Origin of the sequence: Algoriphagus locisalis, assembly GCF_900116615.1 — a bacterium.
Taxonomy (GTDB): domain Bacteria; phylum Bacteroidota; class Bacteroidia; order Cytophagales; family Cyclobacteriaceae; genus Algoriphagus; species Algoriphagus locisalis.
The window spans coordinates 57,084-114,754 of sequence record NZ_FPBF01000009.1; the positions used below are offsets into that span (position 1 = coordinate 57,084).

52 protein-coding genes (1 of these 52 only partly in view) are annotated in these 57,671 nt (G+C 40.4%); 29 read left to right on the forward strand and 23 right to left on the reverse strand.

The window, feature by feature from the left end:
• The first annotated feature begins 179 nt into the window (after positions 1-179).
• From BM386_RS20845 to BM386_RS20890, 10 genes are all read left to right on the forward strand, one after another.
• Positions 180-758 carry a uracil-DNA glycosylase family protein gene (locus tag BM386_RS20845; RefSeq protein ID WP_091697749.1) on the forward strand — a complete coding sequence of 193 codons (579 nt, stop codon included), beginning with the start codon at positions 180-182 and terminating at the stop codon, positions 756-758.
• 104 nt (positions 759-862) lie between these two features.
• Complete coding sequence (locus tag BM386_RS20850; protein WP_091697750.1) at positions 863-2,017, forward strand: hypothetical protein; 1,155 nt, start codon at positions 863-865, stop codon at positions 2,015-2,017.
• 77 nt (positions 2,018-2,094) lie between these two features.
• On the forward strand, positions 2,095-3,252 hold the full coding sequence (locus tag BM386_RS20855) for a hypothetical protein (protein WP_091697752.1): 1,158 nt from the start codon (positions 2,095-2,097) through the stop codon (positions 3,250-3,252).
• 157 nt (positions 3,253-3,409) lie between these two features.
• Complete coding sequence (locus tag BM386_RS20860) at positions 3,410-5,047, forward strand: FAD-dependent oxidoreductase (protein ID WP_091697753.1); 1,638 nt, start codon at positions 3,410-3,412, stop codon at positions 5,045-5,047.
• A 379-nt stretch (positions 5,048-5,426) separates the two neighbouring features.
• Positions 5,427-8,693 (forward strand): SusC/RagA family TonB-linked outer membrane protein, encoded by a 3,267-nt coding sequence (locus BM386_RS20865; protein WP_091697755.1) that lies wholly within the window; start codon positions 5,427-5,429, stop codon positions 8,691-8,693.
• Positions 8,694-8,720: 27 nt separating this feature from the next.
• Entirely contained in the window at positions 8,721-10,478 is a 1,758-nt protein-coding gene (locus BM386_RS20870; protein ID WP_170857144.1) for a RagB/SusD family nutrient uptake outer membrane protein, read from the forward strand.
• A gap of 85 nt (positions 10,479-10,563) precedes the next feature.
• Positions 10,564-12,099 (forward strand): sulfatase-like hydrolase/transferase, encoded by a 1,536-nt coding sequence (locus BM386_RS20875; protein WP_091697759.1) that lies wholly within the window; start codon positions 10,564-10,566, stop codon positions 12,097-12,099.
• Between the two features lie 138 nt (positions 12,100-12,237).
• Positions 12,238-12,579 (forward strand): PadR family transcriptional regulator, encoded by a 342-nt coding sequence (locus BM386_RS20880; protein WP_091697761.1) that lies wholly within the window; start codon positions 12,238-12,240, stop codon positions 12,577-12,579.
• Positions 12,569-13,717: a permease prefix domain 2-containing transporter gene (locus BM386_RS20885; protein ID WP_091697764.1), complete on the forward strand. Its 1,149-nt coding sequence runs from the start codon at positions 12,569-12,571 to the stop codon at positions 13,715-13,717. The genes BM386_RS20880 and BM386_RS20885 overlap by 11 nt, the downstream gene beginning before the upstream one ends.
• Before the next feature lie 12 nt (positions 13,718-13,729).
• A complete protein-coding gene (locus BM386_RS20890; RefSeq protein WP_342029153.1) occupies positions 13,730-15,175 on the forward strand; it encodes an ABC transporter permease in 1,446 nt (481 codons plus the stop codon).
• A 236-nt stretch (positions 15,176-15,411) separates the two neighbouring features.
• On the opposite strand, the gene BM386_RS20895 is transcribed toward BM386_RS20890, so the two are convergent.
• The gene (locus BM386_RS20895; RefSeq protein WP_091697768.1) at positions 15,412-17,217 is read right to left on the reverse strand and encodes a hypothetical protein; all 1,806 of its coding nucleotides are present in this window, start codon (positions 17,215-17,217) and stop codon (positions 15,412-15,414) included.
• A 234-nt stretch (positions 17,218-17,451) separates the two neighbouring features.
• On the opposite strand from BM386_RS20895, the gene BM386_RS20900 reads away from it, so the two are divergent.
• The 4 genes from BM386_RS20900 (at position 17,452) to BM386_RS20915 (ending at position 20,449) form a co-directional block, all read left to right on the forward strand.
• Positions 17,452-17,703 (forward strand): hypothetical protein, encoded by a 252-nt coding sequence (locus BM386_RS20900; protein ID WP_091697769.1) that lies wholly within the window; start codon positions 17,452-17,454, stop codon positions 17,701-17,703.
• A 76-nt stretch (positions 17,704-17,779) separates the two neighbouring features.
• Positions 17,780-18,328 (forward strand): RNA polymerase sigma factor, encoded by a 549-nt coding sequence (locus BM386_RS20905; protein ID WP_091697771.1) that lies wholly within the window; start codon positions 17,780-17,782, stop codon positions 18,326-18,328.
• Complete coding sequence (locus BM386_RS20910; RefSeq protein ID WP_091697772.1) at positions 18,315-19,730, forward strand: hypothetical protein; 1,416 nt, start codon at positions 18,315-18,317, stop codon at positions 19,728-19,730. Before BM386_RS20905 ends, BM386_RS20910 begins: the two co-directional genes overlap by 14 nt.
• Positions 19,731-20,068: 338 nt before the next feature.
• Positions 20,069-20,449, forward strand: a complete 381-nt coding sequence (locus BM386_RS20915) for a VOC family protein (protein WP_091697774.1) — start codon at positions 20,069-20,071, stop codon at positions 20,447-20,449.
• Between the two features lie 198 nt (positions 20,450-20,647).
• Here the strand turns inward: BM386_RS20915 and BM386_RS20920 are convergent, their stop codons facing one another.
• Together BM386_RS20920 and BM386_RS20925 are read right to left on the reverse strand one after the other, a co-directional pair.
• Entirely contained in the window at positions 20,648-21,346 is a 699-nt protein-coding gene (locus tag BM386_RS20920) for a DUF4397 domain-containing protein (RefSeq protein ID WP_170857145.1), read from the reverse strand.
• Between the two features lie 194 nt (positions 21,347-21,540).
• The gene (locus BM386_RS20925) at positions 21,541-22,035 is read right to left on the reverse strand and encodes a DinB family protein (RefSeq protein WP_091697777.1); all 495 of its coding nucleotides are present in this window, start codon (positions 22,033-22,035) and stop codon (positions 21,541-21,543) included.
• 139 nt (positions 22,036-22,174) lie between these two features.
• Between BM386_RS20925 and BM386_RS20930 the strand changes: the two genes are divergently transcribed.
• Both BM386_RS20930 and BM386_RS20935 read left to right on the forward strand, forming a co-directional pair.
• Positions 22,175-23,125 (forward strand): helix-turn-helix transcriptional regulator, encoded by a 951-nt coding sequence (locus tag BM386_RS20930; RefSeq protein WP_091697778.1) that lies wholly within the window; start codon positions 22,175-22,177, stop codon positions 23,123-23,125.
• Between the two features lie 334 nt (positions 23,126-23,459).
• On the forward strand, positions 23,460-24,263 hold the full coding sequence (locus BM386_RS20935; protein WP_091697780.1) for a hypothetical protein: 804 nt from the start codon (positions 23,460-23,462) through the stop codon (positions 24,261-24,263).
• Positions 24,264-24,421: 158 nt separating this feature from the next.
• Here the strand turns inward: BM386_RS20935 and BM386_RS20940 are convergent, their stop codons facing one another.
• The 8 genes from BM386_RS20940 to BM386_RS20975 form a co-directional block, all read right to left on the reverse strand.
• Positions 24,422-25,426, reverse strand: a complete 1,005-nt coding sequence (locus BM386_RS20940; RefSeq protein ID WP_091697781.1) for a DHH family phosphoesterase — start codon at positions 25,424-25,426, stop codon at positions 24,422-24,424.
• 120 nt (positions 25,427-25,546) lie between these two features.
• Positions 25,547-26,506 (reverse strand): NAD(P)-dependent alcohol dehydrogenase, encoded by a 960-nt coding sequence (locus BM386_RS20945; protein WP_091697961.1) that lies wholly within the window; start codon positions 26,504-26,506, stop codon positions 25,547-25,549.
• Between the two features lie 19 nt (positions 26,507-26,525).
• Positions 26,526-27,137, reverse strand: coding sequence for a DUF6438 domain-containing protein (locus BM386_RS20950; protein WP_091697783.1), 612 nt, complete (start codon positions 27,135-27,137; stop codon positions 26,526-26,528).
• Positions 27,138-27,190: 53 nt separating this feature from the next.
• Complete coding sequence (locus BM386_RS20955; protein WP_091697785.1) at positions 27,191-28,756, reverse strand: ArnT family glycosyltransferase; 1,566 nt, start codon at positions 28,754-28,756, stop codon at positions 27,191-27,193.
• 12 nt (positions 28,757-28,768) lie between these two features.
• The gene (locus BM386_RS20960) at positions 28,769-29,209 is read right to left on the reverse strand and encodes a putative toxin-antitoxin system toxin component, PIN family (RefSeq protein ID WP_091697787.1); all 441 of its coding nucleotides are present in this window, start codon (positions 29,207-29,209) and stop codon (positions 28,769-28,771) included.
• Positions 29,206-29,409: a hypothetical protein gene (locus BM386_RS20965; protein WP_091697788.1), complete on the reverse strand. Its 204-nt coding sequence runs from the start codon at positions 29,407-29,409 to the stop codon at positions 29,206-29,208. The genes BM386_RS20960 and BM386_RS20965 overlap by 4 nt, the downstream gene beginning before the upstream one ends.
• Before the next feature lie 134 nt (positions 29,410-29,543).
• Positions 29,544-30,887, reverse strand: a complete 1,344-nt coding sequence (locus BM386_RS20970; RefSeq protein WP_091697790.1) for a sensor histidine kinase — start codon at positions 30,885-30,887, stop codon at positions 29,544-29,546.
• Positions 30,877-32,259, reverse strand: a complete 1,383-nt coding sequence (locus BM386_RS20975; RefSeq protein WP_091697791.1) for a sigma-54-dependent transcriptional regulator — start codon at positions 32,257-32,259, stop codon at positions 30,877-30,879. The genes BM386_RS20970 and BM386_RS20975 overlap by 11 nt, the downstream gene beginning before the upstream one ends.
• 182 nt (positions 32,260-32,441) lie before the next feature.
• On the opposite strand from BM386_RS20975, the gene BM386_RS20980 reads away from it, so the two are divergent.
• Positions 32,442-32,867 (forward strand): FKBP-type peptidyl-prolyl cis-trans isomerase, encoded by a 426-nt coding sequence (locus BM386_RS20980; RefSeq protein WP_091697793.1) that lies wholly within the window; start codon positions 32,442-32,444, stop codon positions 32,865-32,867.
• 154 nt (positions 32,868-33,021) lie between these two features.
• On the opposite strand, the gene BM386_RS20985 is transcribed toward BM386_RS20980, so the two are convergent.
• The 4 genes from BM386_RS20985 to rsfS all read right to left on the reverse strand — a co-directional run bounded on the left by BM386_RS20985 (position 33,022) and on the right by rsfS (position 37,171).
• A complete protein-coding gene (locus BM386_RS20985) occupies positions 33,022-33,852 on the reverse strand; it encodes a hypothetical protein (protein WP_091697794.1) in 831 nt (276 codons plus the stop codon).
• Complete coding sequence (locus BM386_RS20990; RefSeq protein ID WP_091697796.1) at positions 33,849-34,625, reverse strand: UDP-2,3-diacylglucosamine diphosphatase; 777 nt, start codon at positions 34,623-34,625, stop codon at positions 33,849-33,851. The genes BM386_RS20985 and BM386_RS20990 overlap by 4 nt, the downstream gene beginning before the upstream one ends.
• Positions 34,626-34,686: 61 nt before the next feature.
• Entirely contained in the window at positions 34,687-36,759 is a 2,073-nt protein-coding gene (gene ftsH / locus BM386_RS20995; RefSeq protein WP_091697798.1) for an ATP-dependent zinc metalloprotease FtsH, read from the reverse strand.
• A 64-nt stretch (positions 36,760-36,823) separates the two neighbouring features.
• A complete protein-coding gene (gene rsfS / locus BM386_RS21000) occupies positions 36,824-37,171 on the reverse strand; it encodes a ribosome silencing factor (RefSeq protein ID WP_091697800.1) in 348 nt (115 codons plus the stop codon).
• Between the two features lie 61 nt (positions 37,172-37,232).
• Between rsfS and BM386_RS21005 the strand changes: the two genes are divergently transcribed.
• Entirely contained in the window at positions 37,233-37,991 is a 759-nt protein-coding gene (locus BM386_RS21005; RefSeq protein WP_091697801.1) for a biotin--[acetyl-CoA-carboxylase] ligase, read from the forward strand.
• A gap of 83 nt (positions 37,992-38,074) precedes the next feature.
• Entirely contained in the window at positions 38,075-39,394 is a 1,320-nt protein-coding gene (ahcY, locus tag BM386_RS21010) for an adenosylhomocysteinase (RefSeq protein WP_091697803.1), read from the forward strand.
• A gap of 53 nt (positions 39,395-39,447) precedes the next feature.
• On the opposite strand, the gene BM386_RS21015 is transcribed toward ahcY, so the two are convergent.
• Positions 39,448-40,263, reverse strand: a complete 816-nt coding sequence (locus BM386_RS21015) for a hypothetical protein (protein ID WP_091697805.1) — start codon at positions 40,261-40,263, stop codon at positions 39,448-39,450.
• 98 nt (positions 40,264-40,361) lie between these two features.
• Here BM386_RS21015 and BM386_RS21020 point away from each other — a divergent pair, with 98 nt between their 5' ends.
• The gene (locus BM386_RS21020) at positions 40,362-41,234 is read left to right on the forward strand and encodes an SDR family oxidoreductase (RefSeq protein ID WP_091697806.1); all 873 of its coding nucleotides are present in this window, start codon (positions 40,362-40,364) and stop codon (positions 41,232-41,234) included.
• Positions 41,235-41,296: 62 nt separating this feature from the next.
• Here the strand turns inward: BM386_RS21020 and BM386_RS21025 are convergent, their stop codons facing one another.
• Entirely contained in the window at positions 41,297-42,364 is a 1,068-nt protein-coding gene (locus BM386_RS21025) for a PAS domain-containing protein (RefSeq protein WP_091697808.1), read from the reverse strand.
• 285 nt (positions 42,365-42,649) lie between these two features.
• On the opposite strand from BM386_RS21025, the gene BM386_RS21030 reads away from it, so the two are divergent.
• A complete protein-coding gene (locus BM386_RS21030) occupies positions 42,650-43,381 on the forward strand; it encodes a DUF2092 domain-containing protein (protein WP_091697809.1) in 732 nt (243 codons plus the stop codon).
• An 18-nt stretch (positions 43,382-43,399) separates the two neighbouring features.
• A complete protein-coding gene (locus BM386_RS21035; protein ID WP_091697811.1) occupies positions 43,400-44,407 on the forward strand; it encodes a DUF6515 family protein in 1,008 nt (335 codons plus the stop codon).
• Positions 44,408-44,480: 73 nt separating this feature from the next.
• Here BM386_RS21035 and BM386_RS21040 read toward each other — a convergent pair whose 3' ends face one another.
• Positions 44,481-44,978, reverse strand: coding sequence for a DUF4494 domain-containing protein (locus BM386_RS21040; RefSeq protein ID WP_091697814.1), 498 nt, complete (start codon positions 44,976-44,978; stop codon positions 44,481-44,483).
• Between the two features lie 219 nt (positions 44,979-45,197).
• On the opposite strand from BM386_RS21040, the gene BM386_RS21045 reads away from it, so the two are divergent.
• Complete coding sequence (locus BM386_RS21045; protein ID WP_091697963.1) at positions 45,198-47,504, forward strand: patatin-like phospholipase family protein; 2,307 nt, start codon at positions 45,198-45,200, stop codon at positions 47,502-47,504.
• Here the strand turns inward: BM386_RS21045 and BM386_RS21050 are convergent.
• Positions 47,498-47,977, reverse strand: coding sequence for an Mpo1 family 2-hydroxy fatty acid dioxygenase (locus BM386_RS21050; RefSeq protein WP_091697815.1), 480 nt, complete (start codon positions 47,975-47,977; stop codon positions 47,498-47,500). The genes BM386_RS21045 and BM386_RS21050 overlap by 7 nt on opposite strands.
• Before the next feature lie 75 nt (positions 47,978-48,052).
• On the opposite strand from BM386_RS21050, the gene BM386_RS21055 reads away from it, so the two are divergent.
• From BM386_RS21055 to BM386_RS21065, 3 genes are read left to right on the forward strand one after another with little or no spacing between them, the layout of a single operon-like run.
• Positions 48,053-49,180, forward strand: coding sequence for an NAD(P)/FAD-dependent oxidoreductase (locus tag BM386_RS21055; protein WP_091697817.1), 1,128 nt, complete (start codon positions 48,053-48,055; stop codon positions 49,178-49,180).
• Between the two features lie 50 nt (positions 49,181-49,230).
• On the forward strand, positions 49,231-50,694 hold the full coding sequence (gene nhaC / locus BM386_RS21060; RefSeq protein ID WP_091697818.1) for a Na+/H+ antiporter NhaC: 1,464 nt from the start codon (positions 49,231-49,233) through the stop codon (positions 50,692-50,694).
• Positions 50,691-51,290: a 3'-5' exonuclease gene (locus tag BM386_RS21065; RefSeq protein WP_091697820.1), complete on the forward strand. Its 600-nt coding sequence runs from the start codon at positions 50,691-50,693 to the stop codon at positions 51,288-51,290. The genes nhaC and BM386_RS21065 overlap by 4 nt, the downstream gene beginning before the upstream one ends.
• On the opposite strand, the gene BM386_RS21070 is transcribed toward BM386_RS21065, so the two are convergent.
• Complete coding sequence (locus BM386_RS21070; RefSeq protein WP_091697821.1) at positions 51,283-51,909, reverse strand: IMPACT family protein; 627 nt, start codon at positions 51,907-51,909, stop codon at positions 51,283-51,285. The two genes, BM386_RS21065 and BM386_RS21070, sit on opposite strands and share 8 nt — an antisense overlap.
• Before the next feature lie 103 nt (positions 51,910-52,012).
• Between BM386_RS21070 and BM386_RS21075 the strand changes: the two genes are divergently transcribed.
• Genes BM386_RS21075 through BM386_RS21085 form a run of 3 tightly spaced genes read left to right on the forward strand, consistent with a single transcriptional unit; the run spans position 52,013 to position 54,291 of the window.
• A complete protein-coding gene (locus tag BM386_RS21075) occupies positions 52,013-52,438 on the forward strand; it encodes a sugar 3,4-ketoisomerase (RefSeq protein WP_091697823.1) in 426 nt (141 codons plus the stop codon).
• Positions 52,410-53,339 (forward strand): hypothetical protein, encoded by a 930-nt coding sequence (locus BM386_RS21080; protein WP_244545589.1) that lies wholly within the window; start codon positions 52,410-52,412, stop codon positions 53,337-53,339. The genes BM386_RS21075 and BM386_RS21080 overlap by 29 nt, the downstream gene beginning before the upstream one ends.
• A 1-nt stretch (position 53,340) precedes the next feature.
• Positions 53,341-54,291, forward strand: coding sequence for a glycosyltransferase (locus BM386_RS21085; protein WP_091697824.1), 951 nt, complete (start codon positions 53,341-53,343; stop codon positions 54,289-54,291).
• On the opposite strand, the gene BM386_RS21090 is transcribed toward BM386_RS21085, so the two are convergent.
• The 3 genes in view from BM386_RS21090 to porU are tightly spaced (at most 2 nt apart) and all read right to left on the reverse strand, a layout consistent with a single transcriptional unit that may run on beyond the window.
• Positions 54,292-55,563 carry a M16 family metallopeptidase gene (locus BM386_RS21090; RefSeq protein WP_091697826.1) on the reverse strand — a complete coding sequence of 424 codons (1,272 nt, stop codon included), beginning with the start codon at positions 55,561-55,563 and terminating at the stop codon, positions 54,292-54,294. It abuts the gene before it with no gap.
• A 2-nt stretch (positions 55,564-55,565) separates the two neighbouring features.
• Complete coding sequence (gene porV, locus BM386_RS21095; RefSeq protein WP_091697828.1) at positions 55,566-56,783, reverse strand: type IX secretion system outer membrane channel protein PorV; 1,218 nt, start codon at positions 56,781-56,783, stop codon at positions 55,566-55,568.
• On the reverse strand, positions 56,780-57,671 hold the final stretch of the coding sequence (gene porU, locus BM386_RS21100; RefSeq protein WP_091697830.1) for a type IX secretion system sortase PorU. 2,363 nt of this gene lie beyond the right edge of the window; the window shows 892 of its 3,255 coding nt (coding positions 2,364-3,255); the start codon falls outside the window, past its right edge — the gene reads right to left on this strand; it ends in the stop codon at positions 56,780-56,782. The genes porV and porU overlap by 4 nt, the downstream gene beginning before the upstream one ends.

Sequence of the window (57,671 nt, forward strand, 5' to 3'; positions counted from 1 at the left end):
GCATTAAAGCGGCGTGATGGATTTAACTATTATTAACAATGGTTTGTTTATAATTAATCGTTTGTTGTCCAGGTGAATAGCCTTTAATTTAGCACAAAATCATGACTAAATTGATTATGAGGATTTTTTCCTTCTTTTTTTGTTCAAAATGTGTAGTATAAAGACAGAAATGTCGGTCAATGGATAGTTTTAGTTCTTTAGTAGTTGAGGCTCAGTCGTGTACGCTTTGTGAAAAATTCTTGCCGCTCGGACCTCGTCCTGTTTTCTCCATTCATCCAAAAAGTAAGATTTTGGTCATCGGCCAAGCGCCAGGTACCAAGGTGCATGCTACAGGAATTCCCTGGAATGATCCAAGTGGAGAGGAGTTGAGAAGATGGATGGGGGTGAAACCTGAGCTTTTTTATAATCCTGAAATTTTCGGAATTATGCCGATGGGCTTTTGCTATCCTGGCAGAGGTAGTGGTGGAGATATGCCACCGAGACCAGAGTGTGCCCTTACTTGGCATGAGCGGATGAGGGCAGAGATGCCTGATGTTCAACTGACTTTATTAATCGGGCAATATGCACAGAAGTATTATTTGGGAGCGAGAAAAAAAGCGACACTTACGGAAACTGTGAGTGCTTTTGAAGAATATCTACCAGAATATCTACCGCTGGTGCATCCGTCTCCGAGAAACCGTATGTGGCAGCGTCGAAATCCTTGGTTTGAAGCGTGTGTGGTTCCTGGGCTTAGGGAGTGGGTTCATAAATTACTGTGAAATTGAGATTTGGTTAAAAAAGCTTAAGGGTTTGTATCTTTATCAAAGAATTAGTTTTTTAGATATGGTTCTAATAGTCATATCTTAAATCTTAAATTTTTCACATGAAATTCATTACACCCCAATTAGCAATAGGTACTGTAGCAATTAGTTTTTTTGCTTGTAGTCAGAATTCAGAAAGTAATCAAAAACAGAAAAGCTTTTCTCTGGAAATCACCGACTCGGTTCAGGTAGATTACCTAGGCGAAATGATGTTGCTGGATTACGATCCTAAAAAAGACAAATACCTATTAGCTAATGATGCATACTATGAATATCTGGAAGTGGACAGTGAGGGTGAAATCCTAATCCATAATAAGTTCAATGAAGATGGTGTTGATGCGGTAGGGCAAGCATTAGGTCTTGGGTATTTTAATGGAGATGTGACGGTTTTTAATCCCCCTAAAGGCTACTTCAGGTTTCAGGATTCTTCCAAAGTAGGTGAAATCAGTATTCCTTATCCCTTTCAGGTCTTTATGATGTATCCAAAATTGGGGGTATTTGAATCTGGAGATAAAATCTACTATCCAAAGCCTTGGCCAGAGACCCTAGCTGTAAATATGGACGAAGGGGAGTTCTATCAGGAATTGTATAGACTGCCTATCATAGAATCTCAAGATAAAACCACTGGAGACACCTTAGGAGCACTTAGCTTACCTGAGTCTTCGGATTTACTTGGTGATCAGGTTCATGGATTTCCGATTCCGGTATATACCAAGGATCAAGACAAATTACTGCTAAGCATGTGGTTTGAGCCCAGATTCTATGTCTATAAAAAAGTAGGAGATCAATTTGAGTTTGAAAAAACCGTTGAAGTAGATGTTCCGGATTGGGTGCCTTACACTCCAGTTTCTTTGGATAAAGCCGAGCAGTTTTTTGAAATAAACGGGAAAAAACGTACGGGAATTCTGACCAATATTTTGGTGGCTGGGGACTATTATATTGCTGTATATAATAGGGGACTTTCCGAGGAAGAAATGAATGAACTCGGCCCGCCAACAAGAGACGGATTGGCGATACGGAAAAAGAACCCAAACTATGCAGCGATTTTCGATAAAAACTTCAATCAATTGGCTACGAATGTTCCTTTTCCAACAGCTAGCAATTACCCCAATGTGGTAAATAGAGATGGGGAATTGGTGGTATCCAAAGTAGCGGGTATGTCCGAAACGGAGGACGATGGGATTATACTTTATAAATTAAATCTGAAAGTTGAATAGTCAACTTTTGTAGTGATCTCAAAATGATTACATTGATTTTTAGTTTATACATATTACCAGCATTTCTTTATTTACAAATGAAGTTTTTTAAAAATCCAATGCCAGTTGGCGTTTTAGCTTTCGCCTTATTTTCCTGTGGCGGGAATTCCGAAAAAGTAAATGAACCCTTCAATTTCGCATTTGAAATCACCGATTCGGTTCAGGTGGATTTTCTTGGCGAAATGATGCTAATGGGATATGATGGCAAGGAGAATAACTATCTGCTCGCTACCGATGAGTTTGATGAATACTTGGAAGTGAATGAGTCAGGAGAAATTGTTACTCATAAGAAATTGACTCCAGATGGCATAGATGCGGTAGCTTCTGTTCTTGGATTTGGGTATTTGGAAGGAGACGTGACTGTGCTGTCCGAAACAGGCAAGTACATGCAGTTTCGTGATGCTGAGAAAGTGGGGGAGATAACTGTTCCATACGATTTTCAGCCGTACACTTTTTATCCTAAGTTGGGAGTTTTCAATTATGATGGTAAAACCTACTATCCCAAGCCGTTGCCAAGCTCATCAAATTTATCACCAGGTGGAGGTGAGTTTTATCAGGCACTTTATAGATCGCCGATCATAGAGGGACAAAATCTTGCTACAGAAGACACCATTAATACCGTGAAGCTGCCGGAGACTTCTGCCTTACTCGATGGTCAGATGCACGGAATGTTATTTCCTATCTATACCCAAACAGGAGATTTGCTGCTGTTGAGTGATTGGATAGAGCCGAAAATCTATGTCTATAAAAATGGGGGAAATGGATTCGATTACGAGAAAACCGTGGAAATAGCTATTCCCGACTGGGTATCATACTTGCCAAGTTCATCGGAAGATCCGGGTCAGTTTTACCAGCAGAACAGCAATCAAAAGAGCGGGAATTTGGTGGAAATCCTAGTTTCAGATGATTACTACATCGCTGTTTATACCAAGGGAATACCTGAAGGGAAAGCCCCAGAGCAAACATCCGATGGAAATGCATTTAGGTTGGCCGTTCAAAAGATAAATCCCTATTTCGCAGCGATTTTCGATAAGGAGTTTAATCAGTTAGCTTCCAATATTCCATTTCCTGCTTCAAGCAATCGCCCCATGGTGGTGAATAAGGATGGGGAATTTGTGGTTTCTAAAATTGCTGGATTGTCTGAGACGGAGGATGATGGTTTGGTTATGTATAAGTTGCGGTTGAACGACAACTAACTTTCACAGAGGGATTTTTTTTGGATCTATTGATAGTCAATCGAAAGTTGATGAGCCAGAAAGACGAGAAGTTAGCATGGATGGAGAAAATAGATTATTTTGAAAGCTGAACTGCCTTTTGGTCAGATTTAATTTTCCCAAAGATAATTTATTCACTATGAAATTGTTATCCAGCCTATTTATCCTCTTTTTAATCTTCGGCTGTAAGCCGGAGAATACTTCTGATTACCAAGCTGATCTCATTATTTATGGAGGCACTTCTGCTGCTATTACAGCTGCTGTTCAGGCCAAGAAGATGGGTAAGTCAGTGATTGTAGTTTCACCTGATACTCATTTAGGAGGGCTTTCATCAGGAGGATTGGGTTTTACAGATACAGGGAATAAATCCGTGATTGGGGGCTTAGCTCGTGAATTTTACCATCGGGTGTATTTGCATTATCAGACCGATTCTGCGTGGAAGTGGCAGAAAAAAGAAGAATATGGCAACAAAGGACAAGGTACTCCGGCCATGGACGGGGAGAATCGTACAATGTGGATTTTTGAACCACATGTAGCGGAGCAGGTTTTTGAGGATTTTGTTTCTGAAAATGACTTGGAAATCCACAGGGATGAATGGCTCGACAGGGAGTCTGGAGTCACAAAGGAGAATGGTCAAATCACCCAAATCAAGACGCTTTCAGGGAAAACCTACAGAGGTAAAATTTTTATAGACGCTACTTATGAAGGAGACTTGATGGCAGCAGCGGGTGTGAGTTACCATGTAGGAAGAGAGTCAAACAAAACTTATGGAGAAACCTGGAATGGCGTGCAAGTAGGTGTGTATCAGCACGGTCATTACTTCAAAAAAGATATCAGCGCATACCTTATTCCGGGGGATTCTACCAGTGGTTTGTTGCCTGAGATCTCTGCTGATCCTCCTGGTGAAAATGGTGAAGGTGATAAGAAACTGCAAGCTTATACCTACCGACTGGCTATGAGTCGCCATTCTGAGAATCGGGTTCCCTTTCCTAAACCCGCCGGCTATGACCCTGCTCGCTATGAATTGTTAGCCAGAGTTTATGCATCCGGTTGGGATGAGACCTTCGATAAGTATGACCCGATTCCGAATCTTAAAACAGACACCAATAATCACGGGCCATTTTCTACAGACTATATAGGCGCAAATTATGCCTATCCCGAGGCCAGCTATGAAGAGCGAAAAGACATCCTGAAAGAGCATACAGCCTATCAACAGGGCTTATTATACTATTTGTCCCATGACGAAAAAGTACCCGATTCGGTTAGAGCAAAGATGGCTCAATGGGGCTTGGCAAAGGATGAGTTTACCGATAATAACAATTGGCCCCATCAGATTTACGTACGGGAAGCGCGAAGAATGATAGGTGCTTATGTGATGACCGAGCACGATGTGCTTGGAGCCAAACCAGTTCCGAATCCAGTGGGTATGGGATCCTATTCGCTAGATTCTCATAATGTGCAGCGATTTGTGACCGAGGATGGCTATGTGCAAAACGAAGGTGATATAGGTGTTCATCCAAAGAACCCCTATTCAATATCATTAGGAACACTTTTGCCAAAAAAGGAAGAATGCACCAATCTCCTTGTGCCCGTTTGTGTGTCGAGTTCCCATACGGCTTTTGGTTCTATTCGTATGGAACCTGTATTTATGATTCTAGGTCAATCTGCTGCGGCTGCTGCTTCCTTGGCGATAGATCAAGGAATTGCCGTTCAGGAAGTGAAGTATGAAGAACTGAGAAAGATATTGCTGGAGGAGGGTCAAGTACTGGAGCAGTAGCGATTCGAGTAATCAAAAGATATTCTTTCCTGAAGTCGTAAATCTTCCTTTTTTAGGCTCCTTTTACATTTTTAGTAGCGATAACTCCAATTGGTGCTGAAAGTTTATAATAAGCAATTATGCTAAATTTTTTGACTTTCCTATAATTAGGTTATAATCGATCAGGACAGCCTTTTGTACTTACAAATTGACAAAAATCAAAATTAGATATGCATGTTCTGATAGAGCTTAGTTAAAAATTTTTTTGAAGTACGTGGGAGTTTTAAATAAATTTTATTTTACATTAGGGCTCAAGTACTAAATAGGTCAGCTGTACTAAATTAAGAGTTGGTATCGCTAACACCTACCTAGCTTATTCTAAACCTTTAATTATATTATTATGAGAAAAAAACTACTTTGTATTCAAAGGGTTTTGTTGACGGGTCTGCTCTATTGCCTGCTTTTCCCATGCATAGCGCAAGGGCTGATTGCAGCAGAGACTAGCCAAAATACTACCCATTCATCAAGCAAGGACTTTAAGGAGAGTCTGGAAAGAAACTTCTTATCAGATCATGAGAAGGAAATCGAAGTCACTGGTGTAGTAAAGGATGAAACTGAGTTTCCTCTTCCAGGCGTGACGGTGATTGAGAAAGGAACTACGAATGGTACCGTGACGGATCTAGACGGTAAGTATTCTCTTACTGTTCAGGAAGGTGCTTCCTTAGTTTACTCATTTGTAGGCTACCAGACTCAAACAATTGAAGTTGGAGGCAGAAACTACATTGATATTTTTTTACAGGACGATATTGGAGATCTAGATGAGGTGGTAGTTGTGGCTTATGGTACCCAAAAGAAAAGTAATCTGACGGGTTCCGTAACTGACTTAAAAGCTGATCGATTAGTTCAAACTCCTGTGACCAATGTGAAAGGTCTTTTGATCGGACAGGTTCCTGGTTTGATTTCCAACCAAAATCCAGGTTTGCCTGGAGAGGATAATGCAAATCTAAGCATCCGAGGTTTTGGAAATCCTCTGGTAATCGTGGATGGAATCGAATCTTACCTGGATAGGATAGATCCAAATGATATTGAAACTATTACGGTATTGAAAGACGCATCTGCAGCTATCTATGGTGCTCGTGCAGGTAATGGCGTTATCTTGGTGACTACCAAAAGAGGTAAAGCTGGATCAATGTCTGTGAACTATCATGGCTATGTGGCAACTCAGAAAAGACTCACCTTTGCAAATCAGGTAGATGCTGCCGGTTTTATGCGATTGGGTAGAGATGCCGTATTCAATGCGCAGTACGATCCTCTAAATCCAGATGCACCGATCAGCTACGGTACATTGTTTACAGAAGAAAACCTGAACCTGTACGAATCAGGTGAGCTTCCAAGCTACAATTGGGTAGATGCTGTGTTGAAAGATACAGGATCTCCGATGATGAATCACAACCTGAGCTTCAGAGGCGGAAGCGAGAAGATAAGGTATTATTCATCTATAGGCTATACCGGCCAAAGCGGAATTTTCAAAGGAGACTACGAGTATAAAAAGCTCACTTTGACTAACAACATGGATATTGACCTGTCCAAAAATCTGGTATTGACTATCAACGGACAATACATCAAAGAAGAAAAGGATTACTCTATCGTTGAGCCTTCGCAGATTTGGAATGACCTTCAAACGTCACAGCCAATTTTCAACCCAAATCTTCCTGATCCTGATAAAGCGCCATATTCTGGTTTTAATGAAAGATCACCTGTTGCCAGAATCCAACAGAAATTTGCTGGATACAGTAAGACAGATATGCATACGCTGACAGGTGCGGCGGAACTTAAATACACCGTTCCTTTTGTAGAAGGACTAAGCGTAGGTGGTAAGGTAAACGTAAGAGCAAGGAATTTGCAAAATGCATCTTTGTCCACGCCTTACGATGTGTGGACTTATGATCCTAACGCTGTTACAGAGGATTTTGACGGATATACACTTGAAGGATCGATTTTGGGAAATAGTTTCTCAAGATCCTACTATTATGGTGGAGCAAATGACCCGAATAGCAGACTGCTTTCCAGAGCGTATGCTATGTATGAGAAGGCATTTGACAAGCACGAAATAGGATTTTTGGTATTTGGAGAGAAAGAAAACAATATTTTCAGAGATCTTACGGTGACCAGAACGGATCTTTTATCAACAGAAGTGCCTCAGATAGGAGGAACAAATGAACTGACCAGAAGTGTAGGGACAGGTAGAGACATAGAATATACTAGAATAAGTTTTGCGGGTAGATTTAACTACGCGTATGATGAAAAGTATTTGTTGGAAGCGACACTACGTGCGGATGCCAGTTCAAAATTTGGGTCAAATGCCTGGGGATATTTTCCTTCTGTGTCAGTAGGTTGGAATATTGCCAGAGAGGACTTCTTGGCTAACTCAGCAGTGTTAGATCAGTTAAAGCTTCGTTTGTCATACAGTCAGACAGGTGTGGATAGCAATGTAGGGAATACTTCGTTTAACTTCCTTTCTGGATTTGAAGAAGCTTCCGGGGCTGTTTATTACCTTGATGGAGTGCCTACGGCTATGATTAGCAATACAGGTCTGGTGAATCCTGATATTACTTGGGAAGAAACGACGCTTTATAATGCCGGGGTGGATTTGACCATGTTGAATGGTAAATTATATTCCAACTTCGACATTTTCTATAGATATAGAGATGGATTGCTGAGAACTCCTCTGGAATCTCTTCCTTCTACTTTTGGAGCAGCTTTGCCTCAAGTGAATTTGGATTCCAGAAGTAACAGAGGTTTTGAACTTTTAATTGGAAACCAGGGTGCTTTTGGTGAATTCAAATACGATATCAGTGCAGGTGTAGCTTATGCCAGGGAGCGTTATGAAAACTACCAGGAAGATATCAACATGGATGACCCTATTCAGGTACAATTTGACCAGCTAAGTGGCAGATGGGTGAATGTAGCCTTTGGTTACAAGGCAGACGGACTCTTCAATACCCAAGCGGAAGTGGATCAGTACTTGGAGCAATACACTATAGAAGATATTAATGGCAGTCCAAAGCCGGGAGATATTCGCTATGTGGATATCACAGGAGATGGAGTTATCAATAGAGCAGATAGACATCAGATTGGTTTCGGTGCGGATCCGGATATTACCTATTCCCTTTCCCCACGACTTTCTTACAGAGGTTTCAGTCTGGCGATGCTATGGCAAGGTGGCACTAGATTCAATGTGAACATTTCCGGGTTGTATCGAGCAGCATTTGGTAATGAGCAGATTCCATTGGAGCTACATGAGCAATACACTTGGAAGCAAGACCCTAGCAACCCAGGAGTAGGAGCTAATCCTAATGCCCAATTGCCTGCATTTGAGCGAAATGGAGTTAGACCTTGGAACAATGTTAATTCAGATTTCTGGATGTACAATGGGACGTACATCCGTCTGAAAACGGCCACTTTATCCTATTCCTTGCCTAGCGTATTTTTGGATAAAATCGGCTTGAGCAATGCCAATGTTTACATGTCTGGTGATAATATTTTGTCATTTAACAACATGGGAATATTCAAGGATGCGGTAGATCCTGAGGAAGCTACCAGTGCTAATGCCTTCAAATTGCCTCTATTGAGAACAATGTCATTTGGTGTTCAACTCGGATTTTAAATGTCAAAACGAAAAAACATGAATATCATGAATTCAAGAATAATATTACTGATGCTACTGCTTACAGTATTTGCATCATGCGAAAGCGAATTGACCAAAACACCCGACTTTATTTCAGAAGAGGTTGTTTTCGAAGATAGGAGTCTAACTGAGGCATACCTTGCAAATGTATATCAAGATATGCTGTTCATTGATCTAGGTGGGCAGGCTCAGAATGACATGGGGATGATCCCAGCCGCTGGTGCGGAGCATATTAATTTTGCTAACTGGCAAACGCCAAACACTACCTATACAAGATCCTACACTGCTGCTTCAGGCGCAGGTCCTTTGGATTACTGGGGATACAATGCTATCAGAGACATTAATTACCTTCTCGAAAACATTGTATTGAGCGAGTCTTTGGATGAGGAGTATATTTTGCAAAAAATGACTGAGGCAAGATTCCTCAGAGCTTACACCTACTTCCAAATGGTGATTAGATTCGGTGGAGTGCCATTGATCACGAAAGTTCAAAATGTGGATGATCCCGAGGAGGAGCTATATCCAGCCCGAGCCACAGAACAAGAGATTTATGAGTTTATCATTTCTGAGCTAGACGACATCATTCTCACCATGCCTGATCAGAAGTCAGGAGCTGCAGGTAGGGCTGATAAGTATGCTGCTTTATCCCTTCTTTCCAGAGCATCCTTGTATGCAGCAAGTATTGGAAATTTTAGTACAGTTCAGGCGGATGGCTTGGTAGGTATTGCTCCAGGTTCTACCCAAGGATACTACGAAAAGGCTTATGCTTCCTCCAAGGAAATCATGGACTCAGGTATGTTTTCTCTTTATAATAAGCATGATGACAAAACAGTCAACTTCAGCCAGCTTTTCTTGGATGAGGGAAATGATGAGGTGATTTTCGCAGAAGTTTTTGAACCGATTATCAAAGGTCATTCGCTGGATAATCTTGCCACTCCTGCTGGATTTTTATCCACCTGGAATTCAAATTTCCCTGTGCTTTATGACATTGTGGAGATTTTTGATTTTGTAGATGGAAGAAAGGGGACAGAAATTTCCAGAGATGAGTTGATTGAATCTAATTCCTGGGATATCGATGATTTCTTTGGTAATAGGGACCCGAGATTCAAGGCTTCTGTATTCTATCCAGAGTCAGTTTGGCAAGGCGGCTTAGTGTATTTTCACTCCAGCACTACTTATACCAATGATGCCGGAGAGCGAGTAAAGGTGACGAGCGGAACATTGGACAGAAACGGGGAGGCATGGCCTGCCGCTGCTAATGCAAGAAATGTAAGAAACACGGCGTTGCTACTTCGCAAAAAGCTAGATGAAACCAACTTGGAGCCGATTTCAGGGAGGTCAGGTCAGGATTTCTACGTATTCAGATATGCAGAAACTTTGTTGAACTTTGCTGAAGCTGCGTTTTATCTTGGTAAAACCGGAGAAGCATTGGATGCTTTAAACCAACTTAGAGATAGAGCTGGGATGCCGGCTTTAACTGAAGCTACAGAAGATAATATCAGACAGGAAAGGCAAGTGGAATTAGCCTTCGAAAGTCATAGATTCTGGGATTTGATCAGATGGAGAATTGCTCCGCAGTACCTAGATAAGGTAAGGACGAAAGGGTTGGTGTTTGACTACGATCTGGATGCAGATAAGTATGTGATTACGTTGAAAAATGCAGAAGGAACTGAGAGAGCTTTCGGGCCTGAACGATTCTATCTGCCAATCTCATTGGATAGAATAGCTGATAATCCTAACCTAGCCCAAAATCCAGGTTATTAATTAGATTTCTTATAAAACGTAAGGCCAGACTCGTTCTGGCCTTATCCGTTTATATTCAACACAATTAGATTTTACAGTTTTTAAAATGAAAATAAGACAATCCTTTCTTTCAGCTTTAGCTGTTTGTCTCCTGTTTTCCTGTTCGGAAAAGCCACGCACTGAAGCACCAGAAGAAAAACCTAATGTCCTAATCATCTATACCGATGATGTTGGGTATGGGGATCTTTCCATTTACGGAGGAAAAATCCTTACTCCAAATATTGATAAACTGGCAACGGACGGTTTGTTGTTCACCAATGCCTATGCGACAGCTGCTACCTGTACTCCATCGCGCTATTCCTTGTTAACTGGTGAATATGCTTGGAGAGCAAAAGGTCGAGGAGTTGCAGCTGGTGATGCTTCAGCTCTGATTCGTCCTGGCGTAGAGACACTTCCTTCCGTCATGCAGCGCGCTGGATATAGAACAGCCGTTATCGGTAAATGGCACTTGGGGCTAGGTGGTGATGAGGGGCCAGATTGGAACGGAGAGTTGAATCCGGGGCCTTTGGAAATAGGGTTTGATTATTCCTTTATCATCCCAGCTACCGGAGACCGTGTGCCAACGGTTTTTGTAGAGGATCATCATATTGTTGGACTTGATCTGGCTGATCCTATTGAAGTGAATTATCGTGAAAAAATACGTGATGGTCCTACGGGAAAGGATAATCCTGAGCTTTTGAAAATGATGTGGTCGCACGGTCACAATCACAGTATTGTCAATGGAGTGAGTAGAATTGGTTATCAGAGGGGCGGAGAAGCGGCCATGTGGAGAGATGAAGACTTTGCACAGACTTTCGTGGATAAAGCTTCTGCTTTCATCGATGAAGAATCCGACAAACCGTTCTTCATGTATTTCTCTACGCATGATATACACGTGCCAAGAATTGCCCATGAGCGTTTCCAAGGAGCAACTGATTTTGGTCCTCGTGGTGATGTGATTGTACAGTTGGATTGGCAAGTAGGGGAGCTGATGAAGTTGCTCAAAGAAAAGGGTTTTGAGGAAAATACGATTGTGATTTTCTCCAGTGATAATGGACCTGTTTTGGACGATGGGTATGTAGATCAAGCTAGAGAGTTGATAGCTGACCATAAGCAAACTGGTGAATTGAGTGGAGGGAAATATAGTGCGTTAGAAGCGGGTACGCGTGTTCCTTTTATCGTCAAGTGGCCTGCAAGTGTAAAGGCTGGCTCAACTTCTGAAGTGATGTTTAGCCAAGTAGATTTACTTGGATCTTTTGCTGGAAAAATGGGAGTTGAGTTCAACGCGAAGCAGGCAATTGACACGGAAAATCATTGGGGTGTTTTGATAGGCGAATCGAGTGAGGGCAGATATAGCTTGGTTCAAGAGGCATTGTTCAGTAATCTTGCCTACTTAAGAAGCGATGGGATGAAACTGATTCCAGCTAACGAAGGTCCTGAAATGGTGCCTTGGGGACCTATCATCTCGACTGGCTTCGCAAAGGAAGATCAACTTTTCGATATCAAATCTGATCCAAAAGAAACCCAAGATTTATCAGGAGACAAACCAGATGTTTTGTCTGAGATGAAAAAGGAGCTGGAAGCTATCGTGAAAAAGAACTGATTTTAAGCTCAGAATGAGCATTGGAAACAGAAGACTGTCTCAGCGATGAGGCAGTCTTTTTTTATTTCAGATTATTTATTCTACAAATATGAAAGTAATACATTACATTTACTTTTGTAAATATAATAATAGATACTTATGAAAGGCTATCATTTAGGTGAATTGGAAGAGTTGATTCTACTGACTGTGGGAATTTTGGATCAAGAAGCGTATGGCGTAGCAGTGCTTGAGGAGATAAAGAATCAAACGGGTAGGAAGGTGAATATCTCTGCAATCCATACCGTGTTAAGCAGACTGGAGGATAAAGGCTTTCTAAAATCCCATATGGGAGGAGCGACTGAAGAAAGAGGAGGGAGAAGGAAGCGTCTATTCACGCTTTCTGCAACTGGCAGATCCGCAATCGAAGAAGTGAAGAGCTTGAGAAATAAACTATACGATCAACTTCCACCGCTTGCTTTAGACTTTTCTCATGGACAGTAAGCTCAAACATCATCCACCAAAATGGCCAGATCGCTTTCTGGAGTTTTACTGTAATCCCAACCGATTGGAGCAGATACAGGGTGATGCTTATGAACTTTTTTACATGGACTTGGAGGAAAAAGGACTTCGGTTCGCCCAGTTCAGATTTGCAATCCATGTGCTCAGCTTTTTCCGCTGGAGAAATATCAAGCGTACAAAATCAACCTACCATACATTTTCCCAAGGAGCTATGTTAAAGAACTATTTTAAAATCGGATGGAGAAACCTTATCAAGCAAAAAGGGATCACTTTTATTTCTGTGTTTGGTTTAGCATGTGCTGTAGGATGCTGCATGGTAGCTTATCTGTTTATCGCTCAAATCTGGTTTAGAGGCTTAAATCAGCCAAATAAGGATGAAATCTATCAGCTGACTTATACTGCAGAAGGTGAAAATGGTTTGGTGACTTATGGATCGGTTGCAGAACCTATTTCAGAGTTGATACCAGAGAAATTGAATCAGGTTCAGAATCAGACTCGGGTGCTTCGGGATTTTCCAATTTTGATATATAATAATGAAAGCTATCAGCAGCGATCCATCTACATAGATCCGGCTTTTATGGAGATGTTCACCTATAGAATGGACTATGGTTTTGCTGGAGCGCTAAAAGACCAAGACCAAGTAATCTTGACTCACGAGCTTTCAGAGAAGCTTTTTGGAGACACACATCCCATAGGTCAGGAGTTGGAATTGGTAGTCAATGGCGAGGAAAAACTCTATAAAGTCGGCGGCGTTTTGGCTGAGCTCAATGATATGGATATGTTCAATTTTGACCTTTTGGTGAATATTGAGTCGCACCCGTATAGTACTGAGGATATGTCGCTGGAGGACGAGTGGAATTCTGAACTCTGGACTTTCATACAGCTTAATAAAGGGCAAGATATTTCTCAGTTCAATTCTGGATTACAGGAATTGACTGATATTCAAAATCAAATTAATCCTGATAAACCCTACCTAAATATGGGGCTGGTAGCCTATTCTGATTTGATTTATAAGGTTGATGAGATTGAAAATGGAGTGAGAGATTTTTTGGGTTTGGGACCCCAAATCCTCCTAGGCTCAATCGGTTTGTTTATTCTGATTTTGGCAGTCTTTAACTAAATAAACATCTCAGTGCTGATGGCAAGCCGGAGATTAAAGGAGATAGGCGTGCGAAAAGTCATCGGCAGCAGGAGAAGTCAGCTGGTGTGGCAGTTTCTAAGTGAAAACTTGATGGTTTGTTTCTTTGCTTTATTTCTGGGTTGCCTCTTAGCGGCATTTATATTCCTGCCAGGATTCAATGAAATAGCTTCCAAAAACCTCAAGATAGACCTGTTGCGGGATTCTAACATTTGGATGTTCTTAGGCGGAATGTTGATTTTCGTTACGCTTGTTTCAGGTTTATATCCGGCGATTTATGTTTCTTCCTTTAAGCCGATTAATATTCTTAAAGGCAATCAGAAAATCGGCAGCAAAAGCATTCTGACCAGTGTATTGCTGACTTTCCAGTTTACGCTTGCAATCATCAGTATTGTGGCTGGAATTGCATTTGTGCAGACCAATTACATTAATTCGAACCGTGATTGGGGCTATAACAGTGCAGATAAGATCATCGTGAATGTCCCAGATAAAGCCGATTATTTGCCACTCAAAAACAAGTTTTCCGCACTGGCATCGGTCGATGAGATCAGTGGCAGCCAGGATTTTGTGGGAGATTGGATCCGGGAAGAAGTCTTGGAATTCAATAATGAAAAGTATGAAATAAGCCTGCTCAATGCTGAAGCTACTTATCCGGATTTACTGGATTTGAAATTGAAGCAGGGACGGATGTTTGACCCGGATTTAATTTCTGATACGCAGGAGTCGGTACTTGTCAATCAGACTTTTCTGGATCAGCTTGGATTGACATTTCCATTGGAGGAAAAGATCATATTGGATAGTTTGGACTACAACGTAGTAGGAGTAGTGGAGGATTTTCATACGATTTTCTTTCAGGAAGCAATTGACCCCATGGTCATCCGAGCTTCCCCAGATACCACTTTTAATTACTTAACCCTAAAGATGAGCGCTGGGAATGCAGAATCTTCTATGAATGAGGTGAAAAAGATCTGGCACGAAACAGTCCCAAGAGGCCTTTTTCAAGGGAAATTGCAAACTGAGGTATTTGACCGTGAGTTTTCAGACGTACAGGGAGTGAGGAATATTATCTTGTTTTCTGCTATTCTGGCGGTAATTCTCGCGGCTTTGGGACTATTTGGATTGGTTTCCCTGAATATGAACTCTCATATCAAAGATTACTGCGTCAGGAAGGTCTTTGGGGCTAATTGGGGAGATATTTCAGCGAAATTATTCAAGCGCTATTTGATCATATGGGGGATTGCAGGAGTATTGGGAGGAACATTTTCTATCCTGATTATCTCCAGCTTTTTGGATACCTTTTTTGCTTTCCACTCCGGTGTGGGTGTTTTACCTATAGGCACAGGTTTGCTGCTTTTGCTCTTAGTCGTCGCTGGAACTGTTGGTTCGCAGATTTGGAAAATAGTGAAGGCCAACCCAGCTGCTATTTTGAAGGCAGAGTGATGGATGCACATGTAAGTGGTGATTCGTAAGGTTTGTAGAAGGTAATAAGTATGGTTCGTAAGAGGTAAAAAGTAAAATGTATGAAGTGAAATCAAGATGCGACAGACTAACTATCAGTTAATTGATTTTGTGTAATCTAGCTATTTGCAAACCAAGCTGTGGGTCACCCATGCCGCTGTTCGTGTAATTACAGCCATATAGACTTTAATTTCTAAACTTTATAACTATTTTTCATCTCAAACAATCTCCGCATTAAGTGGTAAGCTGAATGATTCTATTTCTTTTTTCAAACTCATAAACTGTCCTTTCATTTTCTGCAAAATATCTTCGGAATCGACCTGAACCGAGCTGATTATTTCTTGATAGTAGCCAATTCCTTCGATCAGATTGTTTCGGAATTTATCCAGATATGCTTCTTTCTTGACTATCTTTTCAGTGAATTTTGTTTCGAATTCTTTCTTCAAATAAGTCACATAAAGCTGTAATTCTTTCACGAAGAAATGAGGCCTTTCCGTGTCCAATTTCAAAGAGAACTTACCATAAATATGGTCTGTCATTTCCTTAAGTGAAAAGGTCCCTTTGAAGTAAGCCAAGTTTGGCCCGGGACATATCGTTACAGCTCTGAGATTTCGACGTGGCGTTTCTCCAGCTGCCAAAATCGCCGGCGCGCTGAGACCTTCGCAAAGGCAGTCTTTTGCCTGCACTTTTTCCAATTCATCAACCTCTATTTCTCCCATTTCAAATTGCTTGGTTTTGAGAATTTGGTACTGTCTGGAAGCAGTGCAAATAGGTTTCTCTGTGAACTCAGTATTGTTGGAAAGGAACTTCTTGTAGCAAGGACTCCCGCTGCGGTTTTTCTCAATTCTCTCCAGTCGCTGCTCTTCACCAGAGGAAGTTCGAAGGTTATTGAAAGGCACTCCAAGGGGTGAAGCATCGCTGAGGTAGTAGTCGGATTTTCTTGATTTGAGAAGTCTATCAAGCGTGTCGTTATCGACTGAAGTAGCTTCAGGAACCAAAAGAAATGGGCTTCCCCAGCCAGTTCCGTCGAGCTCGTAATACTCCCGAAGGAGGCTGTCTTCACTTGCTGTTCCTATTCCTCCTTGATAAGTTATCTTGAAAGTAGGACTTTTTGAAAGTGTGTTTAAATCTTTGCTTTCCAGCGATTTTTGGCATGTTTCATAAAGTATTTGAAAAAGCTCATTTCTCTTGGTTTTGAACTCTTCTAAAATCGGTCCGATCAAAAATCCATCTGTGGCAAAAGCATGTCCGCCGCAGTTCAATCCGGATTCGATTCTGAATTCCGAAACCCAAAGTCCTTTCTTCGCCAAGAATTTTCCTTGGATCAAAGCTGATCTGAAATCACTCACTTTTAGGATAATTCCTTTCGGAATTTCTCCAAATTGATTTGGGAAAAACTCAGAGAATTGCTCGACGTAACTGAATAGTGCTGGGTTCATTCCAGCTGAAAAAACCACGGATCCTTTTGCCTTACTTTTTGCAAAGCCTCTAAGTGCAGACAATGCATCCGAGTATTCCCGGGGTAATTCATTTCCCGATTTATCAGAGTTTATCTTGTCCACTTTGGTCATGATATTCACATCCACAGCTCCAATGTTCATCATGGATTTTAATTCCTCTTTGAGTTGAAATTTCTCCGATTCAGAACTGCTTTCTAATTTTTCCAACTGGCTAATGATAGGCGAATTTTCAGGCAGGAGCTCCAGATACTTTCGGAATTCTGAATTTGATTTCCAATCCTCATTGACCAATATCTTGAATTGTTCTTCTATGATTGACTGGGTTAAATCCAGGTAAGCTGTGATTCGCTTTGCACGGTAATCATCTTCTGAATCTAAGATGGGAATGAACTCCCGAACATACTTAGTTGAGTAGATTTTTCGCATGTCTTCGAGCAGGTGATCATCCATGATGGAGATTACACTGGAGATGCCGTACTTGGCAACTTTGATCGGAGTATCTACCGTATATCCAAGTCCCATAACTGGGATGTGGAAACTATGTGCTGTGGTGGAATTTGGCATTGTAATAGGGAGAGATTTTCGTACATTTTGAAAAAGTAAAACTAGAGCTAAGCCTCGCCCCATTGCCTGCTAGAGCTCAGGAGATCGGCTGACTTTCATCAGTTTTTTGTAAAACACAAGGCATAAAGATGTAAACCAAGAATATTTGGGGTCTTCGTTTATTTTTTCTTCGAAATTATTTTTCTCACCACTGTAGCATTTCATTTACTATTTCCGTCAGGGTAATAAAGCAAGATGAAAACCCTTCTACGAACCTATTTGATTTTGATATTTGCGAGCAGCGCACTCAATGCTGGCTCCGAGAATGACTCAGTCAAAATGAGAACTGGATTTGTGGCTGAAGCGAGTAATTTTGCAATGAATTCCAGTTATCCTCAGAATTTAGAGGAGATAGCAGACTGTATGAACTCAGCAAGAAAGAATGAGTTTAATTCAGAAATTGGAACTATAGAAGAGAAGAATTCATCGCTAATAACCGTTGAATAGGTGCTAGGTGAATAGTTTGGAAAGATAATTCCGACTCCAATTTGGATGTCGTAAACCATAGATTAATAGGTTTGAATTGAAGTGGACTGATCAGGAGCTGATCGAAGGTTGCAAACGACGATCGGCAAAGTACGAAGAGGTATTCTATAAAAAATACTATGGCTATGTCATGGGAATCAGTCTGTCCTATTCCAAAGACAAGGCACTAGCGGACGAGATCACGAATGATTCATTTATGAAGTTTTTCGGATCAATCAATAAGTTTGATGACTTTCAATCGGTCAAAGCTTGGCTTAGGCGAATCACTGTAAATACTGCTATTGACTATTTCCGCAAACAGAAAAAGTTTCAGAATCAAACGGATGTCTCGGAAGAAACCAGTGTATTTCACGAGGTAAATGCGCTTCAAGATCTCGCATTTCAGGACATAATCAACCTACTCAATCTATTACAAGAGGATCATAAAATGGTTTTCAATCTCTATGAGATTGAGGGATATAGTCATAAAGAAGTTGGCGAAAAGCTAGGCTTGACGGAGAGCTCTTCGAGAGTTTATCTCGCCAGAGCTAAGTCTGAGCTCCGCAAATTAGTATCAATACATTTGAAAGAATATGAAGGAAGATAAGCTGGATCAAGAAATTGCTGCTTCCCTTAAAAAGAAGTTAGCTGAAGCCTCTGTACCCTACGAGTTAGGTGCTTGGGAAGGTTTTCAGAAAAAGCGTGCGTTACGCAAGCGAAAAGCTATTGTCTATTGGGCAAGTGGAATTGCTGCGTCTCTACTATTAATCGCAGTCGGGATCAATTCTGTTGATTTGAATGGTATTGAAGGATCTAATTCTCCAGAAGTTCAACTTGCAGAGAAAGTGGAGAAAACGCCAGAAACTCTAGTGGAGGAGGTTAATCCAAGCGATTCAACTGATGAGAATTCAGTTGCAGGAACTCCTATTGAATTAGATTCAAGTACTTTTGATTCTAATGAGAAGGGAAGTGTTCAACCAGCACAAGCTCCAAAACCAGCACTTCCAAAAACTGAGGTCACGCCAAATGAGACTATTCCATCCGAAACCAAAAACTTAGCTACTGTTCCTGAGCCAGTGGAAAAGCCAGTGAAAAATGAACAGCCTAAAGTTTCATCTGAATTACCTGTTTTCTCCAATGAAAAGGCTGTAGCGCAAGTTCCTGAAAAAACTAGTTCTCAGGAACAGGAGCAATCTGTAGTTACCAAACCAGAGGAAGAGAAAAAGCAGGAAACCTTGAGTCCTTTGACTCAAAGTCTAGCTCCAGAGACAATAGTAGCAGTGAAAACCGAAGAACCTGTGAAACCGGCGGAAAAGGAAATTTTAATAGCTGAAAGTGATTTTCCGGTGATTGAAAAAGAGAAAGCATCAGTAGGACTAGGTATGGGATTGTCTCCAGGCTTTGGGGCTGTGCAAAATGATAATCAAATCACAACTGCTTCTAGTATAGGCCTAGGGATGCTGGTAGATGTTAAACTTCCAGGCAAGCTCGTTTTGGGCTCTGGACTTGGTTTCAACTATCTCAACCAAAATGGAAAGCAAGAGAGCACAGTGATGGCTTTTGGCAATACATATCCACAGACCGATAAGCTGGAAGTTCAGCAGATGCAGGTAGAAGTGCCAGTATTCGTTAAGTATCCTGTGACTAGAAACAATTCTATTTCCATACAAGCTGGTTTTTCTAACCTTTACGCGCTCAATGGAAATGCTACTGAGGAGTCCACCCTTCAGGTACAGTCTGCTTTTTATGCAAATGATGCTTTGGGCAACTCCTCCGTTTCGCTTCGTCAAGAAGCATTGGTAGAAAACAATTCCTTAGAGTCAAATAGTGGCAAATTCTATCCATTCGCAACGTTGAATTTTGGTGTTAACCTTCGGGTTTTGGAAACCAAAAGCGCCAACTATGTCATCATGCCCTTTTATAATTACCAATTGAAGCAAGTGACTGGTTATGGAGATACGTATGGATTATTCGGAGCGAGCTTCAAGATGAATTTTGGAGGAAAGTAGGTTGAATAGTTTCCGGTAATCAGTAGGAAGTTGGCAGTGCAGAATTACCATCCCTTATATAAAACTAATTAAGTTGTAAAAAGCCTTTCTGTAAACCAGAAGGGCTTTTTTGTTGAAGGTGAAAAAAGTCTAGCAGTTGTCTTGCTTCGATAGAAACTATACTTTTTTAAAAGTAATAATAGGTTACCAGATTATTTAAAAGAAGGTTTTAAATTCAAAGTATAGGTGACTTCGTTTCAGGTTGCTTGTTTTGATTTCGATAATAGTTTGGATCACTATAATAAACTCCCGAATTTATAGTTCTAAAAAGATATGCTAACATATAAATTCCTTTAACTATGCTCAAAAATTCAAAAGCTTTCAGCGGTTTTTCAGTTGGCGACCTCTCTCAGGCCAACTCTTTCTATCGGGATGTTTTAGGTTTGGATGTCGAAGAAATGGCTATGGGTCTGCTCGCCATTCATCTCGCAGGTGGAGGGGAAGTCATCATTTATCCCAAGCCAAATCATACGCCCGCGACTTATACGGTACTCAATTTTCCGGTAGATAATATTAATGAAATAGTTGATGATTTATCATCTAAAGGAATAAGTTTTGAACGATATTCAGGTGAGATAAAAACTGATGAAAAGGGAATCTGCAGAGAAAGTGGCGGACCTTTAATTGCCTGGTTTAAAGATCCAGCTGGAAATATACTTTCGGTGCTACAGGAAATCTAGTATGGTTTCAAGGGACTAGGAGTTTCCTGAACTTAGCATATTTTGCCATAAAAAAATCAAAAGCAGTAAGTGTAGGTCACACTTATATAGTCAGGCAAAAGTCTTTTCTACCCTATTTTTTCAAAAGGTTAAACTGTCTAAAACAAAAAAATCCCGATCTAAGCAGATCGGGATTTTTCACATTAGTAGTTTGATTACTTAGTAATCTATATAGTTGGTCAATAATTGCAAATCAAGTTTTTTGGCATTCTCAGTAGTCTGCTTGTAGCCTCTAAGTACGAGGGAATAGACTCTATTGCCATCGAGCTCCACATTAGTAGCAGTTGCAAGTGTTTCCCCATCAGAAGAAATTACAGTTAGGTCATAAATCGCAGTGGCTAGTCCTGCAAATTCAGAATTAGACTTGAATGCCAGATCACTGAAAATCGGATCTTCAACTTCATCAATCCTAAGTGACACCGAACCTGCGTCAGGTGAGAGGTTAATCATTCTGATTTGAGCTTCCTCAGCTGTTGGTTCTGACCAGTCGTCATCTACCAATACTGCATCCAGTTCACCTGCATCTTCCAAAACAAACATAGAGTAAACGGAATCGATTTTGATTTCAAATTCTTTTTCTAACAAAGAGGTCAGGGAATTTGGCTCCGAAAACTTGAACAGTCTGTCACCGGGGAAGAAGTTGCTGTATGGTAATGCTTCTGCATACTTCAATGGTAAATTGTTAACTCGGTTTTGGTCTGCATACACGATTACGCCAGAGTTACTCGCTGCTCCATTATAGATGGAGATGTAGCCAGCATCTGGATAATCAAGTTGATCATCATCATCTAAGCAACTGGTCAAACCCATAGTACCAGCCAAAAGTGCTACGGTTGCCAAAGATTTAACATGCTTCATTGCAAATGATTTTACACTCATCATACGTATTTGTTGGTTTAGTTTTAATACGCTACCAAGACGCATGATAAGTTTTATTCGCTACAGAAGGGTGAAATTTTCTAAGAGTTTTTTTTATGTTCTGTGGCTATATATTCACTATGGTGAGAGGGTTACTGCAGCCTGTGTCACCACTGGCCGCAGTAAATAATAGATTAGTATTGTTCCCAGAAATTTGGAGGAGTAATGCCTAGTGCGCGGAGATACACAAAGCCTTGAGCCCGATGGTGGGTTTCATTGTCGATGATGTAAAACAAAGTGCTGTAGCCAGTGCCTTCGTATTGACCAAAGGCGACTACTTTTTCTTGGAATTTTTCCATAGTTATAGCCTTCCAGTATTTTTCAATGGTGGAAGTTGCATCGTCATAAGCAGAAAGAAGTGCAGCTTTTGTAGTCAATTCAGTTTTTTCCTCGTCAAATGCTTCCCATTCATCTGTAGCTAATCCTTTGGCTGTTGGTCCGTCCATAGCCAGCAGTTCTTTCGTCAGCTGTGCAAAAGTCCTCATGCCACCGATGCTGAATTCAAAAAGATCTTTTTCTGGAAAAGCTTCTAAGGTTCTGCGGGTAACTTTGCGATGTCCCAGCCAATGCGTCAGCAATTGATCTTTGTCTATAATTTGAGCGGTTGTTGATGAAGTTGTAGTTTCCATGATGTTTGTGTTTTGTTTAAGAATACTCAAATAAACAGCTGCATAGTGTCAGCCCTATGTCAGTAGGATTTTGGGATATGAAAGTTTTTCTGATTTTTTTTCAAGTTTGCTTACTTTCACTTTTCCCAATAAATTTTTCATGAACCGAATAGATCGCCTTACCGCTATATTAACTCATTTGCAATCCAAGCGAACGATACGCGCATCCGAACTGGCAGCTCGTTTTGAGGTGAGTTTGCGTACGATTTATAGAGATGTGAGATCGCTGGAAGAGTCAGGAGTTCCGATTATTGGCGAGGCTGGACAGGGGTATTCGCTTGTGGAAGGCTATAGATTGCCGCCGATTATGTTCAGTAGAGAGGAGGCGCTTTCTATGCTGGTAGCGGAGAAGCTGGTGGAAAAATCACTGGGTGAAGAAAGTAGTAAGCATTTCAAAGAAGCATTGATAAAAATCAAGGCAGTTTTGAAGACCTCAGAAAAAGATCTGTTGGTGGAAGTTCAGGATACAATTAAGGTGTTGAAATCGAACCCTTCCCAAATGATGAATAAGTCCAGCAAGGCTTTCCAGACTATTCTTGAGGCTATTTCTGAGAAAAAAGTACTGTCTACAGCTTATATGACTTTTGATCCGGAGCTGAGAAGCGAGCGTGAGTTGGAGTCAATCGGAATGTTTCAATCCTATGACCAGTGGTACCTCATGGCATTTTGTCGCTTGAGAAACGATTACAGAACTTTTAGATTGGATAGGTTCAGTCATCTTCGGCTTACAGAAATTTCTTATTCTACCACAAAGCATCCGTCCTTGCAGTCCTATTTGGATAAAATTTCAGGTGAGAGAAAGCTACATCAAATTGTATTGGAAGTTCCTGATGGTTCGATGAAATATCTGGTGAATTCAAAATACAATAATGGGTTCGTTTCTGAGAAAAAAGTAGGTGAGTTGACCGAAATGACTTTTATGAATTCATCTATTGAAGGATTTGTTCGTTGGATAATTACACTGGGAGATATGGTTGTGGTAAAGCGACCAGCAGTTTTGCAGAATCGATTGGCTGAATTGATAGAAGAGATAAAGGAAAGGCAGGGGTAATTTACCTTCAAAGCTTAGGGTGATCTTTTCCCCACTTCAGGGAAAATGTGCTCATTTAAATTCTGTGCTCTAAAAAAATGAATGTGTGCAGTAGGTTTAATACCAAATCTGTGCGCTTCTCATTTCTGAAGCTAATTCATTTTGAATTTTTGTAAATCGCCTCATATTTAGTCTATTCGTCATTTATTATTGATTGTCTCCAGATTCTTGGCTCCGTGGAGAATGAATTTTAGCTATAGATGAATAACTTTGGATTCGAATGTTGTTCTAAGTACTGATGGAATAGCATTTGCGAATTTTAAAGTGAACATTATTAAAACCAAAATTGAAAATTATGAATGCAAAGATATTAGGTACAGCTGCTGCGGCTTTAATTATTGCGGTAAGCTGCCAACCGAAAAAAACTGAAAACGAAGAAGTAGTTGTGGAAGGAATGGAGATGACAACTCCTGCAGAAATTTCAATTGAGAAATTTACAGATTCTCCTGCATATGCATCTTCATCTCTGACTTTGAAGAATCCAACTAACACTACCATCGCAAAAGCAGGGGAGGTTGATTTTGCTTTTGACGTGAAGGATTACACGTTAGGTGAAGTAACAGAGCGTAATGGAGTGGCTTCAAACCTAGCAAATTCTGATAAAGGTCAGCACATCCACTTTATTCTGGACAATGAGCCGTATTCTGCACATTACGAACCTGAATTTAAGCGTGAGATGCCAGAAGGAACGCACTACTTGGTGGCATTTTTAAGTAGATCCTACCATGAGTCAGTGAAGAATTCTAATTCATTTATTGCCAAGAAAATGGTAGTAGGTGAAGCAAGTGACGATATGAACGTTGACTTCGAAAAGCCAACAATGATTTATAGCCGTCCAAAAGGCGAATATAGTGGAGCAGATACAGAGAACCTGTTACTTGACTTCTTCTTGCTAAATACTACACTTTCCGAAGATGGAAATAAAGTAAGAGCTACTATTAATGATCAGGAATTTATGATTACTGAATGGGCTCCATATGTAATCAAAGGACTTCCTAAAGGTGAAGTGACTGTGAAACTGGAGTTGCTTGATGCTGACGGAAACTTAATCCCGGGTGGCTTTAATGAAGTAACCAGAACAGTGACTTTGAAAGACTAATCGATAAGGATTAGTATAAAAATTTAAACTCCGTGGGATTGATTTCGCACGGAGTTTTTTTTGTCATATTTCTCGCAGCGACGCGGCGGCGCAACGTTTGATTTTACTAACTATTAATTTATCATTCTCCAGAAGCTAGGCAAAGAAAATCACTTGATTTAATTAGCCGGAAAATATTCGGCCAACAAGGATTTCAATTTATCCAAAGTCTCCCGCATAGATAGCTCACTCATTCCACCTGAAGCATTAGCATGTCCGCCCCCGTCAAAATGCTCAGCAGCCAACCCATTTACAGGATTTTCTTTTCCTTTGGATCGAAAGGATATTTTGATGATTCCATCCCGCTCCGAAAGCACAATAGCAGCTTTCATTCCTTTAATGGATAAAGCTAGATTGGCCAGACTATCCGTATCACCTTTTTTGTAATCATACTTTTCCAACTCTTCTTTAGTAAGGGGAATAATTGCAACAGCGTTCTCATCCAAAATTTCCATTTTCTGACTCATGGCAAAACCTTGCAGACGAAGACGACTTGCTGTATTCGTATCATTCAATAATTCATGAATCAAGTGATGCTTGACACCTGCGGCAAGCAGTTTGGCTAAAACCTCATGCGTTCTTGGTTTGACCGAATTGAAGCGGAAACTACCGGTGTCAGTTAGAATTCCCAGGTATAGGGGAGTTCCGATTTTCTCATCCAATAACGCTCCATTTTCAGATTGCTCAATTAATTCTACTATCAATTCCGCAGTGGAGGAAGCTGAAGTTTCTGATACCGTGATGTTGGCAAAATCCTGAGGATCCAGGTGATGGTCAATCATAATTTTGGTGCATGTGGCTGCTTCCAACAAAGGCTGCATATCTTTACCTACTCGATCCGTAGCGTTATAGTCCAGGCAAAAGATCAGGTCGGCTTCTTCAAAAGTTGCGGTTACTTTTTCTGGCTCTTGATCCATGCTGGTTATGCAACTTAGATCAAGGAAATCCAAAAATTTAGGAGCTTTATCCGGATGACAGATAGTTGCCTTTTTCCCAAGCTTTTCTATAAAATGTAGCAGTCCTATTGAAGAGCCAACAGAGTCTCCATCGGCAGATTTGTGAGCGGTAATAAGGATATTAGAAGCTGATAGAATTTCAGCTTCTATTTTTTTGTAACTATTCATGAAAGGGGTTTTTCGCTAAGACTTTGCTAAAATCAACAAAGAACTTTGTGGGTGGATGTTCTTCTCTATGCAAAGGAACAAAAGGAAAGTTTTAAAAGTGTCTGTTTTCGGTTTTATCTCTTATAGGTTGATTACCACATTTCCTGTTTTTCGTCCTGAAATAACATATGCATAAGCTTCGGAAATATCTTCCAAAGAGTATTCACGATCAATTACTGGATTGAATTTCCCTTTTTCCAACAAAGATTTAATATACGGTAGGGTTTGACTCAAACTATAAGGAATTGGAAATACAACTTTCTTATCCCCCGTTGTGAAATGAAAGATGGAGAAAAACACATTTTGCGAATAAGGTCCTAATTCAGAGGAGATGTAGGTCCCACCTTTTTTCAGTAAAGGTTTACACTTTCCAAAAGTACTTTTACCGACTGCATCAAAGATGAAGTCATATTTCTCTTCATCCTGAGTGAAATCTTCCCTGGTGTAATCAATGATTTTATCAGCTCCAAGGGATTGGATTAGCGCTATGTTTTTGGTGTCACAGGTAGCTGTTATGTGCACGTTGTAAGTGGAGCAAAATTGTAATAAAGCTGATCCGATAGCGCCTGTAGCACCATTGATCAGTATGCGATTTCCAGGCTGAATGGAAGTTTTATTTGTAAATGTGTATGCGTAATGAGCACCTTCAAGACTAGCCGCGGCTTGTTGATAATCGATACCTGTAGGTATGGTTAAAATATTGTCCTTGGGAGTGATGACCATGTACTCTGCCTGTGATTCTAAGCCCATATCTGTAAAACCAAAAACTTGCTCATTGACATGAAATGAGGTAACATCCTTTCCAACTCCAACAACTTCTCCGGCGAAATCAGTCCCAAGGATTATTTTTCGCGGTTTAAAAAAGCCTAGAAGGAAGCGCATGATAAATGGTTTCGCAGTAAGATTAGCGCAATCTGTCCTGTTTACTGTGGTGGCGTGTACCCGGATTAACAGTTCAGAATCCTTAGGTACTGGTTTAGTGACTTCCTCAACTGATATAGTTTTAGGACTTCCATAAGATCTTCGGATTGCTGCTTTCATTTTTTGCACATTGTTTTTCTTATTTTTCAAAGTAAAAATTATCCTCAACCTGAGTTAAATCCAGATTTTGATTGATGGAATATAAAAAGGAAATCAAGTTCCGAAGAACGCTGGGTTCAAACATTGCTTTGTAATATTTTCTTGTATCATTATGATAGAGAATTAAGGTTTTGACGGCAGCATCACAGCAAAGAACCTGATTCTGTTTGTTCTCCATTTCTGTGATTTTTGATGTAATGATCAAATCGATGAGCTCATTATAAAGCTGATCTGACAACTGACCGGAGAAATTTCCATATCTGGCAGAGTCTGTTTCATTGAAATTTTCATCCTTGAAATAATTACCGGTGAATCTAATCGATTTGTCGGATAAGATTTCCAAGTTAATTACTGGACAAGAGCCGAAGCAAGCTGAAGTATGGAAAATTAGCTTGTCGAAGGTAAATGAACTGTCTTGAACAAATTCTATTGGCTCGATTGATAGTTGCTTAGTATCTCTTTCAATCTTTTCATCAGGCACCTTTTTGTAATCAACTGCACGTGAATAATACTGATCATTTGAGTTCAGTACCTGGTGGCCAAAGCTAAATTGAGAAATCAGTGTGAAGGTAATGAGTAGGATATTTAGCATAGTCTTGAGTTTTGTTTCATCCAGATGACGATACTTGGGTCAAGTATGATACTTCAGTTAACTACTTTTAACTCAGCTCTTTTTTCTTTTATCTCATTGATTAAAATCGCATTGATATCTGTTTTTGCTTCAAGTAGTAAGTGAATGGAGGTGCCAAATTCCCTCGCGTTTGGATCGGTAATTTTGCCTATTTCTTCTGACTTTTCGAAAAGGGAAATTTCCCGCTCACTAACGCCATCTTCCACCTCTCTTACCAAAATCACGTTTTTGATTTCCCTGCCTAGATCTATCCAATTGACGTAATCAGCATTCATTGTGATTGCTTGAAGTCCTTTGGTTTTGGTGTAAAAGTTTATCGCTCCGGCCTGTCCGTAATTGTCGCATATGATAACCGTGTATTCATCCGAAGGTGCTTTGGAATAAGCCATGTCAACCTTCTCTGCCAGTTCTTTCCAGCCTAACATATCTGCAAAATCCTGCGGTAAGTCATGGGTTTTTCCATCTTCCCATCGGTTTACCATTAGATCAGGATGTCGAGATTGTACTTCTTTGAGATATGCTGGATCTCCGATAGGGTAGGTCATCGGAGCTGATAGTATAAATAGGCCAATTGGAATGACCATCACAACTGGCTTCAGGTACTCCCCCCAGTTTTTGCGCAGCAAATGGGAAAGATAAATAGCACCAAAAACATAGTGAATAGGATAGAGACCGATGGCATAGTAATCTTTAGCACGGAAATAGGTGAAGATCGCCAAGGTGAAAACCATTGCCCAAAAGAATAGCTGGTACTTGCGGAATGGAGGGTAGGTGAAATAGGAAAAAAAAGCGAGGACCAGTACGAAACTCGATCCGAAAAAGAAGAAAAATTGCTCACTCAAAAAGTCCAAGCGATTCACATTTACCAATTGATATTGGCTGAGCATACGCATGTGCCAGAATACTGGGTAGTCGTTTTGCAATTGCCAGATCAAATTTGGTAAGGCTATCAAAAATGCTACTCCAAAGGCGGCGTAGAAATGTGGGTTTTTGAAAATCTTCCGCTCCTTAGTTAATAGCAACGCAGGGATTAGCCCTAGTACTTGAAATGCAATGTTGTATTTATTCAGAAAGCCAAATCCTATTCCGACCCCCAACCAATACAACCATTTGTTTTTGCCAGTTTGGATATAACAGAGCAAGGAAAAAAACACAAAAGTCCATGCCAGGATATCAAAGGAATTGGGTTGAAAAAGGATATTCAGCCTAGCCAATGCTGAAAAAATCAGACAAATCGCCGCTAAGGATTGCGCATATAGATTTCCACCCAGCCTCTCGATAGCTTTCCATACCAAGAATATGGTCAATGCGCCAAATAGGGCAGGGAAGAACTTGACCCAAAACTCAGTGTAGCCAAGCAGGTAAATGAGATAGGAAAACCAAGAGGTGACAGGTGGAACAGAGATATATCCCCAAGCCAGATGATGTGCCTGATCGAGGTGGAGGTATTCATCCCGATGCAAATCGTAACCTGAGTCTATCAGCAGGTATTGCAGCACAAATTTGAGCAGAATGAATCCAAGTAAAAATAGATTCCGCTGGTACAACTGGGTCTTAGAAATTGGATGAGTAGTCTTCATAAGTTTGAAAACCTACTTTTCCTGCCTAATTGCAAGAAGGTCCTTAGTATTTACAACGTTTTGGGAACCATTATTTTTTAATCCACTGTAAAGAATTTTATCACCCGTCCATAAAGTTGCTTCTAAAAATAATGTTAAAGCAACAAAAGCGATGTCGTCTGGATCAATAGGTTTGGTGAGTTTTTCGGAAACAAGCCATGTGTCACTAGGAATAATTTCTTCATTTATAAATTTCAGTTTGGAAAGAACCAAATCGTAAGAGACTTGAAGTTGCTCTTCGGACAGTGCTGAGATTTTTTTGAGCTTTTCCCAATGAATCCGAATTTCGCTACGCATATAGGCACAGCTATAGAATTCAAATTTTTCGTCCGAATTGAATAGTAGATCACCAATTGTGCCTTCCGAATTTAATAGAACGCTAAAAATAATATTGGTATCAATAACCACTTTCATCTAGTGAGACGATCCTTGTTTTTTGCCCACCAACCACTTTTAACTTCTTTCGCTAATGCATCAACATTGTTCTGTTTTGCAGTTGAATTTGCTGTCGCTTCCTTATAGATCAAGAAATCAATTAAGCTTTGAAGCCCTTCTGTATTCACATTGGATGGGAGCCTAATTATTACCTCATCATCTGTTCTTTCAATGATCATAATATCAAGTTTAGATTGATTGAATTTACTTATTTATTCATATAAAATGAAACATGCTATAAATAGGATTTATTCCCAATTAATAGCTTCCCAATTCTCTCAGCTTTATGATTTTATTTTTTTGACTTCTAGTCTTACCCGTTAAAAATCAACTTAAAAGTAGTTCCCTCACCTTGCGCAGACCTTACCTGAATGTTGCCTTTGTGACGACGCATGATTTGCTTTGACAGACTCAAACCTATTCCCGAACCTTTGGATTTAGTGGTGAAGAATGGAATAAAAATCTTCGAAAGTGCTTCTTCCTCGATTCCCTTTCCGGTGTCTGCTACTTCCAAAATTATTTTTCCTGCTTCATCAATAAACGCCCGGAGAATGATTCGCTTTACTTCTGAGTCTTCTACTGCCTGAATTGCATTTTGGGTAAGGTTAATCAGCACCTGCTCAATCTGAGTTTGATCTCCGAAAAGAATCAGTTCTTTTGGATTGATTTCTTTGATCAGTTCAATTTGATTGGCTTCAAGTTGGTTTTGAAGTAATATCTCCAATTGATGGAATAGTTTTGCGATAGCAATACTGCTGAATTTAGGAGCAGGAATATGTGCTAAACTTCTAAAGTCAGAAACGAAGCTGATTAGTCCTTGACTACGCTTTTCAATGGTGCTGATTCCCATCAGATAATCTTCCATTTCTGAAGGAGTTATTTGCTCCACATTATCTATTTTGCTTTCCATCTCACCCTGGATTGTTCCTGCCAAAGAGGAAATTGGTGCAATCGAATTCATGATTTCGTGAGTCAGGATTTTGACTAGATTTTGCCAAGCTTCCATCTCTTTCTCTTCCAGTTCGGATTGTATATTCTGTAGGGAAACGAGCTTAAACTTTTCGCCACGCATCAGCAATTCGATCACATACACCGAAATCTGCATGATCCCGTCAGGGTGAGCAATTTTGATCAATTCAGAACCGCCTGTTCTGAGGTTGTTGATAGCTAAATGGAGCTCCTTATTAATCCCCTCAATTTCTCCGATGTTTTTCAATTCTCCCACATCGAGAATTCGCTTTGCAGCGGTGTTCACGATCTGAATTCCGCCATTTTCACCAAAAGTGATCAAGCCTATACTCAGGTGCTTGAACACTGATCTGAAATACTGATAGTTAGCTTCTTTCTCAGCTTGATCTTCTTTTAGTTTGGCTAAAATCGCATTGAATTCTATGTGCAGATCGTCGGTCTCAGTTCCATCAAATTTGACAGGGTAGAGTTGGGAGTATTTGTCCTGTTTGATGTTATCTAGGAAAACGCGCACTTTTTTGAATGAGCCTTCGGAATAGCGAAGCAAATAAATGATTTGAAATACGACCAGAACCAGAAAAAGGGAAATCATAAAGACTCCCCAACTATCGATGATAGCGTATGCTAAAAGAAATAGGGAAGCGGCTAAAAACGCGATCCTCCCAAGTAAGCCAACTTTATAGTCCATATTTTTCCAGCCTTCTATACAAGGATGCCCTGGTCAGACCAAGCTCCTTAGCTGCTTTTGAGATGTTTCCTCCATTTTTATCGATAGCTCGCTGAATGGTGGTTTTTTCCATATCATCCAGATTCAGGGTCACAGAAGTTGGGGCTTTATCTGAAGTTGGCTTGGCAGAAAGGAAAAAGAAATCCCTGGAATCCAACACATCGCCTTCAGCCATAATGATAGCGCGCTCGATGGCGTGCTGAAGTTCACGGATATTGCCTGGCCAAGCGTAATGCTGCAAAAGATCCATCCCGGCGGAGGTAAATCCAGTGAAGTTCTTGCGGTATTTCTGACTGTAGCTTTTCAGGAAGTGGTTGGCCAAAATCGGAATGTCGTCCTGACGCTCACGAAGTGGAGGAAGGAAAATCTCCACCGTATTGATTCTGTAAAGTAAATCCTGGCGGAAGGAATTGTCTGAAATGCTGTCGTGAATAGGCATATTCGTAGCACAAATCAGGCGGATATCAACAGGGATAGCTTTATTTGTGCCTATTCTGGTTACCTCTCTGCGTTGCAAAACTGTGAGCAATTTTGATTGAAGAGGCAGGGAAAGATTTCCGATTTCGTCCAGAAAGAGAGAGCCTTTATCCGCAATCTCAAATCTCCCTGCCCGATCGTCTTTGGCATCGGTAAACGCACCTTTTTTATGCCCAAAAAGTTCTGATTCGAATAAGGATTCGGTGATAGACCCCATATCTACTCCCACAAAAATCTCATCTTTTCGAAGTGATCTATCGTGAATAGCACGGGCTATTAACTCTTTCCCAGTACCATTTTCCCCTAAAATCAACACGTTTGCATCTGTCTGAGCTACTTTATCGATGATTGAGAAAATGTTCTTCATGGAAGCAGATTGACCGATGATATCGGTGTAAGGCTTCTTCATGTCCGACTGCATCTGCTTTTGCTTCTTCTGCAGCTTATCGACTTCATTGTAGCTTTCTTTTAATCTGATAGCAGCAGAAAGTGTAGCTATCAATTTCTCATTTTGCCAAGGCTTAAGAATAAAATCTGTAGCCCCTTCTTTCAAAGCCTGCACAGCCATTTCTACATCTCCGAAAGCTGTGATCAGGATAACTACAGCCTTTGGATCGATCTCTTTGATTTGCTTTAGCCAGTGAAAACCTTCCTTCCCGGAAGTGGTGTCCTCCCGGAAATTCATGTCCAGAAGGATCACATCGTAGTTATTATTGTTGACCAAAAAAGGAATTCTACGAGGATCCTTTTCTATCATGACTTCTTTTGCATGCTTTTTCAAAAGCATTTTTGCGGCAAATAATAAGTCTTCGTTATCATCGATGATAAGAATCTTGCCTAAATCTTGAGTTTCCATGGTTAATTGTTTGGTCTTACCTAGGGGAAAATGATGCCAACCCGAATATAAGCCCAATAGCTAGGTTTTGCAGGTAAAAGTGTTCAAAAGTGTACGGTTTTATATTGAAATCGGACATTAAGTATTGGGTTTTCATCCCTAAGAGATTTTTGTACCTTTGTACTTTACTAAAACAAAAGACTATGCAAGCTAAAAAAGGAGATGCAGTTCAAGTGCATTATACCGGTAAATTAGAAGATGGAAGCGTTTTTGACACATCAGCAAACCGCGAGCCGTTAGGATTTACCTTAGGCGATGGAAATATGATTAAAGGTTTTGACACTGCAGTTGATGGAATGAACCTAGGCGACAAAGTGACTGTGACTATCCCGGCGGCTGAGGCCTACGGCGAGCGCAGAGACGATATGATGATCGATGTGCCTATCGCACAAGTTCCAGCTGATATTAAGCCGGAGGTCGGAATGTCATTGACTCTTCAAGGAGGAAATGGCCAGCCGATGCCAGTTACGGTTGTTGGTGTAGATGCTGAAAAAATCACTTTGGACGCTAACCACCAGTTGGCTGGTAAGGATTTGATCTTCGATATTGAGTTGGTGAAAGTCAACTAATAAATTTCAATTAACTTGGATTTGAAAAGACCGTTTCAGAGAAGAAATGGTCTTTTTTATGCTTTAAAAGCTGAGAACACGAAGGTTTTACAGAGAGTGTTCAGTATTCCAGCTTATCCAGAAGCAGTTAATCAAGAGTTTTAAAAAATCTAGATTATCTCAATTCTTTTATCCACTTGGGGGGAGCATAAAGGCTAACTTTGTCCTTGGAGACTAGCGCCAATCTCTCTTGACCGATTTGAAGATAAGATGTTGCTGAATCGGCTAGCTGAGCTATAGTTTGGATCTCATTACTTGATAGAGACATAGCCATCAAATTTTGACCATCGATCCAAAGTAGATGGTCGTTGTAATAGCATAATTTTTTAATCCCTTTTAGATCGACTTTACGCATCAAGTTTCCTTGGTTGTCAAAAATAAAAACCCCTGTTTCTGGAACATTCATAAAAAGCCGATTCTTAAATTCTCTTATTTCTGAGACGTTTAAGTCCTCCGATCCTAAAATCAAATTAAGTGGTTGAGACTGAATAATGAGATTCCTCAGATAGTCTAGAGATTTTAGAGTTAGATCTGACTCATCCCAAACCCAAACAATATTGTTATTTCCAAGTGTCGCAGCTTTTGCTAAGTTGATCTCAGCAAGAGAAAATCCTTTTTCTGCTAATGGATTGAGAAATCGATCTAAGATCCTGTATTCCTGAAGATCAGCAGAAAAACTAAAAATATTTACGGTCCAGGCAGCTTCCAATTGACTCAGCCGTCCTTGTCTTGCGGGAGAAAATAAATTTAGTTGTTTACCATCAGCGCTGAACAGATAAATATCCCCAGAAATTGTACTGACAAACACTTGGTCTTTGGTGTCAAATGAAATTAGATCTAGGTTTTGAATTGAGATCTCCGCAATTGGGACCCCAAGTTTTTCCAGACTTTGTGCGGAAGCGAAAAGTGGCACTAGGGATAGGACTAGAAGAAGTATTCGCTTCATCCTTCAAAAGTGCTAAGCTTGGCATATTGACCGTCAAAAGTCAAAAATGTATTTTGGGTCACCCATTCACCAAGATTGAAATAGGTGGAATTCGATCCTACTTCAAGTTCCAGTGGTAAATGCCTATGTCCGAAAATATAGTAATCATGATGCTTTTTAGCCTCAATTTCCTTGCAATATGCCCAAAGCCATTCCCCATCTCCTAGAAAGCGGTTTTCATCTTTTTCAGTATTGGAAATACGGCTATGTCCTGACCAAGCTTTGGCGATTTTTATTCCCAGATCAGGATGCAGCCATCTGAAAAGCCATTTTGACACCGGGTTAGTGAAAACCTTTTTGAGCCTTTTATATGAATAATCACCAGGTCCCAGCCCGTCACCATGGCCCACTAAAATTGATTTTCCTTCTACTTTCAGTTCAATGGGATGCGTGTAAACTGGAATTCCTAACTCGATGGTGAAGTAGTCTTTCATCCATAGATCATGGTTTCCAGTAAAAAATATAATCGGAATACCACGTTCTCTGAGTTGGTGTATCTTGGAAATGAAAGGGATGAATCCTTTAGGAATCACTTGTCCATATTCAAACCAAAAATCAAAAATATCACCGACTAAAAGTACGGCAGCAGCATCATCTGCGACCGAATCAAGCCATTGGATAATGCGTTTTTCACGTACTTTACTTTCCGCATCGTTTGGCGCTCCAAGATGAAAATCTGAAGCGAAATAGAGTTTTTTTCCATTAAGTGGAAAATCCAACGGGGGTAATTGCATGACTAAAGATAAACGGGCGGCAACAAAATAAAAAAAAGCCCCGATTGATTCGGGGCTAATATTATATGATTCTATTATCTGAATTTGGCTCCGGGATTGGATCTACTAGCGGATCTGAAGATTCAGGATTATTCTCTTCGTCCTTAGAGATCAAATCTGGCTCCTTTGGCAAGTCCTTTTTATTGGTAAAGGCTTGATAAGTCGTTTCCTTGTCAAAAGGTCTCTTTCCGATCAGTCGCTCCAAATCAGCTTGGAAGAGAATCTCTTTTTCCAAAAGTTCCTTGGCCAAAATGTCTAATTCCTTGATTCTATGGGTAAGCAACTCCTTAGTTCTATCATAAGCTGTCTGAATAAGTTTTCTAACTTCCTCATCAATCACTTCTGCAGTGGTTTCGGAGTAAGGTTTGGTCATTTTATAACCATCACCTTTGGAATCGTAGAAGGAAACATTCCCGATTTTATCGTTCATGCCGTAAACCGACACTATAGAGTAAGCTAACTTTGTCACTCGCTCTAAATCACTCAAAGCACCCGTAGAGATCTTTTTGAAGATGATTTCCTCAGCTGCACGTCCACCCAGCGTCATACACATCTCATCCATCAGTTGCTCAGTCTGATATAAGAACTGCTCCTTAGGAAGATATTGGGCATAGCCTAAAGCAGCCACTCCACGAGGGACAATACTTACTTTGACCAATGGGTCAGCATGCTCCAGGAACCAGCCCGCTACAGCGTGACCTGCTTCGTGGAAGGCAACAATTTTCTTTTCTTCAGGAGAAATGATTTTGTTTTTCTTCTCCAATCCACCGATCACTCTATCCACAGCATCTTGGAAATCCTGCATATCTACAGCAGTTTTATTTCTTCTCGCTGCGATCAATGCAGCTTCGTTACAGACGTTTGCGATTTCAGCTCCGGCAAAACCTGGGGTCTGAGCCGCACATTTTTTAGGGTCCACATCATCAGCTGTTTTAATTGGCTTCAAGTGCACTTTGAAAATGGCTTCACGACCATTGATATCTGGCTTATCTATAGATATCTGTCTGTCAAAACGTCCTGGTCTGAGCAATGCGCTATCCAGTACATCAGGTCTGTTAGTAGCAGCGACTACGATTACTCCAGTATCGGTGCCAAATCCATCCATTTCCACAAGAAGGGAGTTAAGAGTATTCTCTCTTTCGTCGTTGGAGCCTGGCATCTGGCCTTTACCTCTAGATCTACCGATCGCATCGATCTCATCTATAAAGATGATACAAGGTGCTTTTTCCTTGGCTTGCTTAAACAAATCACGAACTCGGGCAGCACCTACACCAACGAACATTTCCACGAAATCGGAGCCTGAAAGTGTAAAGAATGGGACTCCGGCTTCTCCTGCGACTGCTTTTGCAAGCAAGGTTTTACCAGTACCTGGAGGGCCTACCAGCAAAGCACCTTTAGGGATTTTGCCACCTAATTTGGTGAATTTGCCTGGGTTTTTCAGAAATTCTACGATTTCCTGAACTTCCTCTTTAGCTTCATCGAGTCCTGCCACATTGTCAAAAGTGATTTTGACTTTGTTCTCCGCATCGAATAATTGAGCTTTAGATTTACCCACATTGAATATCTGTCCTCCCGGCCCCGAAGGTCCTGCCATGCGGCGCATCATAAACCAGAAAAGGACAAATAACAGGATTAAAAATCCGAAGCTGCTGAAATAGCTTCCCCAGTTTTCCTCTGTGGCTACGGATAGTTCTATGCGATTTTCCTGCGGAACTTCCTCCTTTAGCGTATCAAAATCCTGTGCAAACTTATCTACTGATGCTACTTCAAAGGAATAATGCGGTCCTTGTGGGTTGAAAAAAGTAGAATTGGACTCCAACTCAGCTTTATACTTTTCAGTAGATAGCGCAGAATTTTTTAGAGTGACATCTACACGCTCCATGTTTTTCACCATGGTTACTTTAGATACGTCTCCAGCCATATACATATCCTCAAATCTCTTTTGAGTAATATCGACCTTAGAATTTCTATTCTGAATCACGGTAAGCCCTACCAAAACGGCAACAGCTGCAACAATCAGCCAAAGCTGGAAATTGGGTTTCTGAGGTGCCTTTGGGGTGAATTTTTTGTTTTTATTATTCTTTGTATCGCTCATTTCTTAGTACGGTAATTTCATAAACTTAAGGTAAACGGAGGGGTTTTCTGAAAGTTTTTGGTTTTTATCCAATCCGGGTGACTTTAGCATCTCCCCAAAGGTCTTCTAAACCATAGAATGATCTCTTATCTTTAAGGAAAATATGTGCCACAACGTTCACATAATCTACCAAGATCCACTGACGGCTACTTTTCCCTTCACTTTTCCATGGATTCCCCTGACCTATTTTTATCACTTCCTCTTCTATTGAATCCGCAATGGCGTCTAGCTGCGAATCAGAATTTCCTGAGCATATAACAAAAAAATCTGTCACCGTGTTTTTAATATTCCTTAGATCCATCAAAACAATGTCAGAAGCCTTTTTTTCCTCCATTCCTTTAATGATTACTTTGCTCAGCTCCTCTGCTGTCATATTATTCAATTAATTTTGCAATCTCGTATATAAACATCCTTTTTAGACGAATTCAAAATTTATGTATAAAATTCTTGCCAATACGATTTTTTTAGGGAAAGATGTTCATTTCCTGCCAGAGTGTCACTCCACAAATGACACTGCGCTCAATTTGGTCAGAACGGGACAGGCGGGAGAAGGCAGTGTCGTAATATGCAATCATCAGACTCAGGGCAAGGGGCAACGGGGGAATGTTTGGAGTTCTCAAGCGGGTATGAACTTGACATTTTCTTTGGTTTTAAGGCCTGATTTTATGGACATTTCAGAGCAGTTTTTTTTGAATATGGCTGTTTCAAATAGCATCAGGCAGTTACTTCAAGACTATCTGCCTACTTTACAGGTAAAATGGCCTAATGACTTGATTGTTCCTGGCTATGGAAAAATTGGTGGAGTTTTGATTGAAAATACTTTTTCGGGAAAAGAATGGGAGTTTGCAGTCGTTGGTATTGGCTTGAATATTAATCAAGTAGCTTTTGAAGCTGGAAATGCTGCTTCGGTAAAAGCCATAACAGGAAGTGAAATTAATTTGCAGGAATTATTCCGGCTTTTGATTACCCAATTGGAGCAAGGTTATATTCAGTTGAAAAAAGGAAGATGGAAAGAAATCAAGGCAGAATACTTAAACCGCCTCTATAGAAATCAAATTTGGGCTAACTATTCAGCAAATGGAGAACAATTTTCTGCGAAAATAGTTGGGGTTACCACGGAGGGGAAACTGGAAATGGAGTTGGAAAATGGAGATTTAATAGTTTTTGGGTTGAAGGAGGTTGTCTTTCAATAGTCACTTACGATTTTAGATTCCAAATTTTAAGCGGTACCTTTGTGCAGGTTTTTAGTGAAATTAATACGTTAACTATCAATAATATGTCAGAAATTAAATCTGAAAAGTTCGTTCAATACAAGGTAAAAGATATTTCCTTGGCAGAGTATGGAAGAAAAGAAATAAAACTTGCAGAAGCTGAAATGCCAGGTTTGATGGCTTTGCGTGAAGAGTTTGGTGCTTCACAGCCTTTGAAAGGTGCGAGAATCGCAGGATGTCTTCACATGACTATCCAAACTGCTGTTTTGATCGAGACTCTAGTAGCTCTTGGAGCAGAAGTGACTTGGTCATCTTGTAATATTTTTTCTACTCAGGATCATGCTGCTGCTGCTATAGCTGCTGCAGGTATTTCAGTTTATGCATGGAAAGGATTGAATGAGAAAGATTTCGATTGGTGCATCGAGCAGACCTTATTTTTCGGAGAAGACCGTAAGCCATTGAATATGATCTTGGATGATGGTGGTGACTTGACCAATATGGTTTTGGATCAGTATCCTGAGTTGGTAGCTGGTATCAAGGGTCTTTCTGAAGAAACTACTACTGGTGTTCATAGACTTTATGAGCGAATGAAGAATGGTACGCTTCCAATGCCTGCTATCAATGTCAATGATTCAGTAACCAAGTCTAAGTTTGATAACAAATACGGATGTAAAGAATCGTTGGTAGATGCGATCAGAAGAGCAACCGACGTGATGATGGCTGGTAAAGTAGCAGTAGTAGGTGGATATGGTGACGTTGGGAAAGGTTCCGCTGCATCCCTTAGAGGGGCAGGAGCTCGGGTAATCGTAACGGAAATCGACCCTATCTGTGCACTTCAGGCTGCTATGGATGGCTTTGCTGTGAAGAAAATGGCAGATGCTGTCAAAGAAGCAGATATAGTAGTGACTGCTACTGGAAATAAGAATATCATCACTGAAGAGCATTTCAGAGCGATGAGAGATAAGACAATCGTGTGTAACATCGGTCACTTCGATAATGAAATCGATATGGCTTGGTTAAACGGAACTTATGGTGACACGAAAGTCGAGATCAAGCCACAAGTCGATCTCTATACTATAGAAGGTAAGGAAATCATCGTATTGGCTGAAGGTCGTTTAGTAAACCTTGGTTGTGCAACAGGTCACCCTTCTTTCGTAATGTCAAATTCATTCACAAACCAAACTTTGGCTCAACTTGAGCTTTGGAATAATTCTGGTGACTACAAGCCGGGAGTCTATGTGTTGCCAAAGCATTTGGATGAAAAAGTAGCTGCTTTGCACCTGGCTAAATTGGGTGTTGATCTGGAAGTTCTTTCTCAGGACCAAGCGGAGTATATCGGCGTAACTGTGGAAGGTCCATTCAAGCCTGACTATTACAGATATTAATAGGACTGCAAGTTAAAATAATAGCCCCGGTGAAAATCGGGGCTTTTTTGCGTTTACTGAGTTGGGTTTAAAAGTAATTTTCTTCCGTCCGGTAAGGTAGTATTAACTGCAACTTTACAACTATCAATTAATGATTCATAGCTTGTTGAATACCTAACCTCAGATGTGCCTCCCCGGGATACCACCCAGTTTTCTTTTCCAAACCTGGGGATTATTTCGTTTTGTTGGTAACAGGAAATAGCATGTTCAACTGGACTATCCAAAATGATTTCAAAATTTCGGCCTGCAGGATTTTTCCCCACTATTTTCCCAACAGATGAAAAGCTAACTAATGAGTCCCCATCGTAAGATTTGGTGTGGGTAAAATTCCCGGAGAATTCTGTGGTCAGTTCTTTTTCTGTTTTTTCTATTACCTCACTGAATTCTTCTGAAACGAGTAGTGAGTCATCACTTGAGAAGTTTCTAATTCCTTTGATAGAGTCAGTTCCAAAAAGATAATCCTCGTAGTGCATACTCCATTTTCGATTTGGACTGATAACTGTAGAGTCGAACGTCATAATCAGTTTACCGCTCCTGCCATATTCTCCAGACTGTACACAGGCTGTACTTGGTAGAAAATCCAAAGTTACTTCTCTCGAGTCCTGGTCTATTTTAATCATTGGACAGTTTGGTAAGTTAAGTGAATCTAACTGTTGATATTCCTCCCAAGAAATCATTGCAAAATAGAGGCTTTCATTCCAAGCTTTTGAAATCTTGAACAATTCATTAGCCTCAGTTGGTAAATCTGTCTGGATTACTTTATCCTCATCTTCCTCACAACTCATCAACACTGGAATTAGGATGAGGAGTCCGAAAATCAATTTTCTCATTAACTGACGATTAAAAATTTTAGAGTTGGTTTACTTTTCTTACTTCAATTACCAAGCCGAAATAGCTATCTTCGGAGACAACGATAAACCACAAATTTATGATTTTAGCAGAAGGGATGCTCAAACCTGGAGCTTTGAAAGGGAAAAATATCATCTTAACCGGCGGCGGAACAGGTCTTGGTAGGTCGATGGGGGAGTATTTTTTAGAGCTAGGAGCCAACTTGGTGATTACTTCCCGCAAGCTAGATGTGCTGGAAGAAACAGCCCAAGAAATGATGACTGCTAAAGGTGGGAAAGTGATTCCGTTAGCTTGTGATGTTAGAGAAATAGACCAAGTTGAGGCTATGTGGAAAGCTGCTAATGAAAAATTAGGACAAATACATGTCGTATTGAATAACGCCGCAGGGAACTTTATCAGTCCTACGGAGCGATTATCTATCAATGCTTTTAATACGGTGTTGGATATTGTGCTGAAGGGAACTTCTCAGGTCACACTTACCGCAGGTAAAGATTGGATTGCCAAAAAGCAATCGGGTACCTTTTTAAATATTGTAACGACTTATGCATGGACTGGATCGGGCTACGTTGTCCCTTCAGCGGCTGCAAAGGCAGGGGTATTGGCGCTGACGCGTTCTTTGGCCGTAGAATGGGCCAAGTATGGGATTCGATCTAATGCAATTGCTCCAGGGCCATTTCCTACAGAGGGAGCCTGGAGTCGCTTATTACCAGGAGATTTGGTGAAAAAATTTGATCCGGCGAAGAAAGTGCCTGTAGGTAGAGTGGGAGAGCATCAGGAGCTCGCAAATCTGGCAGCCTATTTAGTGTCTGATTACTCCAGTTATGTAAATGGAGAAGTGATGACGATTGATGGTGGAGAATGGCTGAAAGGCGCGGGTGAATTTAATAACCTGGATCAAATACCTGAAGAGATGTGGGATATGATGGAAGCCTCAAGAGGAAAAAAGCCATGAGCCCCAAAGTGATTTGGGGCTATCTGAAAGCAAAATGGAAGATCAGGAATCTTTAACTTTTTTTAAAGTAGTGAACTACTGTTGTCATTTGTTAAATCATCTTCTAGGGACTTATTTTTTTGTACAGATTCCTTGATACTTTTCTTAAGGGATTGGTCAAGCAATTTTGTTTCTTTTTTGATCAGCTGTACCAATCTCTTAGATTCATTGTTTTGAGGTTCACTGTCTAGAATTTCAAGAATTCCTAGAATATTTGCCACTCTTGCCCGCAGCGTATGGGATTGTTCAAAGGCAAGTTCTTTAAGGAAATAATGATGTTCTTTTAACCAGATTTCTTGTTTTTTTCTGTCAGTAATATCCAAGATACAGCCTAAGATTTTGGTGGGGTGTCCGCTGTTTGACCATTCTATTGTTTTCCCAAAACCCAAAGCCCAAATCGTCTGATTTGTCTTTTGATTTATTCTAAACTCTTTTTTGAAAGGGATATTCCCGGGTGTCTTAAAGTGAATACCGAGATCATGAATCAGGTTAGGGAAATCCTCCGGATGAATATGCTTTTGCCAGGAAATAGGCATGGTACCGGTGAGTTCATCCTGAGTGTATCCAAGCATCTGCCCCAATCCTTGACTGATGTTGTCTCCTTTTTTGGTCACATCAAACTCCCAAAACCCGAGTAATTTATCCTCTAATATACTATCAATAATTTCTTTTCCTTCACTAGTCGTACTGTCAAAGAAGTCCCCTAAACCTAGATTATAAGGCATAGGCTGAGAAACTGGATGCCCTATGCCTAAGCAAGTACCAAAGTCCTCAGAAATAAAAAAGAATTCCCATTTGGTGTCAACCAAGTCACCTTCTGGATGAACGATTTTTTGAAGATCTACTGTAAATGATTGGTGAGAGTTTTTCCATGCTTTTATGCGCTGGTTCTCATATTTCCCCCAATTTGAAGCTACAAAGCAATCAGCAAAATAAATAGGTTTCTCCTTATTGTCGAAAAAAGTGGGCACAGGCCCAATGCCAGAGTCAGAAGTAATAACCCGTCCAGTCTTGTCTAATGTCACCTGTAGAAAATATTCTGAAACTACCGCAAGCTGACTTAGTCCCTGAATCGCATTGTAATCGGTCATAAAGGAGAATTATTGATTCTAGGCTTATTAAAGTTTTAAAATACAAATATATTTATTTGAAATACAATTTCATATATTTTATCTGTTTAATAGACTTAATCCTACATTGTTTCTAGAGACTGTATTGTTTTATTAAAAGTAAATTTGGATGGAGGGTTGGATCTCTTTTATAGTTGATTTTTTATGAAAAAACTTAAACTTTTATCCAATCTGTCTAGGACGATTTCAAAATTGTGTTCATTTCTTTATATTTAAAATGATTTTTAACTAAACTATTCAATCCATATGATAAGGAAAATTTGTTTCGGGTTCTTGTTGATTCTCTCGGGTCATTTAGTGCAAGCCCAAGAGAAAAAAATGGACACTACTGCTTTGATGATTTTGGATAAGATGAGCGGGATGTTCGGTGGTTTGAGTTCTGTAGGGTTTACTTCAAATGTCTCAAAAGACGTGGCGTATGCAGAAGACTTTTTCATCAAGGAATTTGCCTCAAGTAAAGTTAAATTGGTCGGTCCAAATAAGTTTACAGTCAGACTAAATGGTGAACAAAAGGATGATCTCTATTCTTACAATGGGTCACAGGTCATTTACTATTCTTTTGCAAACAATCTTTACACAGTAGCCGATGCACCGGATAATCTGATTGAAACCATTGACTGGCTTTATGATGACTTCGGAGTAGAATTGACTACTGCTGATTTATTTTACCCTACATTTTCAAAGGATTTCACGGATCAAATGGATTTCATAGAATTTCTGGGCGTGACACATATTAATGGTGAGCGTGTGTTTCACATCGGTGCTGCCAATGAGAATGCTACAATCCAACTTTGGATTTCCGATGATGGTTATTTCTTGCCGATGAAGGCGTTGATTACCTACTTAGATGGAGCACAATCCCATCAGCATGAGACAGATTTCTCGGATTGGGAATTGAATACCAGTTACCCTGAATCAATGTTTGAGTTTTTGCCACCTCCTGGTGCTAAGCAGATTACTTGGATTAAGAAGGATTAAATCAAAAAAGCAAAGGATATGAAAGCTTATAAAATTAAAGTATTAGCACTTTCTCTGGGGATATTGGCAATGCTGGTTCTCCCGGACATGGCTGAAGCCCAGCGAATGAGGGGAGCTGCCGCAGGAAGAGGTGGAGCAAGACCAACTACTACAAGACAGGCTCCTTCCCGGGCACCAAGTAGAACAGCTTCCCGCCCGACTTCTACTGCTTCCAGGCAGACTAGCCGCCCGGCAGTTAATAAGGCAACAAACTCGAGTTCAAGACCTACCGTGAATGGAGGATCCAGTAGAGTAACAAATAAAACGACCAATAATAGCAAAGTTGCCAATGTCAAAGACAACAAAATCGGTAACAACTCTGGTAACAATATTGGAAATAGAACCAATGTGGGGAACAAAGTGAACATTGACAATAGTAAAAACGTCAATGTCAACGTAAATAATAGAAATAACATCAATGTAAGAAACAACCGAAACATCGGGTATCGTCCTCCTTATCGTCCATACCCTCGTCCGCCGGTTATTTGGGGAGGATTTGGTTTTTCTTGTTTCAGGCCTTATTACTATCATCCCTTTACTCCGTTCTATTGGGGGCCTATGTGGCATCCTTGGGGCTTCTTTATTGCTACGCTCGCCACTACAGCTATTATCGTTTCGGTAGAAAACCAAAAGTATCATTACGATCAAGGGGTATTCTATGAGGAGTCTGACGGAGGATATGTGGTAGTGGAAGCACCTCAGGGAGCTACAGTAAAAGTAATCCCTAGTGACGCACAGGTAGTGGAGGTCAGTCCTACGGTGAACAACTACTATTATGGAGGAACTTACTATGAGCAGGAGAATGGTGAATACACTGTAGTTCCTCCTCCGGCAGGCGCTACCGTGGATAAACTGCCAGAAGGAGCTGAAGAAGTGAAAGTGGGAGATCAAACCTACGTCAAGTATGGCGATACCTACTATTTACCTGTTCAGGTGGATGGAAAAGATGCTTATGAAATCGCTCAAGTAGAAGAAGCAGATCAATGAAAATCAGTGATAACGAATACTAACAAAAAAGGCCGCGTTTGCGCGGCCTTTTTCATTCTATCTCTACTAAAGCTTACTCTTCGTTTTGAGCTACTTCTGATACAGGTCTGAAATTTCCTTCAGGTAATTGATCAGCCACTTCGTCCCTTTCAAATGGGAATACCTCAATAATTGGGCTTTCTACAATATCAGGAACTCTAAAGCTTACAAGCATATTACCTAGGCTTTCCTGGATTCTATCGTAGGCTTCCTTGACGTCATTTGCAGTAACAATCATGTATTGGGTCACCTTTTTCTCCTTGCCACTCTCACCATCTGCCACCATGTAGGATATTTTGCACTTGTGCCAAATGTCCGCGTCCTCATAGAAGAATACATCAACAATATTGCTTTTGCTGATTCCGGTAACTTGAAAATCACCTCTAATTTGAGAGGCTAGCCTATCGTAAAGGATTGCTTCGGCTTCTGTAAAAGATACCGCATCAACTAGGTATGCCTCCGAAATATTTTTAAGCAAACCCTGCTCATTTTCTTTTGCATATTTGACTTTGCATAAAAACCAAGTTCTCATAATTCTTTCAGTTTGAGCTTCGAAGGTAAAATATATCCTTTGAAGCGCAAGGCAATTTTCGGCATTAGAAATTCATCGCATAGGGAGCGCATTACTAACTCGTTGATATTCAAAATGATTTATTTGTTAATTTTTACGGTCTTTCAAAAGCATATGAGGATTTGCTAAAAGATTGTGGAGAGTAAAAGAAAAGCAGTAAATTATCGCAAAACCAATTTCATGCGGGATAAAATCTGGTACAGTTTTCCAGTCCAATTATTTTTACTTCATCTGAGAAAAAACCTGGGGCTTGTACTCATCTGGGTAATATTGATGGGGGTGATTTTGGAATACTTCGGGGTGATGCTGGGGATTCCGTTTCTTTTTCTGGATCCTGAATATTTGCATCAGGTTTCTTGGGTCAGTTTTTTTTTAATGGGGGTTGGATTTGCGGTTTTGACTATGGCATTTCATATGTCCACCTACATCATGGATGGCAGACATTTTCCCTTTTTAGCGATTGTCAACAAGCCTTTTATCCACTATTGTATCAATAATGGAATCATTCCCCTGATTTTTTATGTGGTATTTATTTTCAGGTTTATAGATTTTCAGCTGGGCAATAATCTCTCAAATGACTGGCAAGTATTGTATTATTTTTTCGGGTTTATGGGGGGGAGTGTACTTACCTACGCTGTCATTTTTGCGTACTTCGCTTTTACTAATAAGGATTTCTTTATTCTTTTTGCCGGTACCGTGGACAAGAGGCTACGCAAAGTCAGGCTAACCCGTGCTAATGTAATCAGCCAATATAAAGAGCTGAAAACTCAAAAATACAAGGTTCTTTACTACCTGAATTTGAACCTGAGACCCGAAAAAGTAAGACCTGATATTTCTAGATTTGAGGGGACTAAGTTGCTGAGGGTATTTGATCAAAATCATCTTAATTTATTTGTCATCCAGGTAGTTTTGATCCTATTTGTCCTGTTTTTGGGGCTTTTCAAAGAAAACCCTTACCTCCAGTTGCCCGCAGCGATGAGTGCCACGCTTTTGTTAGCTATATTGGTAATGCTAGTGGGAGCAGTCAGTTTTTGGCTCAGGAGATGGGCTACTTTTGCGGTGTTTGCCTTTATTATTCTGGTTAATTACTTCAGCAATTTCAGTTTTCTCAACCGTCCACATGAGGCTTATGGGCTGGATTATTCGAAGACTCCAGTCAACTATAGCCTTGCTCACATGGATAGTCTTTTGACTCCAGAGCTGGTCCGGGAAGACCGGGAGAATGTGATGGCAATTCTTGATAATTGGAAAGCAAAGTTTCCTGATGAAAGGAAGCCAAAGCTTGTCATGGTGGCTGCCAGCGGAGGAGGTCAGCGCGCTGCACTCTGGACTTTTAAGGTCTTGCAAAGTATGTATGAAATAGACTCGGGAGAAGTTTTGAAACACACAGAACTTTTTACAGGTGCATCTGGTGGGGTGATAGGCGAGGCGTTTTTTAGAGAGGTATATCTACGGTCATTGACTGACTTGACAGTAAATCCTCTGGATGAAAAATATCTGGATCAAATATCTGCTGATAACTTAAACCCGATAATTTTTACGCTGCTGGTGAATGACTTATTGATCAGAAATCAAAACTTTCATTACAATGGGCATAAATATTTAAAAGACAGGGGTTTTGCTTTCGAAAATCAATTGAATCAAAATACAGAAAGGATTCTGGATAAGCCTATTTCCGCTTACAAAGAACCCGAGTTTTCTGGCAGTATTCCTTTACTTCCAGTGACTACTTTGATCACTAACGACGGTAGAAAACTTGTGATTTCCCCACATTCCATGTCATTTTTTGGAACTTCGATGCAAGGCAAATTTGGTTTTGATGAGAAAAAGCAGACGATAGATTTTCTTCGGTTCTTCCAGAACCATGATTCAAAGAACCTTAGATTTCTTACTGCTTTGCGGATGAGTGCAACCTTTCCATTTATCACTCCCAATATAGAATTGCCTTCAGATCCTATTATGGAAACCATGGATACCGGCTTGTCAGACAACTTTGGGATTCAAGACGCACTCCGGTTTATGTATGTTTTTCAATCCTGGATTAAGGAAAATACAGGTGGAGTGGTGCTAGTGACCATAAGGGATTCTGAAAAAGTGACGGAAATAGCGCCAAGCTTTCCTCCCAGAATTTTTGAGAAGATTTTTACCCCATTGAAAAACATCTATGCCAATTGGGATAATGTCCAAACCATTCAGAACGAGGTTCTTTTCAATTACATGGTAGAGTCTATGCCTTTTGGACTTGAGAGGATAGAGTTTGAATATGCTCCTGAAAAAGTACAAGTAGGAGAATTGACGGAGAGCCAGGAGACCATGCAGCGTGCTTCTTTGAATTGGAGATTGACTTCAAGAGAGAAGAAATCGATTTTAGAAAGTGTTTATACCCTGAAAAACCAGCATTCGCTGGAGCGATTGGAAGAACTTTTTACCCGAAATCAGCCTATTACGGAAGACAGTAGTAGGGTAGATAAGGCGAATTCTCAATAAGCAATTCCCCATTTTTTATAAATAAAATGCATCAGCCATGCAGGACCAATCAGAAGAAATTGAAGGTCCTTCAGAAATGTTGGCTTTTTTCCTTCAATCTTATGACCGTAAAATTGAAGAATCCAGGCCAGAAGAAATAATCCTAAACTTACCATCCACAGCTTTCCGGGTAAATTCAGATCAATGAAATTTGCCAAGGCCAGACAAAGGGCAGAAAAGAGAAACATGCCGAGCGTAAGAGGCATTGAAAGCATAAGGTAATAGATAAGTACAAGTACTAAAACTACGGTTGCCCAGTTTGCAAAATTGCCGAGAAAAGGAAGCAAATCAGGAAGTGGCTCAGTAGGAATGCTAAAAATTAATCCTACAATACTGAAAAAAATAGCGGGTACACAAACCCAGTGAATGAGCTTATTGGTCATATTTTGATGACTTTGCCCATACTCATCGAATAACTCATCTATTTTTCTCATGGTATTTTGGGATTATATAGCTTAGATTTAATTAAAATAATAAATCTATTTTAATTCTTTTTCTAAAATTCCGAAATGTTCAGTTATTGGGAGAAAAAACATTTTCTTAGGTATGATCTTATTGTAGTCGGATCAGGCTTTGTGGGGCTTTCCACAGCAATTCATTTCCAGGCTAAACACCCCAAAGCAAACATACTGGTGCTGGAGCGAGGCGTTTTCCCGACGGGTGCAAGTACAAAAAATGCCGGTTTTGCATGCTTTGGAAGTTTGACGGAAATTCTGGATGATTTTTGGCACATGACTCGAGATGAGGTCCTCGCGTTGATTGAGCGAAGGTATATAGGACTTAAGACAATAAGGAAGCAGTTTGGAGAGAAAAAGCTTGGCTACGCGCATTCGCATGGCTATGAACTATTGGATGAGAGTCAGCGAGAAGCGTTGGATCAGATGTCTGCAGTGAACAAACTTCTCAAGCCAGTATTCAAAGAGGATGTTTTTTCGCTTGTGAAAAACGCTTCAAAAATGGGTTTCGATGCACAGGTCAAATACATTGTTAAAAATAAGTTTGAGGGAGAGCTTGATCCTGGAATGTACATGACTTCCCTCTGGAGATTGGCGCAGGAAGTTGGTATTCGAATCCTAACAGGTGTGTCTGTTTGTGAAATCCAGAATGACGAAGGAATTGTCTTGGCAGAAGATGCCGCTGGCGAAGGTTCCGTGGAGTTCAAGGCTAAGAAAATTGCTGTTTGTACGAATGCTTTTACCAAGAAACTTTGGCCCGAATCTGATATTCAGCCAGGTCGGGGATTGATTCTTTTATCACAGCCACTAGATTTTAAAATCCCTTGGAAAGGGACTTTTCATATGGACAAAGGCTATGTTTATTTTCGTCAGATTGACGGACGGCTTCTTTTAGGTGGAGCAAGAAATAAGGATTTTGAAAGTGAAAAAAACACTGATTTTGAAGTCAATCCGAAAATAAAATCTCATTTGGAAAAGCTGGCGAGAGAGGTGATTTTCCCTGAAAAAAACATCCTCTGGGATATGGAATGGACTGGAATTATGGCATTTGGCAAAATAAAATCTCCTATAATTCAGAAGATAGGTACCAATACTGTGGCAGCAGTACGGTTAGGCGGAATGGGGGTGGCTATTGGATGGCAAGTTGGAAAGGAACTTTCTGGGCTTTTGTCTAAGATGTAATTGATATTTTTTCATTAGATTCAACACCTTAAACCACCAAATTCCTATTGATGCAAGGTTTTAACCGTTCTCCAAAAGTTTTTGACGCACTGATCCCTTTGGTTTTTTTGATTGTACTACTCGTATTGAATATTCAGGTTTTCGGTACAGATGGGCTGTCAGGATCTAATCAAATAGTACTTATCCTCTCCTCTATGGTTGCTGCTTTGGTGGCAATCTATCGCTTAGGCTTTGATTGGGAAACCCTCCAGGATGGTATGGTAAAAAGTATCAGTGCGGCGATGTCTAGTATTTTGATTCTTTTTTTGATTGGAGCATTAGCTGGAACTTGGCTACTCAGTGGGATTGTGCCCGCTATGATTTATTATGGGCTACAGATTTTGAGCCCGGCTATTTTCCTGGTGGCAGCATGTATTGTCAGTGCTATCGTTTCTGTAGCCACAGGAAGTAGCTGGACTACCGTTGCTACGGTAGGAGTGGCTTTATTGGGAATTGGTAAGGCATTGGGTTTTGAAGAAGGAATCATAGCTGGAGCAATTATTTCCGGAGCATATTTCGGCGATAAGATGTCGCCACTTTCAGATACGACTAACCTTGCGCCAGCTATGGCAGGCACGGATTTGTTTACCCATATTCGCTACATGGCAAAGACTACTGTCCCTTCCATCACGATTACATTGATCATCTTTGTGGTGATCGGGTTGAATTATGAATCCAATGGAACTGTCAATGATGTTCAGGCTATTTCAGATGTTATTTTAGAGAAATTCAACATCACAGGTTGGCTGTTTATTGTGCCATTGTTGGTGATCATAATGATTGTGAGAAAAGTGCCGGCTATTCCGGCGTTACTCACTGGAGCGCTATTAGGAGGAGTTTTTGCAGTTATTTTCCAGCCAGATATCGTTCGTTTGATAGCTGACGAAAGTGGCTCATACGCCTATCAAAGTTTCAAGGCAGTGATGATGTCATTGTATGGAGAAATCAGTATTTCTACTACAAATGATGTGGTGAATGAATTGCTGGTGACCAGTGGAATGGCAGGAATGATGTACACCATTTGGCTGATTATCGCGGCAATGGTATTTGGCGGGATTATGGAAGAAAGTGGTATGCTAAGAGTGCTAGCTGAAGCGATTATCCAGAAAGTCCATAGTGTAGGTTCTCTGATTGCTTCGACTGTGGCTACCTGTGTATTCTTTAACATCACTACCTCAGATCAGTATTTGGCAATATTAGTTCCTGGAAGAATGTATGCAGATGTGTACAAGAAAAGAGGTTTGGCTCCTGAGAATCTCAGCAGAACTCTGGAAGATTCAGGGACAGTGACTTCTGTTCTAGTCCCTTGGAACACCTGTGGGGCTACTCAAGCTTCAGTCTTGGGAGTTGCTACTTTGGCGTATGCGCCGTATTGCTTTTTTAATATTATTAGTCCCTTTATGACCATTTTATATGGCTATTTCAAAATTGGAATCAGCTATTACGATGAAGTAGAAGAAGAAAAGTTGGTATGATTCCATTTAAGATTACAAAAGAAGAAGTAAATGCCCTTCCGCTGGGACAGTTTGAGGGTGAACTATTTTTAATTGATAAAATTGAAGATGTAGAGGAAGTAGCTGAATTCCTGGTTCAGCAGCGTGTGATTGGCTTTGATACCGAGACTAAGCCGGCTTTTAAAAAAGGAGTGACTAACCAAGTTTCCTTGCTGCAATTATCCACTTCCACTCAGGCTTTTCTTTTTAGGTTGAATGAGATAGGCTTTCCGGATTCTATTCGGAATATTCTTGAAAAAGAGAGCATTGTAAAGATAGGAGCTGCCGTTCATGACGACATCAAAGGACTGGCTAAACTCACAGATTCTTTTTACCCGAATTCATTTTTTGATCTGAATGACGAGTTGAAAAGGGTAGGTTTTATCAATATAGGCGTCCGAAATCTCTGCGCAATGGTGTTGGGTATTCGTATATCCAAGTCCGAGCAAGTGTCAAATTGGGAAGCTGACAAGCTTACTATCAAGCAGCAGCGCTATGCCGCTACAGATGCTTGGGGGTGTTTGGAAATCTTTAAAAAGTTGAAGGCTGAAGGCTATTTGGATGAATTGTTTACCTAAGCATTAACTCCAAACCTTCTATTTCATCCAGAGAAGTAACAATCAGTTCTTCTAACCCCTTTCTGAATTCTAACTCCATCTTGCAATCCAGAGTCATTTCTTGCGACACTATCTCAAGTTCATGGGTCTTGATGAGTTTCATCACATCATTCATGACTGGGTAGGGAAAATGAATGGACACTGAGGTTTTTACCCGTTCTTCGACAATTTCATTTTCTTCAATTGCTAGAGCGGCGGAAGTTCTATAAGCTTGGATCAAGCCACTCATTCCCAGTTTTGTACCTCCAAAATAGCGAACGACAACAATTAGAATATTCGTCAGATTATTTGACCTGATTTGACCCAAAATCGGATCTCCTGCAGAGTGATTAGGTTCTCCATCGTCATTTGCCCGAAACTGATCACCATCTTTACCCAGTACCCAAGCAAAACAGTGATGTCTGGCATCGTAGTATTTTTTGCGAAGCTCTGCCAGGTGGTTTTTAATTTCCTCTTCATTTTTCACAGGAAATGAAAAATAAAAAAACTTGCTGCTTCTGTCTTTGTAAAGGCCTTCGCTGGTACCTGAAACAGTAAAAAATGTATCTTCGAATGCTGACTCGTCGCCGAAGTCTGACATGGATTTCTTGGAGTTGATGAGCAGCGAATTTAGAAAAATAACAAATGGGTAACAGGTTATCTATTCGAAATAACTTACTTTTAACAGAAGGAACTACTTAGAAATGCCTGAATCTATTATTTCAAAATCACCCTATCTGTTCACCCTACCTGGGAATTCAAGTGAAACAGGAAGTCTTACCTTTTGGGAGAATTTGGAACTCTTTCCCGAGGGTATTCAGCGATGTTTTTGGATATCCGGCGTGAAGGAAGGCGAGACTCGCGGAAACCATGCACATTGGGAGGAATCTCAAGTGGTAGTGGCAGTGGCTGGAAAGGTGCTACTTGAAATTCAGTCCGTACAGGGTGAAACCTTTAAATTCACTCTTGACTCTCCGAATCAGGCCGTTTTTATTCCTCCATTAAATTGGTTAATTGCCAGATTTTCGACCAACTCGGTATTGCTTGGAATGTCGGATCAGGCTTTTTCAGAAGATGATTACATCAGAGACTTAGAATATTTTGGAAAGCTTCAAGAAGGAAATATATGAATCCCACGAGCTTCGGGTCGTAACCTCCCAGAGGGAGGATAAAGATTATTTTTTGAGCAATTTCCCTTTTGAAAACTATCAGGAGCAGTTGGATTTTATCTGGGAGAAGAAGCAAAAGACCAAAGCCCTCATCAGCTTTGCAATTTCAATTACCGGCGAAGCTATTTCACTTCCCAAATCCCCATTCGGAGGTTTTTGGATCATTGAAAACTCAAGTTCAGCTTCCATTGAAGCATTTATTTTGGCTAGTATTGAGGAATTGGAAAGTAGGGGAATTAAATCCATCACCATCATCCAAGCTCCTAAACCTTACCAGCCACATGCTGATTTGATAAATTACCTACTATTTAAAAGCGGTTTTGTACAGGAAAATGTAATGAGTCATCAGTTTTTTATAGGGAGGAAGAAACTAAAAAAACTAGCTCAAAAGGAATCTTCAAAGCTTCTGTCAAAGAGTAAAAACTCAGACCTTCAAGTCCGTTATTCCTCGATTTCAAACTTTGGGTTTTTGAAAGAAATCAAATCTTGGAACTCCCAAAAGGGTTACGAAATCGCTGTTGATGAAAATAGAATTGTGCAGCAAGTATCCGAATATCCGCATCGTTATTTTCTTATCACCTTGAGCAAAAATGCTGTTCCGATTGGATATTCGCTCGGAGTAAAACTTACAAGTAACTCCTTGTATTATTTTCTCTCCGCTATCAACCCGAAAATCCAGGTTAAAAATGGGGGTGAATTGATTGTAAATGCACTTTTTCAGCTCGCCGTGGAGCAAAAAGTTGATTTTATTGATCTTGGATCATCAGATCTTGAGGATGAGGTGAATCACAAGTTGATGTTTTTTAAGTCACGATTTTCGAATGATATGAGTAATAAAATCACTTGGGTAAAGAAACTATAAGATGGGTACTACTGATGGGGTTACGGTTGTTTGTATAGCATACAACCATGAGAGATGGATTGAAAAAGCTTTGATCAGTGTGCTCCTGCAAGATTATCAGCACAAGGAGTTGATCGTGGTGGATAACGGAAGTAAGGACAAATCACCAGAAATTATCAAGCAATGGGTGAAGAATAATTCTGGACAGATTTCAGTCAAAGCGATTTATAAGCATGAATCTGAACCCTATTGCCAGCTTTTTAATGAAGTATTAAATCAGGTTGAAAGTCAGTTTGTAGTTGACTTATCAGGTGATGATTTTTTGTATGGAAACCATCTTTCTACCTCAATAGCTAACTTAAAGTCAGTTCCTGATGCTGGATTTGTATTTTCAGATGTTACTGTTTCGGATGAAGATGGCAAGGAAACTTCATTTTACAGCCAAGGGGATTACAAAGAATTAAAAGAGTTGACCGAGGAGAATGGAATGTATGAGGCACTGATTCGGCGAAGTTATATTTCAGCACCTTCGGTGGTTTTCAATACTGAAACTCTTAAGCAAATTGGTGGGTACGACGCTACGCTAGCTTATGAAGATTTTGATATTCAGCTTCGTTTGACCAGAGATTTTCAGGTAGTTTTTTCAGGTCATGTTGGTGTGTTAAAGAGAAAGCATGAGGATTCACTTTCTGCAAGCCAATATCGCCGATATCAATCCCGGATGCTTCCAAGTACTCTTCGCGTTTGCGAAAAGATCAAGGAAATGAACAGAAACTCAAACGAGGATGAGGCGTTGAAAAGTAGAGTTATGTTTGAATTGAAACATGCGCTCTGGTCAGCAAATTTTCAATCAGCAAAAGGATTTGCGAAGCTTGCTCAGGAACTGAATGTGAAGGGTATAGAATTTAGTTTGTATAAGCTTTGGGCCAGAATTGGCTTGGACGTATCCTGGCTGTATGTCAGGCTAACCTGATTAGCCGACTACAACCTCGATAAACGGCGGGTTGCAGAAGTATTTATGTCCTACCTTCATGATATCATCAGCGGTGAATTGCTTCAGGAATGCCAATTTCTGAGCGTAATAGTCGAAGTCCATTCCTGAATGATGCACAGCTTTGAACCTGTCAATTAGGTCAAATGAAGTACTGAATTGCTTCAGCATCTGTCCGATCAAATAGTTTCGAACGACCTCCAATTCATCAGGATTAATTTCTACTTCGGTTAAAATTTTAATCTCATGGTAGATTTCCTCGATTACATCTAGATAATATTCCTTTTGTACATCGGCAGCTATCACCCAATAGTGGTAATCTCCAATTTCGGCTAGCGAGGAGAAAATCCCATAAGTATGGCCTTTGTCTTCGCGTATGTTTTTTACCAACCTGGAGCCAAAATAGCCGCCTAAAATTGTGTTGAAAACGGTAAGTGCAATGAAGTCTGGATGACTCTGGGGAATGGACCGGTTCCCGATACGGATACTACTTTGCACGGAGTTTTTCCGCGGTTCTTTCACGGCCAAAAGCGTGTTGATGCCTGGAAGAAGTACGGGGTCAATCACAGTCCTATTCGGTAACTCGCAGAGGAGGTTGCTTATAGCTTCCAGCTCTTTAGAATCAAAATCTCCGGTAACGAAGATTTCTAAATCTTGCCAAAGCATGGTGTCGTAATACGCTATGAGTAAATCTCTTTTTATGCTATCTACATGATTTTCCTCGATTTCAATTCCATAGGGATGTCCTGCTCCAAAAAGACACTTTCTGAAAACCTGGCTAGCTCGGGATGCTGTTCTTTCGTTTTCTAGTTTAATGCTGAGTTTTCTCTGGGACTTGCGTTTTTCCAGCATATCCTGGGGAAAAGTAGCCTCTGTAAACAAAGACATGAATTCATTTAAAACAGGTTGCAGGTGTTTTTTGGTAGATAAAAGACCCAGTCCTTCCTGAGAGAAAGTCAAAATAGGGTGGACTTCAGAGGCATAAAAATCAAAAAACTCAGCTAACTCACTAGCGCTCTTAGTTTTTGTCCCTTCCTGAAGCATTTGAAGCGTGAAGGAAGAAACAAGCGTTTGCTCGAGTGGGAGTGAGTCTCGCTGTCCTCTACAGAGTACATCAATTTTGACTGCCTCTAAACCTGGCGTGGGGATATAAAAGAATCTAGCTCCATTGGAAAGTTTGTTTTCCGATGGGGGTACTAGTTCAAAATCCTCTGGAACCTTGAATTCCGGAGCTTTTGACCTGTCTAAAACCATTTTTAATTAGGGATATTGTACATCAAAGAGAATCGTAATGTCTCTGCGAGTGGGTGATTTTGCTGTTGTGGCACAAGGTAAGAGAAGTCGAATCCAAGTCTTTTCAAATCGAAACCTACGCCCATGGTGAAATATTTTCTTCCGCCTTTATTTGGATTCTCATAAAAATAACCTGTTCGTAAGGCAAACTTATCATCGTAATTATATTCGACTCCGAAAGAAATCGTTACTTCTTGCATTTCTTCAGAAAACCCTCCTGGTGCATCAGCAAATGAGCCAAACATCCCAGAAATAAGCGGACGGTTCGGGTCTTTGCCATTTCCTGGTTCTATAATGAGATTTCCATTTTCGTCAGTTTCCAATGTCCCATCTTCGTTGGTCGCATAGATAGGAGGAGTAGGTACGAGAAGTTTATTCAGATCCAATGCAAATGTCAGAGTGTTCACTGCGTCGAGATCAATAGAATAAGCAGTACCAACCTTTAAATTGGTAGGTATGTAATCCAAATCATCAGCTGAATTATAGGTGATTTTCGGACCTATATTCGTGATGCTGACTCCCCATGCGAAATTTGCATCTTTTGCTCCCGCGAAAATCGGCTTGGAATAATAAAGACCAACGTCAGTTCCAACGCTGATCCCTGGTTTAGCTTCGTTGCCACCTACGGATGAAATATTTCCCGAAAGATTTGAATAGATAAATCGAGCTGATATTCCCAGTCCAAGGTAGGATGAAAGTTTTCTGGAGTAGGTTCCGCCGATTGCGATATCTCTAGGATTAAATTCCCCCAAAGAATTACCTCTTCCGTCGGTCAATTGAATATCACCCATGTTGAAATACCTAAGGTCAAAGCCAAAAGCCGAAACTTCATCAATGCGGAAATAACCTGTCAAGTAACTCAAAGACATGTCATTGACAAGTTTGCCAAGCCAAGGAGAATAGGAGAGGGAAAAGCCCATTTGATCCTCTACAAATGCAAGCTGTCCTGCATTCCAATGAGCTGAGCTTGCGTCAGGTGACATCGCTACTCCTGCGTCACCCATGCCTGAGTGTCTAGAATCTGGAGCGAAATTCAAAAAAGGTACAGCAGTAGTGATCACTCTACGATCAGGATCCTGTCCGGAGATGATTGTGCTGTTCTGCGCATAGGCAGATAAAGTAGCCAGGGTAAAAACTGCTATAAGAAGGTTTTTCCTTTTTCTTGTGGCTATTTTTTTCATTGAATCAATATTAGTCCGCTCACCGAATCTACAGAATTATCAAGTTCTGATTGAAGCGTTAATTTGTAAATATAAGTTCCTTTTGCTGGATATTTGGTTTGACTTTGTAAAAAAAGCCAAGACAAATCATCAATTTGAGCAGTAGCTTTCACTAAACGCTCACTTTCTATAAATAGTGTCTTGCCATCTGTTTGGTACACGGCAAGCGTCACTAGTAGATTTTCACCAGGCTGATTATGCTCAAGCTCAAAATTACTCTCGATGGAAGCTGGATTAGGATAAGTTTTGTGATTTAAAATCCTTAGTTTATCACTTCCTTCTACCAATATTTCCTGATTGAGTACGCTTCCGTTTCCTAAGTTATCCCATGCGCGGATAGTTACCAAATTCTTGCCTTCTTTTAACCCTGTGATTTCAAACGTCACTTTACCTGTTTTAAAGGTGTTATTTTCCGAAGTGAAAGAGTCATTCAAAATTATTGGCGTGCCGTCATTTAGTTGAAACGTCAGGTTTTCAGCAGGTAGAAAACCGGAAATATTAATGCCACTTGAATCCTCAAAATAGGCTTCCATAGCAATCGTTTTGGAAGGGAAAATAAATGGAGCTTGACTTTTTTCTCCAAAAGCAGCGGTTATGGTTGGGCCAATTGTGTCTAGTGGTAATTTGCTTGATATTCCTCCAATTATCGATGTGTTAAAACCAAATGCCTCCCAAGTTTGTTTAGAACTCTCCCCAAAGATTCGAATGCTGCCTTCTCCAAATTGCTGATCTATATTTTTAGGAATGATCATACTACCTTTAATCTTACCAGCGACTATTTTTCCTTTTCCTTTGAAAATTAGATTTTCACTTTCTTTATATTCCGCCGGATTGCTTTCGTCCCCCAAG

Bases quoted from the DNA above. Each gene is read 5' to 3' on its own strand.
- BM386_RS20845 (WP_091697749.1), top strand. From the start codon at position 180: ATGGATAGTTTTAGTTCTTTAGTAGTTGAGGCTCAGTCGTGTACGCTT.
- BM386_RS20850 (WP_091697750.1), top strand. From the start codon at position 863: ATGAAATTCATTACACCCCAATTAGCAATAGGTACTGTAGCAATTAGT.
- BM386_RS20855 (WP_091697752.1), top strand. From the start codon at position 2,095: ATGAAGTTTTTTAAAAATCCAATGCCAGTTGGCGTTTTAGCTTTCGCC.
- BM386_RS20860 (WP_091697753.1), top strand. From the start codon at position 3,410: ATGAAATTGTTATCCAGCCTATTTATCCTCTTTTTAATCTTCGGCTGT.
- BM386_RS20865 (WP_091697755.1), top strand. From the start codon at position 5,427: ATGAGAAAAAAACTACTTTGTATTCAAAGGGTTTTGTTGACGGGTCTG.
- BM386_RS20870 (WP_170857144.1), top strand. From the start codon at position 8,721: ATGAATTCAAGAATAATATTACTGATGCTACTGCTTACAGTATTTGCA.
- BM386_RS20875 (WP_091697759.1), top strand. From the start codon at position 10,564: ATGAAAATAAGACAATCCTTTCTTTCAGCTTTAGCTGTTTGTCTCCTG.
- BM386_RS20880 (WP_091697761.1), top strand. From the start codon at position 12,238: ATGAAAGGCTATCATTTAGGTGAATTGGAAGAGTTGATTCTACTGACT.
- BM386_RS20885 (WP_091697764.1), top strand. From the start codon at position 12,569: ATGGACAGTAAGCTCAAACATCATCCACCAAAATGGCCAGATCGCTTT.
- BM386_RS20895 (WP_091697768.1), bottom strand. From the start codon at position 17,217: ATGCCAAATTCCACCACAGCACATAGTTTCCACATCCCAGTTATGGGA.
- BM386_RS20900 (WP_091697769.1), top strand. From the start codon at position 17,452: ATGAAAACCCTTCTACGAACCTATTTGATTTTGATATTTGCGAGCAGC.
- BM386_RS20910 (WP_091697772.1), top strand. From the start codon at position 18,315: ATGAAGGAAGATAAGCTGGATCAAGAAATTGCTGCTTCCCTTAAAAAG.
- BM386_RS20915 (WP_091697774.1), top strand. From the start codon at position 20,069: ATGCTCAAAAATTCAAAAGCTTTCAGCGGTTTTTCAGTTGGCGACCTC.
- BM386_RS20920 (WP_170857145.1), bottom strand. From the start codon at position 21,346: ATGAAGCATGTTAAATCTTTGGCAACCGTAGCACTTTTGGCTGGTACT.
- BM386_RS20925 (WP_091697777.1), bottom strand. From the start codon at position 22,035: ATGGAAACTACAACTTCATCAACAACCGCTCAAATTATAGACAAAGAT.
- BM386_RS20930 (WP_091697778.1), top strand. From the start codon at position 22,175: ATGAACCGAATAGATCGCCTTACCGCTATATTAACTCATTTGCAATCC.
- BM386_RS20935 (WP_091697780.1), top strand. From the start codon at position 23,460: ATGAATGCAAAGATATTAGGTACAGCTGCTGCGGCTTTAATTATTGCG.
- BM386_RS20940 (WP_091697781.1), bottom strand. From the start codon at position 25,426: ATGAATAGTTACAAAAAAATAGAAGCTGAAATTCTATCAGCTTCTAAT.
- BM386_RS20945 (WP_091697961.1), bottom strand. From the start codon at position 26,506: ATGAAAGCAGCAATCCGAAGATCTTATGGAAGTCCTAAAACTATATCA.
- BM386_RS20950 (WP_091697783.1), bottom strand. From the start codon at position 27,137: ATGCTAAATATCCTACTCATTACCTTCACACTGATTTCTCAATTTAGC.
- BM386_RS20955 (WP_091697785.1), bottom strand. From the start codon at position 28,756: ATGAAGACTACTCATCCAATTTCTAAGACCCAGTTGTACCAGCGGAAT.
- BM386_RS20960 (WP_091697787.1), bottom strand. From the start codon at position 29,209: ATGAAAGTGGTTATTGATACCAATATTATTTTTAGCGTTCTATTAAAT.
- BM386_RS20965 (WP_091697788.1), bottom strand. From the start codon at position 29,409: ATGATCATTGAAAGAACAGATGATGAGGTAATAATTAGGCTCCCATCC.
- BM386_RS20970 (WP_091697790.1), bottom strand. From the start codon at position 30,887: ATGGACTATAAAGTTGGCTTACTTGGGAGGATCGCGTTTTTAGCCGCT.
- BM386_RS20975 (WP_091697791.1), bottom strand. From the start codon at position 32,259: ATGGAAACTCAAGATTTAGGCAAGATTCTTATCATCGATGATAACGAA.
- BM386_RS20980 (WP_091697793.1), top strand. From the start codon at position 32,442: ATGCAAGCTAAAAAAGGAGATGCAGTTCAAGTGCATTATACCGGTAAA.
- BM386_RS20985 (WP_091697794.1), bottom strand. From the start codon at position 33,852: ATGAAGCGAATACTTCTTCTAGTCCTATCCCTAGTGCCACTTTTCGCT.
- BM386_RS20990 (WP_091697796.1), bottom strand. From the start codon at position 34,625: ATGCAATTACCCCCGTTGGATTTTCCACTTAATGGAAAAAAACTCTAT.
- ftsH (WP_091697798.1), bottom strand. From the start codon at position 36,759: ATGAGCGATACAAAGAATAATAAAAACAAAAAATTCACCCCAAAGGCA.
- rsfS (WP_091697800.1), bottom strand. From the start codon at position 37,171: ATGACAGCAGAGGAGCTGAGCAAAGTAATCATTAAAGGAATGGAGGAA.
- BM386_RS21005 (WP_091697801.1), top strand. From the start codon at position 37,233: ATGTATAAAATTCTTGCCAATACGATTTTTTTAGGGAAAGATGTTCAT.
- ahcY (WP_091697803.1), top strand. From the start codon at position 38,075: ATGTCAGAAATTAAATCTGAAAAGTTCGTTCAATACAAGGTAAAAGAT.
- BM386_RS21015 (WP_091697805.1), bottom strand. From the start codon at position 40,263: ATGAGAAAATTGATTTTCGGACTCCTCATCCTAATTCCAGTGTTGATG.
- BM386_RS21020 (WP_091697806.1), top strand. From the start codon at position 40,362: ATGATTTTAGCAGAAGGGATGCTCAAACCTGGAGCTTTGAAAGGGAAA.
- BM386_RS21025 (WP_091697808.1), bottom strand. From the start codon at position 42,364: ATGACCGATTACAATGCGATTCAGGGACTAAGTCAGCTTGCGGTAGTT.
- BM386_RS21030 (WP_091697809.1), top strand. From the start codon at position 42,650: ATGATAAGGAAAATTTGTTTCGGGTTCTTGTTGATTCTCTCGGGTCAT.
- BM386_RS21035 (WP_091697811.1), top strand. From the start codon at position 43,400: ATGAAAGCTTATAAAATTAAAGTATTAGCACTTTCTCTGGGGATATTG.
- BM386_RS21040 (WP_091697814.1), bottom strand. From the start codon at position 44,978: ATGAGAACTTGGTTTTTATGCAAAGTCAAATATGCAAAAGAAAATGAG.
- BM386_RS21045 (WP_091697963.1), top strand. From the start codon at position 45,198: ATGCGGGATAAAATCTGGTACAGTTTTCCAGTCCAATTATTTTTACTT.
- BM386_RS21050 (WP_091697815.1), bottom strand. From the start codon at position 47,977: ATGAGAAAAATAGATGAGTTATTCGATGAGTATGGGCAAAGTCATCAA.
- BM386_RS21055 (WP_091697817.1), top strand. From the start codon at position 48,053: ATGTTCAGTTATTGGGAGAAAAAACATTTTCTTAGGTATGATCTTATT.
- nhaC (WP_091697818.1), top strand. From the start codon at position 49,231: ATGCAAGGTTTTAACCGTTCTCCAAAAGTTTTTGACGCACTGATCCCT.
- BM386_RS21065 (WP_091697820.1), top strand. From the start codon at position 50,691: ATGATTCCATTTAAGATTACAAAAGAAGAAGTAAATGCCCTTCCGCTG.
- BM386_RS21070 (WP_091697821.1), bottom strand. From the start codon at position 51,909: ATGTCAGACTTCGGCGACGAGTCAGCATTCGAAGATACATTTTTTACT.
- BM386_RS21075 (WP_091697823.1), top strand. From the start codon at position 52,013: ATGCCTGAATCTATTATTTCAAAATCACCCTATCTGTTCACCCTACCT.
- BM386_RS21085 (WP_091697824.1), top strand. From the start codon at position 53,341: ATGGGTACTACTGATGGGGTTACGGTTGTTTGTATAGCATACAACCAT.
- BM386_RS21090 (WP_091697826.1), bottom strand. From the start codon at position 55,563: ATGGTTTTAGACAGGTCAAAAGCTCCGGAATTCAAGGTTCCAGAGGAT.
- porV (WP_091697828.1), bottom strand. From the start codon at position 56,783: ATGAAAAAAATAGCCACAAGAAAAAGGAAAAACCTTCTTATAGCAGTT.